Here is a 55,134-nt window from a genome sequence, read left to right on the forward strand (position 1 = left end):
ACCCCACCCCAGCTCCGTATGCCGAGCGCGGCTCGGCGTTGGCCGGGGCCCGTCGGTCCGGTTGGCGGCCGGGGCCCGCTACTCCGGTTGTGGGCAGTCGTTCCGCAGGGCGATGGGGTCCCCCTGAACAGGGGTCCGGGGCGGAGCCACCGGGGTGGGCGCGCCCGGGGCGCTGGGGCGGGTCAGGGCTGGGCCAGGTCCACCGCGGCGGCCACCCGCACCGCGACGCTCTCCGCGTACACCGCGTCCGGCCGCTCGAACCCCGGTCGCGTCCCCGCCCGCAGGAACGTCACCACTCCCAGCGTCCGCCCACGGCTGCGCAGCACCGCGCACAGGGCGTGCACCGCGTCGCGGGGCCACTGCCGCTCGGTGGCCCATCCCCGCGCCGAGGTGCCCGCGCTGGTGCGGACCGAGCCGGCGCGGTCGACCGCCTGCAGGGCGGGGTGCCCGTCCTCGTATCGCACAGGTATGCCCGCGTCGGCCACGCGGGCGACCGGGCCCGGCGCCCCGGTGGGCGAGGCGGCCGCGCGGACGAGACGGCCGTCCTGGAACAGGTCGAGCACGGCGTGGTCGGCGAACCCGGCGAGGGCGAAGTCCAGGTACACGACCGCCGCCTCCATCGGGTCCTCGCACTCCGCCGCGGCGTTGCCCGCGCGGTGGAGCTGGCTGGAGCGGAAGCGCAGCCGGTCGGACTCCTGTGCCGCGAGCTTGGCGTCGGTGATGTCCTGGAAGAGCCAGCCGACGCCGAGGGGGACCGGTTCTTCGGCGAGGGGGGAGGCGAGGCGCAGGAAGCCGCTGCGCCAGCAGCGGCGGCGTTCGCCCTCCGGGGTGCGCACGGTGACCCACAGTTCGGCGAGGGCCCGTGGCGGGCCCTCGGCGAGGACGTGGTGCAGGGCGCCTTCGAGTTCCTCCACGCCCTGGACGACGAGTTCGCCGAGGGGCCGGCCGAGGAGGGCGGTGCGGCCGGAGCCCAGGGCGCGGGCGGCGTGGGCGTTGACGACGGTGGGCCGCAGGTCCACGTCCACCAGGACGACGCCCCAGGTGGCGTCCTCCAGGAGTGCCTCGCTCAGGGCGATGGACCGCTCCAGGTCGATCTGTGCGTGCACCTCGCTGAACGCGCAGTACACCCCGGCCGGTTTGCCGTCCGCGCCGCGGACACCGGCCGACTGGGTGCGTACGAGGACCCGCCCGCCGTCCTTGCGGAGGAGGGCGAACTCGTGGACCTGACGGCCGGGGGCCTCCATCGCCGCCATGAGCCGCCGCTGGACGTCGCCCGCGTCGGCGCTGCGGGCGGCCCAGCCGGCGAAGCCCTGCCGTCCGACGGCCTCTTCCCGGGTCCAGCCGAGGATGCGCTCGGCCTCCCGGTTCCAGTGGGTGATCACGCCGTCGGCGTCGAAGGCGAGCAGTGCCGCGTCCATGCCGTCGAGCAGCGCCGCCAGCAGATCGGCGCCGGGCGCGGGCTCGCCCGGCCCGAGCGCACGCGCGGTCTCACTCCTGGACGCACTCATCCCGGCACCCCCTGCAGGACGGTCACGTGCAGCTGCACGCTCGTTCATTCAACTGGAACGTGACCCAGGACACACGCGGTTCCGGAAAATCGGTTGTGTGGGCCGAGGACCGCTTCTTAGTGTGTGGGCACACAGGAAAGGAGGTGATCCGGAAGTGGTTTCTTTTCGGATGCGTGAGGTGACTGCGGGCTGAGGCCTGCTGTCGCACTCTGTGCAACATGACGGCAGGCCTCCTGCCGCAATCCCAAGCAGTCACCGACCCGCGGGCTCGTCGGCACATCCGGCCGACCCCTCTTCTGAGGGACAAGAGCCCGCGGGTTTTTGCGTCAGGCGAGGGCCAGTTTCCCGGTGCGCTGGGCGCGGGCCTCACCGGCCCGGAGGATCAGGGCCGCCGCCCCGAGGAGCAGGGCGCTGAGTGCCGTGAGGCCCGTGAGGGTGGGGGCGAGCTCGGTGAGGGTGCGGGCCTCCAGGAGCGCGCCACGGACCGCGATCAGGCTGCCGGTCAGGGGGAAGACCGCGCCGATGATCTGGACGGCCGCGGGCAGCGCGAAGTGGGGCAGGCGGACCGCCGAGACGAACCAGAGGGGTTCGTCGAGGATCGTGTAGAGGAACGCCGAGTCGCGTGAGAAGACCAGCAGGCTGTTGAGGAACGCGCCCCAGGCGACGGCCGGGACCAGCAGGGCCAGGAAGACCACCGCGTACATCCACCAGGCGGAGACGGCGAGTGTGCCGAAGCCGGTGAGGGCCGCGACGGTGAAGCAGGTCAGGAGCCAGGCGTTCTGCAGGAGCGCGCCCGCGCCGTTGGCGATCATGAGGGTGAGGCGGCCGGCCGGGGAGAGGAAGAGCAGTTCCAGGGTGCCGGTGGAGCGCTCGAAGGACAGGTGCCAGGCCGACTGGACGAGGGAGAAGAAGAAGGCGTACGCGAGGGTGCCGGTCGCCAGGAAGGCGAGCAGGCGGTCGGGGTCGGCGGCCAGGGGCCAGTTCGCGGCGGCCGGGGAGGCGGTCGCGACCGGGCGCAGCGTGTAGTAGGTGGTGGCCAGTTGGAGGACCGGCCAGACGAGCATCGAGAAGACGACGAGCGGCTGCCCGAAGAGGCGGCGGTGCTGTTTGAGCGTTTCGGCGGCGAGGATGCGCAGGGCGTGGTTCATGCCGGGGCTCCCGCGGCGAGGGTGAGGATCGCGTCCTCCAGGCTGGCCTCGGCGATCTCCAGGCCGCCGATGGAGCCGCCCGCTTCGACGAGGGCGGCGGCGAGTGGTCCCGCGATGTCGTCGGGGTGCCGCAGGGTCACCAGCTGGGCCCCGTCCGGGAGGGGCTCGGTGGTGGCGCCGAAGGGGGCGAGCGCGGCGTCCGTGCGGGCGGTGGGGTTGGTGAGCGTGATGCGGACGGTGCGGTGGCTGCCGGTCGCGGCCTTGAGTTCGGCCGGGCTGCCGTCGGTGAGGTGGCGGCCGGCGGAGATGACGTGGACGTGCGCGCAGAGTTCTTCGACCTCGGCGAGGTAGTGCGAGGTGAGGAGGACCCCGGTGCCGTTCGCGGCCAGGTCCGCGACGACGCGGCGCAGGTCGCGGGCGATGGGGGCGTCGAGGCCGAGGGTCGGCTCGTCGAGGAGCAGGTAGGCGGGGCGGTTGATCAGTCCGCGGGCGATGGCGAGGCGCTGGGTCATGCCGCGGGAGTAGCGCTCGACCATGGTGTCGGCGGCGTCGGCGAGACCGACGAGGGCGAGGAGTTCGTCGGTGCGGGCGCGCAGTTCCGCCTTGGGCACGTCGTAGAGCTGGCCGAAGTACCAGAGGTTCTCGCGGCCGGTCATACGGGTGTAGACCATGCGTTCACCGCCGGCGATGAGGTTGATGCGGTGGCGTACGGCACGGGCGTCGGTGACCGTGTCGAGGCCGTCGACGGTGACGGATCCGGAGGTGGGCCGCAGCAGGGTGGCGATGGTCTTGATGGTGGTGGTCTTGCCCGCGCCGTTGAGGCCGAGGAGCCCGGTGACGCGGCCGGGCGGGATGTCGAGGTCGAGGCCGTCGACGGCGGTCTTGACGGTGCGCGGGCCGAAGATCTTCGCGCGTACGGGGAAGTCCTTGCGCAGTTCTCGGACGCGTATGCCCTGCATGGTCAGGAGGTCCTTTCGACGGCTCGGGCCTCGGCGCGGGGCAGCAGCTTCAGGCCGAGGAGGAGGTAGGCGGCGGTGAGGGCGAGGCAGACGGCGAGGCGCGGGGCGAGGGCGTCGAGGGTCTGGCCGCCGGTGAGGGAGCCGTGCAGGACGTCCATGGCGGCGGTGGTGGGGAACGCTTCGGCGAGCCACTGGGCGGGGGCCGGGAGGTAGGCGCGGGGGAAGGTGAAGCCGCAGAGCAGGCCGAGCACGGTGAAGACGGTGTTCTGCGAGATGTGTGCCTCGCCCGCGGCGATCATCAGGCCGCCGAGTCCCACGGAGATCGCGAAGACGGCGCAGACGAGGGCGGCGGCCCCGGCGAGCGCGCCGAGGGGTGAGGCGACGGGGACGGAGATGCCGAGCAGGGCGATGACGACGCCCAGGGTGAGGAATTCGGCGAGGCTGCTGAGGACGGCGAAGGCGGTGAAGCCGATCAGGTAGGGCAGGCGGCCGGCGGGGGCGATGAGCAGGGCCGCGAGGGTGCCCTGGCGCTGTTCGGTGATCAGCGCCTTGGCCGACCAGAGGATGAGGCGGACGGTGAACTGGAAGGCCGTCGCGCCGACCGCGATGTAGGCGAGGTAGGCGGCGGTGCCGCTGCCGGCGGTGAAGTCCTCGCCCACCCGGCCGCCGCCGATCGCGTGGAAGCCGAGGTACGCGAGGGCGATGGTGAGCGCGGCGGGCAGAACGGTGCCGACGGCGTAGGTCCAGGGATAGGCGCGTTTGGTCATCTGCCAGGTGCGCCAGGCGGTGGCCCGGGCTGTGTCCATGCGTACCGTGAGTTTCCTTTGGGAACTGATTGATGGATAGTGAGTTTCTATCGGGAACTCACGTCATGGCGCAAGATGGTTGCCCGCGAACGGGCACAGTGAAGGAGCCGACGACATGGGCAGAGCAGTGCCCGAGCGCGACGCCGCGTGCGCGGTCGCGCAGACCGCCGCCGTCATCGGGGACTGGTGGAGCCTGCTGCTGGTGCGGGAGACCGCGCGGGGCCGGCATCGCTTCGACGAGCTCCAGCACGAGCTGGGGATCTCCCGGAAGGTGCTCACCGAGCGGCTGAACCACCTCGTCGACAGCGACGTCCTGGAGAAGGTCCCCTACCAGCGGGGCCCCGTGCGCCACGAGTACCGGCTCACCGCCGCCGGACGCGCCCTGCTGCCGGTTCTCGTGGCCATGCAGGACTGGGCGGACCGCTGGGTCTTCGGCGACGGCTCACTGACCGCCTCCGCCGACGAGCACGGCGCGGAGGCGAGCCGCGTCCTCGGCCTGCCCGGCACCCGGCTGCCGCGCCTCACGCTGCCCGCCCACACCGGCGAAGAACTGGACCCGGTGGACGGCCGGGCGGGCGCCACCGTGCTGTTCTGCTACCCGGCGACCGGGCGGCCGAGCCCGCTGCCGGACGGCTGGTCGGACATCCCCGGCACGGTCGGCTGCACCCTGGAGAACCGGCTGTTCCGCGACGCGCACGGCGATTTCGCCGCGGCGGGCGTCGCGGTGCGCGGCGTCAGCACCCAGCGGCCGGACGAGCAGCGCGCCTTCGCCGCCGCCGAGGACATTCCCTTCCCGCTGCTGTCCGACATGGACAGCCGACTGGCTGCGGCGCTGCGGCTGCCGACGTTCCGGGCCGGTCAGGGGCTGCGGCTCAAGCGCGCGGTGCTGGTGCTGGACCGGGAGCGCACGGTCCGGCACGTGCAGTTCCCCGTGTCCGACATCCCCGCGGCCGTGGAGACGGCGCTGCGGGAAGGGCGGGCGGCCGCCTCCGGCTGACCGCGCGCCCTCAGGGGGCGAGGCGCTCGATGTGCCAGCCGCCGTCGGCCCGGGTGTACCGGAGCCGGTCGTGCAGCCGGTTCTCGTGCCCCTGCCAGAACTCCACGGACTCCGGCACCACCAGGAAGCCGCCCCAGTCCGGCGGCACCGGCACCTGCTCGCCCTCGGGGTGGCGGGCCGCCAGCTCCTCGTACCGGGCCAGCAGCTCCGCCCGCGAGGCGATCACGGTCGACTGCGCGCTGACCCAGGCCCCCAGCTGGGAGCCGTGCGGGCGGGTCCGGAAGTACGCGGCGGTCTCGTCGCGGCCGACGCGGCTCGCCGTGCCGGTGACGATGACCTGCCGGGCGATGGGGTGCCACGGGAACAGCAGCGAGATGTACGGATTGGTGTCGAGCTCGCCGCCCTTGCGGGAGCCGTAGTTCGTGAAGAAGACGAAGCCCCGCTCGTCGTAGTGCTTGAGCAGCACCGTGCGGGAGGACGGCCGGCCGTCGGGCGTGGACGTGGACACGACCATCGCGTTCGGCTCGTGGATCTCCGGGCTGCCGGCAGCGTCCTTGAACCAGCGCGCGAACTGGCCCATCGGATCGGCGGCGAGATCCGCCTCCGAGAGTTCGGCGGTGCGGTACTGCTCGCGCATGTCGGCGGGATCGAGTGCGGGCTCGAGAGCATCGGTCACAGGACTCATCCTGCCGTAGGGCCCAGTCTGCCCGGCACCGAGTGCCGGTAATCCTCACTGACCGAATCGGCGCAGTGTGCCGGATGTCACGCTTCCCCGCCACGGTGGAACCCGACAGACTCATGCGCTGGGTCACTGTTACCTCCCGACGTTTCTCCCGCGAGCACGCTGGATGACCACCATCCGCACGGGGCATCACGGGGTTGAGCCGTCACGGGACGAATCCCGAGCCGCCGACACATCTGAGGAGCCGCCTGATGTCCGACTTCGTACCCGGACTCGAAGGAGTCGTCGCGTTCGAAACGGAGATCGCCGAACCGGACAAGGAGGGCGGCGCGCTCCGGTACCGCGGCGTCGACATCGAGGACCTGGTCGGCCACGTCTCCTTCGGAAACGTGTGGGGTCTGCTGGTCGACGGGGCGTTCAACCCCGGCCTGCCGCCCGCCGAGCCGTTCCCGATCCCGGTGCACTCCGGTGACATCCGGGTGGACGTCCAGTCCGCGCTGGCCATGCTCGCCCCGGTGTGGGGCCTGAAACCGCTTCTCGACATCGACGAGGAGCAGGCCCGCGACGACCTCGCCCGGGCCGCCGTGATGGCGCTGTCGTACGTGGCGCAGTCCGCGCGCGGACAGGGCCTGCCCATGGTGCCGCAGAGCGAGATCGACAAGGCGCAGTCGGTCGTCGAGCGGTTCATGATCCGCTGGCGCGGTGAGCCCGACCCCAAGCACGTCAAGGCCGTCGACGCGTACTGGACGTCGGCCGCCGAGCACGGCATGAACGCCTCCACGTTCACCGCCCGCGTGATCGCGTCGACGGGCGCGGACGTCGCGGCGGCGCTGTCGGGCGCGGTCGGCGCCATGTCCGGCCCGCTGCACGGCGGTGCGCCGTCCCGCGTCCTCGGCATGATCGAGGAGATCGAGCGGACGGGCGACGCCGTCGCCTACGTGAAGCAGGCCCTCGACAAGGGTGAGCGGCTGATGGGCTTCGGTCACCGCGTCTACCGCGCCGAGGACCCGCGGGCGCGCGTCCTGCGCCGCACCGCCAAGGAACTCGCCGCGCCGCGCTTCGAGGTGGCGGAGGCGCTGGAGAAGGCCGCCCTGGAGGAGCTGCACGCTCGGCGCCCGGACCGCGTCCTGGCGACGAACGTGGAGTTCTGGGCGGCGATCGTGCTGGACTTCGCCGAGGTCCCGGCCCACATGTTCACGTCGATGTTCACCTGTGCCCGCACCGCCGGCTGGAGCGCGCACATCCTGGAGCAGAAGCGCACGGGCCGGCTGGTCCGCCCGTCGGCCCGCTATGTCGGCCCGGGCTCCCGCAACCCGCGCGAGATCACGGGCTACGAGGACATCGTCGGCTGAGTCGCCCCTTTCCGGGGCTCGGTTCTCCGCCTGGCTCCGCCGGGGGACCCCCATCGGGGCGCCCGAGTCGGTGCCGACGGTCGATCTCCCCCTCCGCCCCCGCGCGCGTGGGAGGTACCCCCGCTCGGTCCCTCGTTCCCCGGGACCTCCGCACGCGCGGCAGTAGCCGCGTACCGATCGCGGTCTCCCCTACGGCATCGCGGCTCCCCCTGGCCTTCGGCCGGGGGGACCCCCACTTCGGCTCACTCGCCGGGCCCCTCGCCGACCCCGCCCGCCCCCGGACGCACCCCGGAAAGCGGGCCCGGCCCACAGCCCCCGGTGACCGCGCCCCGGGTCCGACACGGCGAGAGGGGTGACCGGTCCGCTGCACCCGCCGAAACGCACCCCTCGGCCGACACCCCGACGGGCGTCCGACTCAGGGCCGGTGACCGCGCCCCGGGTCCGACACCCTGGAAAGGGCACCCACGGCCCTCGCCGACCCCGCCCCGGGCCGGTGCCGTGGGAAGCGACGCCCGGGCCGGGGCACCGCCGAAGCGGTGGCCGGGCCGGGGTTTCGTCGGGCGGGGGCTTCGTCAGCCGAGCGCCCGGTCGACGATCCGGCTCCACTCGGCCACCACACGTTCACGGCGTGTCCTGTCGTCCGTCAGGAGGTTCGCGAGGCCCAGGCCCCGCGCCATGTCCAGCAGGCCCTGGACGGTCTCGCGCACGCCGGGCGTCGTCTCGTCGGCGCCGAGGAGCTCCACCGCGATGCGGTGGGTCTCCCGGCCGACCCGGGCCTCCAGTTCCGTGACACGGCCGCCGAGCTGCGGCTCGTTGGACGCGGCCACCCACAGGTGCAGCGCGGCCCGGAACAGGGGTCCGGTGTAGAGGTCGACCAGGGCCGCCACGACCGCGGTGCGGTTCTGCACGGGCAGGGCGCGCAGGGCCTGCGAGCGTTCCTCGGCGACGTACTCGACGGCCGCGGTGAAGAGGTCCTCCCGGGTCGGGAAGTGGTGCTGGGCGGCGCCCCGTGACACGCCGGCGCGCTCGGCGACCACCGAGACCGTGGAGCCCGCCCAGCCGCGCTCGGCGAGGCAGGCCACGGCCGCTTCGAGCAGCCGCTGCCGGGTGGCCCGGCTGCGGTCCTGCTTGGGTGCCTTGGGGGCTGGGGTCACAACACCCATAGAGGGTCCCGTCGTTCGAGGAAGGCCGTCATGCCCTCGCGGGCCTCCGCCGAGGCGAAGAGCGAGGCCGAGCGCTGCACGAGGTCCTCCGCGTCGCGCTCGAAGGTTTCCAGCACCCTAGCCGTGACCAGGCGTTTGGCTTCGGCCAGCCCCTGCGGGGAGGCCCTGCGCAGTCCGTCGAGCACCGGGGCGACGGCCTCGTCGGCGGTGCCGGCGACGACCGACACCAGGCCGATGCGGGCGGCCTCGGCGGCGTCGAAGCGTTCACCGGTGAGGTAGTAGCGGGCGGCGGCGCGGGGTTCGAGCCGGGGCAGCAGGGACAGGGAGATCACGGACGGCGCCACCCCGATCCTGACTTCCGTCAGCGCGAAGTCGGACGCCGCCGCGGCGCCGACGATGTCGCACGCCCCGACCAGCCCCAGGCCCCCGGCCCGCACGTGTCCCGCCACCCGCGCGACCACCGGTTTGGGCAGCTCGACGATCTGCCGCAGCAGTGCCACGAACGTGTACGGACTGGGCGGTGCCTTCAGATCGGCTCCCGCGCTGAACGTCGTCCCCGTGTGGGTCAGCACCACGGCCCTGACGGCCGGATCCTTCCCGCACCCCTCCAGCGCCCCGGCCAGCTCGGAGACGAGCCGCGCCGACAGGGCGTTGCGGTTGTCGGGCGAGTCCAGGGTCAGGGTGGTGATGCCGCGCTCGTGCGCGGTGGTGACCAGCGTCATGCGCCCTCTCGCTCCCTCAGTTCGCGCCGGAGGATCTTCCCCGACGCCGCCCGCGGCACGCCCTCGACGAACGCGACGCGCCGGATCTTCTTGTACGGAGCGACCTGCCCGGCCACGAACGCGATGATGTCGTCGGCGGAGAGATCGTTCGCACCGGGCTGCCGCACCACGTACGCCTTGGGGACCTCGTTGCCGTCGTCGTCGTACACGCCGATGACGGCCGCGTCGGCGATGCCCTCGTGGGTGAGCAGCAGCGCCTCCAGCTCGGCCGGGGCGACCTGGAAGCCCTTGTACTTGATCAGTTCCTTGACCCGGTCGACGACGTACAGCCAGCCGGCCCGGTCGACCCGACCGACGTCACCCGTGTGCACCCAGCCGTCCCGGTCGATCATGTCGGCGGTGGCGTCGGGCCGGCCCAGGTAGCCCTTCATCGCCTGTGGGCCGCGGATCGCTATCTCGCCCTCCTCGCCGACGCCCAGGTCCTTGCCGGGCACGCCGGGTTCGTCGAGGGAGAGGATGCGCATCTCGGTGCCGGGCAGCAGCCGGCCGACCGTGCCGGGGGGCGGGTTCGGCACGGACAGCGGCACCACGTGCGTGGCGGGGGACAGTTCCGTCATGCCGTAGGCCTGCCGGACCGGCGGCAGGTTCAGCCGCGCCGAGCAGGCCGCCGCGAGCTGCGCGTCCAGCGGGGCGGCCGCGCTGACCAGGTACTCCAGCGACGACAGGTCGTACCGGGCCACGGCCGGGTGCTTGGCCAGCGCCAGGACGATCGGCGGCGCGACGTACAGGCCGTTGATCCGGTGCTTCTCGATGGCCGCGAGGAACTGGTCGAGGTCGAAGCGGGGCAGGACGACGACGGTGGCGCCCAGGCGCAGCGGGGCGTTCATCAGGGCGGTCAGGCCGTAGATGTGGAAGAGCGGCAGTACGGCGAGGATGCGGTCGCCCGGCCCCATCGGGATCAGCGGCTCCAGCTGCGCCAGGTTGGTGGCGATGGAGCGGTGGGTGAGCATGACGCCCTTGGGGACGCCGGTGGTGCCGGAGGAGTACGGCAGGGCGGCGATGTCCACGTCCGGGTCTATGGTGACGGCCGGTTCCGGGGCGGTGGAGCCGAGCATGTCGAGGACGGAGCGGTGTCCTTCCGCCTGGTCGCAGACGAAGATCTCCCGGATTCCGCCGACCAGTTCGGCGGCCCGCCGGGCCGTCTCCAGGAGCGGCGAGACGGTGACGATCCAGCGGGCGGAGGAGTCCCCGAGCTGTTTGGCGAACTCCTCGGCCGTGGCCAGCGGGTGCACGGTGGTGACGGCGGCGCCGGCCCGGGTCGCCGCGTAGAAGACGGCCGGGTAGACGACGGTGTTGGGGCTGTGCAGGGCGAGGACGTCGCCCTTGCGTACACCCGCCTCGGCGAGCCCGGCGGCGATCCGCCGGTGGTACGTGTCGAGCTGGGCGTAGGTGAGGGCCAGGTCGCCCGCGCCGTCGACGAGGGCGATCTCCTCGCCGTGCTCGGCGGCGGACCGGCCCAGCACCGCCTCGTGGATGGGCAGGGAGACGGCCGGAACATCCGCGTACTCACTGTGGAAAACCATGACGGCCCCTTCGACACGCTCCGTTGGTGTGGTGCTGCCTTCGGTCGCCAGAATCCCCTTTGTCAGTACGACTTGGGGAGACCCAAGGACTGGTGGCTCACGTAGTTGAGGATCATTTCGCGGCTGACGGGGGCGATCCGCGCGACCCGGGAGGCGGTGACCAGCCGGGCGAGGCCGTATTCGCGGGTGAGCCCGTTGCCGCCGAGGGTGTGCACAGCCTGGTCGACGGCCTTGACGCACGCCTCGCCCGCCGCGTACTTGGCCATGTTGGCTGCCTCGCCCGCGCCGAGGTCGTCGCCCGCGTCGTAGAGCGCCGCGGCCTTCTGCATCATCAGCCGGGCCAGTTCGAGCTCGATGTGCGCCTGGGCGAGCGGGTGGGCGATGGCCTGGTGGGCGCCGATGGGGTCCTTCCAGACCTGCCGCGTCTTGGCGTAGTCGACGGCCTTGGCGAGTGCGTGGCGGCCCATTCCGATGGCGAAGGCGGCGGTCATGATGCGTTCGGGGTTGAGCCCGGCGAACAGCTGGAGCAGCCCGGCGTCCTGGTCGCCGACCAGGGCCTCCGCCGGGAGCCGGACGTCGTCGAGGACCAGTTCGAACTGTCGCTCCTGGGCCCGCAGTTCCATGTCGATGGCGGTGCGCGCGAAGCCCTCGGCGTCGCGCGGGACGATGAACAGGCAGGGCTTGAGCCGGCCGGTGCGGGCGTCCTCGGTGCGGGCGACGATCAGGGTGGCGTCGGCGATGTCGACGCCGGAGACGAAGACCTTGCGGCCGGTCAGGATCCACTGGTCGCCGTCGCGGCGGGCGGTGGTGGTGATCCGGTGGGAGTTGGATCCGGCGTCCGGTTCGGTGATGCCGAAGGCCATGGTGAGGCTGCCGTCGGCGAGTCCGGGGAGCCAGGCGCGCTTCTGTTCGTCGGTGCCGAAGCGGGCGATCACGGTGGCGCAGATGGCGGGCGAGACGATCATCATCAGCAGGGGGCATCCGGCCGCGCCGGACTCCTCCAGGACGATGGAGAGTTCGCTGATGCCCCGGCCGCCGCCGCCGTACTCCTCGGGCAGGTTCACCCCGAGGTAACCGAGTTTGCCGGCCTCGGCCCACAGGGTGGCGCGGTCGTAGGCGGGGCCGTGGCGGCGTCCGAGGGCGGCGACGGCGGCGCGCAGGTCCCGGTGCTCCTGGCTCTCGATGGTGCTCATGATGCGGGTGCCTCCTGTGCTTCGTGGGGGTCGTGCACGACGGCGAGCAGGGTGCCGACCTCGACCTGGTGGCCGGGGGCGGCGTGGAGCGCGGTGAGCGTGCCGGAGGCGGGAGCGGTGATCCGGTGCTCCATCTTCATCGCCTCCAGCCAGACGAGCGGCTGCCCGGCCTCGACGCGGTCGCCGGCGGTGACGTCGGCGACCCGGACGACGGTGCCGGGCATGGGTGCGAGCAGTGAGCCGGGCGCGGTGCGTTCGGCGGGGTCGGTGAAGCGGGGCAGTGCGGTCAGGGCGGTGTCGCCGACGAAGACCCGGTCGCCGTGGGTGGCGACCGGGAACTTGCGGCGGACGCCGTCGATTTCGAGCACGACGAGCCGGGGGGTGGCCTCGACGACCACGACGCCGTCGGCGGCGAGGCCGTCGCGGGTGTGGCGGTAGTGGACCTCGTGCTCGGTGCCGTCGGCGTCGGTGCGGTAGCGCTTGGTCTGGGGCTGGGAGGGCAGGTTGCGCCAGCCGCCGAACCGGGAGCGTCCGTGGGCGTGGGCGAGGGCGGCGACGAGTGCGGCGTACGGCTCCGGGGCGGCGTCCATCAGCTCCGCCAGGTGGCGGTCGTAGAAGCCGGTGTCCATGCGGCCCTGTGCGAACTCGGGGTGGCGCAGGGAGCGTACGAGCAGTTCGCGGTTGGTGGCCGGGCCGTGGACGCGGGCCCGCTCCAGGGCTCCGGCCAGTTTGCGTACGGCCTCGGCGCGGGTGGGTGCCCAGGCCACCGCCTTGGCCAGCATGGGGTCGTAGTGGACGCCGATGGTGTCGCCGTCGGTGTAGCCGGTGTCGAGGCGGACGCCCGGTACGGACAGGTGGTGCAGCATGCCGGTCTGCGGCGCCCAGTCGCGGGCGGGATCCTCGGCGTAGAGGCGGGCCTCGACGGCGTGGCCGTGGGGGGCGGGCGGCTCGGGCGCCAGGGCGGTGCCCTCGGCGATCCGGATCTGCAGGGCGACGAGGTCGACGCCGTACACGGCCTCGGTGACGGGGTGTTCGACCTGGAGCCGGGTGTTCATCTCCAGGAAGTGGGCCCGGTCGTCGACGACGAGGAACTCCACGGTGCCCGCGCCCCGGTAGTCGGTGGCGCGGGCGGCCCGCACGGCGAGGGCGTGCAGGGTGTCGAGGACGCGGGGGCCGAGACAGGGGGCGGGCGCCTCTTCGATCACCTTCTGGTGGCGGCGCTGGAGGGAGCAGTCGCGGGTGCCGAGGGCCCATACGGTGCCGTGGGCGTCGGCGAGGATCTGTACCTCGACGTGGCGGCCGCCCTCGACGAACGGCTCGACGAACACCTCGCCGTCGCCGAAGGCGCTCAGGGCCTCGGCGCGGGCCGCCGCGAGCTCGCCGTCCAGGGCGGCGAGCTCGCGGACGACGCGCATGCCGCGGCCGCCGCCGCCCGCGGCGGCCTTGACCAGCACCGGCAGGTCGGCGGCGGTGACGTCGGTGAGCGGGGCGATGCCCATGAGGTCCTTGGCGCGGGTCTTCGACGCCATCGTCTCGATGGCCTCGGGCGGCGGGCCGATCCACAGCAGGCCCGCGTCGGTGACGGCTCGTGCGAAGGCGGCGTTCTCGGAGAGGAAGCCGTATCCGGGGTGGACGGCGTCCGCGCCCGCCGCGAGGGCGGCCTTCACGATCAGGTCGCCGCGCAGGTATGTCTCGGCGGGTGCCGCGCCCGGCAGGCGTACGGCTTCGTCCGCGTCCCGCACGTGCAGGGCGTCGCCGTCGGCGTCGGAGTGGACGGCGACGGTGCCGATGCCGAGGGCGCGGCAGGTGCGGAAGACACGGCAGGCGATCTCGCCCCGGTTGGCGACGAGGATTTTCCGGATCACGGAGGTCCTGGGCATCTGGGAGGTGTCGGGGTGGCCGCACGTCTCGGCCGGGGTGGGGGTCGCGTGGGTCATCTGGGCCTCACATCCGGAAGACGCCGAAGCCGCCGCGTGCGCCTTCGACCGGGGCGGTGTGGATCGCCGACAGGCACAGGCCCAGGACGGTGCGGGTGTCGCGCGGGTCGATGACCCCGTCGTCGTACAGCCGCCCGGACAGGAACATCGGCAGGGACTCGGACTCGATCTGCTGCTCGACCATGGCGCGCAGGGCCGCGTCGCCGTCCTCGTCGTAGGGCCGGCCCTTCGCGGCGGCGGAGGCACGGGCGACGATCGACAGGACGCCGGCGAGCTGCTGGGGGCCCATGACGGCGGACTTGGCGCTGGGCCAGGCGAAGAGGAAGCGGGGGTCGTAGGCGCGGCCGCACATGCCGTAGTGGCCGGCGCCGTAGGAGGAGCCCATGAGGACGGACAGATGCGGGACGGTGCTGTTCGAGACCGCGTTGATCATCATCGAGCCGTGTTTGATGATGCCGCCCTGCTCGTACTCCTTGCCGACCATGTAGCCGGTCGTGTTGTGCAGGAAGAGCAGGGGCGTGTCGCGCTGGTTGGCGAGCTGGATGAACTGGGCGGCTTTCTGGGACTCCTGGCTGAACAGCACGCCCTGTGCGTTGGCGAGGATGCCGACCGGGTAGCCGTGCAGGGACGCCCAGCCGGTGACGAGGCTCGTCCCGTAGAGCGGCTTGAACTCGTCGAAGTCGGAGCCGTCGACGATCCGGGCGATGACCTCGCGCGGGTCGAACGGGGTTTTCAGGTCTTCGGGGACGATGCCGAGGAGTTCGTCCTGGTCGTACCGGGGTGGCTGGGCGGGCCCCGGGTCGGGGTGGGCCTTGCGGTGGTTGAGGCGGGCCACGATGCGGCGGGCCAGGCGCAGGGCGTCGGCCTCGTCGACGGCGAAGTGGTCGGCGAGGCCGGAGGTGCGGGCGTGCATCTCGGCGCCGCCGAGGGACTCGTCGTCGCTCTCCTCCCCGGTGGCCATCTTCACCAGGGGCGGTCCGCCGAGGAAGACCTTCGACCGCTCCTTGATCATGACGGTGTGGTCGGACATTCCGGGGACGTAGGCGCCGCCGGCCGTGGAGTTGCCGAAGACGACGGCGACGGTGGGGATCCCGGCCGCGGACAGCCTCGTGAGGTCGCGGAAGAGCGCCCCGCCGGGGATGAAGATCTCCTTCTGGGAGGGCAGGTCGGCGCCGCCGGACTCGACGAGGGAGATCACCGGCAGCCGGTTGGCACGGGCGATCTCGTTGGCCCGCAGGGCCTTCTTCAGGGTCCAGGGGTTGGACGCGCCGCCGCGCACGGTGGGGTCGTTGGCGGTGATGACGCATTCGACGCCCTCGACGACGCCGATGCCGGTGACCATGGAGGCCCCGACGGGGTGGTCGCTGCCCCAGGCGGCGAGGGGCGACAGTTCCAGGAACGGCGTGTCGGGGTCGAGGAGCAGCTCGACGCGTTCGCGGGCGAGGAGCTTGTCCCGCTTGCGGTGCCGGGTGACGTACTTCTCGCCGCCGCCGGCGAGGGCCTTGGCGTGCTCGGCGTCGAGGGCGGCGAGTCTGGCGAGCATCGCCTCTCGGTGAGCGGCGTAGTCGGGGCCGGTGGTGTCGAGGGCCGAGGCGAGCACGGTCACAGCAGGACCTCCGGGATGTCGAGGTGGCGGGAGCGCAGCCATTCGCCGAGCGCCTTGGCCTGGGGGTCGAAGCGGGCTCGCGCGGCGACGCCTTCGCCGAGGAGGCCGGTGACGGTGAAGTTGAGGGCCCGGAGGTTCGGCAGCAGGTGGCGGGTGACGGTCAGCTCGCGGACCTCCGGCAGCAGCCGGCGGAAGCGGTCGACGGTCAGCTCGTGGGCCAGCCAGCTCCAGGCGTCGTCGGTGCGCGCCCACACCCCCACGTTGGCGTCGCCGCCTTTGTCTCCGCTGCGCGCTCCCGCCACGAGCCCGAGCGGTGCCCGGCGCACCGGCCCGGCGGGCAGCGGCGGCGGCAGGTCCGGTTCCGGGCTCACCGGTTCCGGCGTGCGGGTGTGTGCGGGCGGGGGGACGGCGATCTCCCCGTCCGGCAGTACGGCGGTGTGCCGGACGTCCCGGGCGTCGACGTACATCGCCTCGAAGACCCCGTAGGGGGCGCCCTTTCCGGGTGGGGCCGTGACGTGGAAGCCGGGATAGCTGCCCAGCGCCAGCTCGACGGCCGCGCCGCTGACGGCCCGGCCGACGGTGTCCGGGTCGGGGTCGCGCACGACCAGCCGGAGCAGCGCGCTGGCCGTCTCCTCGGTGTCCGCGTCCTCCCGGTCGGTGCGGGCCAGCTCCCACCTCACCTCGGCGGGCCGGGCCTTGCCGAACGCCCGCTCCAGCTGTCCGCGCACGAGCGCGGCCTTGGCCTCGACGTCGAGGCCCGTCAGCACGAACACGACCTCGTTGCGCCAGCCGCCCAGCCGGTTCAGGCCGGCTTTCAGCACCGGTGGCGGTGCCTCGCCCCTGACGCCGCTGATCCGCACCCGGTCGGGGCCGTCCTGGGCGAGCCGTACGGTGTCCAGCCGCGCCGTCACGTCCGGTCCGGCGTACCGGGCGCCCGCCGTCTCGTACAGCAGCTGTGCGGTGACGGTGCCGACGTCGACGACGCCGCCGGTGCCGTCGTGCTTGGTGATCACGGACGAGCCGTCGGCGTGCAGCTCGGCGAGGGGGAAGCCGGGCCGTTCGAGGAGGCGCGGGTCGTGCTCGTGGAAGAAGGCGTAGTTGCCGCCGGTGGCCTGGGTCCCGCACTCGAGGACGTGTCCGGCGACCACCGCGCCCGCGAGCCGGTCGTGATCGTCGGGCGCCCAGTCGAACCACCAGGCCGCGGGCCCGCTGACCAGGGCCGCGTCCGTGACCCGGCCGGTGACCACGATGTCGGCCCCGGCGCGCAGACAGGCCGTGATGCCGGCCCCACCGAGGTAGGCGTGGGCCGCGAGGACCCCGTCGCCCGCGGGGAGCCGCCCGGGGTCGAGCCGGTCGCCCTCCACGTGGGCGATGCGCACCGGTACGCCGACGCGGTCGGCGAGGGCGCGCAGCGCGTCGGCGAGCCCGGCCGGGTTGAGGCCGCCGGCGTTGGTCACGATCTTCACGCCGCGCTCGTGGGCCAGTGCGAGGCCTTCCTCCATCTGCCTCAGGAAGGTCTTGGCGTAGCCGAGCGAGGGGTCCTTCAGCCGGTCGCGGCCGAGGATGAGCATGGTCAGCTCGGCGAGGTAGTCGCCGGTCAGGACGTCGAGTTCGCCGCCGGTGAGCATCTCGCGCACGGCGTCGAAGCGGTCGCCGTAGAAGCCGGAGGCGTTGCCGATCCGCAGGGGCCCGCACATCACGCCCCCTGGGGGGCACGGCCGGGGCCCGCCGGGCCCGCGAAGGCCTGCGCGATGGCGAGCCACTGGCCGGCGTCGGTGCCCTCGGCGCGTACCGCCAGGTCGTCGCGGTGGGCCCGCTGGGTGACCAGCAGGCAGAAGTCGAGGGCGGGTCCGGTGACGCGCTGGTCGGCGTCCTCGGGGCCGTAGGTCCACAGGGAGCCGTCGGGGGCGGTGAGTTCGACGCGGAAGGGGGCGGCGGGCGGGGTGAGGCCGCGTACGGCGTAGGCGTAGTCCCGGGCGCGTACGCCGATCCGGGCGACGTGCCGGAGCCGTGCGGTGGGGCGGCGTACGGCGCCGAGCGCGTCGGCGACGTCCTGGCCGTGGGCCCAGGTCTCCATCAGCCGTGCGGTGGCCATGGAGGCGGCGCTCATGGGCGGCCCGTACCAGGGGAGGCGGGCGCCCGCGGGGGCGGCCCGCAGGGCGTGGTGGAGACGTGTGCGGCCGTCGCGCCAGCGGGCGAGGAGTTCCCCGGGCGGTGCGGCGGCGCCCGCCTCGGCACCGTCGTCGACGAAGGTGTCCGGGGACGCGAGTGCCTCGGCGGTGTGGGCCGCGAAGGCGGTGGCATCGGTGACCGCGAGCAGCGCGGTGGCGTCGGTCCAGGCCAGGTGGGCGATCTGGTGCGCGACGGTCCAGCGGGGCGCGGGGGTGGGTGTGGCCCAGCGTTCCGGTTTCAGCTCCGCGACGAGGCGGTCGAGATCGTCGCTCTCGTCACGCAGGTCATCCAGTACCGCTGAGACGTCGGACACGGTGCGCTCCCTCCGGGACACGGCAGTGCGTGCCCCGGAGCATGGCAGCGCCCCAGGAAACAATCAAGCGTGCTTGCTTTAGTTTTTGGCCGCCTGCGAGCGGACGGCCCCCATGCTGGCGGCGATGACCAGGGCGATCGCCAACGCGTCGGTGGCGGAAAGGGCTTGATGCAGGACGAGGAAGCCGGCCGTCGCCGCGATGGCGGGCTCCAGGCTCATGAGGATCGCGAAGGTCGGGGCGGGCAGCCGGCGCAGGGCGAGCAGTTCGAGGGTGTAGGGCAGGACGGACGACATCAGCGCCACGGCCAGACCCAGGCCGATCGTCGAGGGCACCAGGAGTTTCCCGCCCGCTTCGGCCAGCCCCAGCGGAAGGCTGATCACCGCGCCGACCGCCATCGCCAGGGCGAGCCCGTCGGCCTGCGGGAAGCGTCGCCCGGTGCGGGCGCTGAAGACGATGTACGCCGCCCACATCGCACCCGCGGACAGGGCGAACACGGCGCCCCACGGGTCCAGCCGGTCGAACCCGCCGCCGCTGAGCAGCCCCACGCCGACGAGGGCGAGCCCCGCCCACACCACGTTGACCAGGCGGCGCGAGGCGATCACGGAGAGGGCGAGCGGGCCGAGCACTTCGAAGGTGACGGCGGCGCCCAGCGGAATGCGGTCGACGGCCTGGTAGAAGAGGATGTTCATGCCCGCCATGGCGGCACCGAACGCGACGATCGTGCCCCAGTCGGACCGCGAGTACCCGCGCAGCCTCGGCCGGCAGACGGCGAGCAGCACGACGGCGGCGAGGATCAGCCGCAGGGTGACCACGCCGAGCGCCCCGGCGCGGGGCATCAGCAGCACGGCGACGGCCGATCCGAACTGGACCGAAAGACCGCCGGCCACCACCAGCGCGACCGGCCCGAGCGTGCGCCGCCCGGCCGGACCGGCACTCCCCGGGCCCGCGGCGGCGGCCTCGGGCAGCGCGACGGCCGAGACGGCGGCCCGCTCCGTGACTCCCGGCTCGCCCACCGGCCACTCCCTTCACCCGAATACAACCCAATGTACTTTCAGTTCAAAATACTGCACTGGACGATCGCCGTCCACTTGCACCCGCCCCAGGGCGCCCCCTCCACGCTACGAATCACCGCACCACGCTGTGAAATGCGCATTGGACTGCGGTTATGCTTCAGACGCATGAGCATCGAGATGCGCCATCTCCGCTGCTTCCTCGCCATCGCGGAGGAGCGGAACCTCACCCGGGCCGCGGCCGCGCTCCACCTCACCCAGCCGGCCGTCTCCCGCACCCTCGCGGCGCTCGAACGCCACCTCGGCGTGCGTCTCGTCGACCGCTCCACCCACCACCTGGAACTCACCCCCGAGGGCCGCGCCTTCCGCGACCGGGCGTCGGCGGTCCTCGCCGCCTTCGACGACGCCGTCGACCCCGCCAACCTCCGCCACCGACCCCTGCGCCTCGGCCACGCCTGGTCGGCCTTCGGCGCCTACACCACCCCGTTGTTGCGCCGCTGGCAGCGCGAACACCCCGACGTACGGCTGGAACTGCTCCGCATCGACGACCGGACGGCGGGCCTGGCCCGCGGCGAGGTCGACGCCGCCCTCCTGCGCGGCCCGGTCACCACGCCGGGCCTGGCCACCGAGGAACTGTTCCGCGAACCGCGCGTCGCGGCGGTCGCCTCCGACGGCCCCCTCGCCGGCCGCGCCTCACTCACCCTCGCGGACCTCACCGCCGAGAGGATCGTGATCAACACGGTCTCCGGCGCCACCACCCTCGACCTCTGGCCCGCACCCGTCCGGCCCACCCGCACCCTGAACGTCGGCAACACCGACGACTGGCTCACCGCCATCGCCGCGGGCCACGCCACCGGCGTCTCGTCCGCCGCCACCGCGGCCCTGCACACCCACCCGGGAGTCACCTACGTGCCGCTGAGCGACGCTCCACCGCTCCCGGTCGTCCTCGCCTGGCGCGCCGCGGCCCCGCACTCGGCCGTACCGGACCTGGTGGCGCTGGCCCGCGACCTCACCCGCGGCTAGAGCGTGCTCCGACAGTCCCGTCCGGCCGGTGAGCGGGTTCCGGTGCGTGCGGATGCCGGGCGGAGGCGGAAAACCCCTGCTCGCGAGCCCGGCACGAGCCGAAAGAAGCGCCCTGGCGCCGGGCGGGTGTGGAACTACTCCCCCGGCACCGGGTCGCGGAAGCCCCGGCGGCGGGCCGCCTCCGGACGGCAGCGCACGAGCCGCCCCAGCGTCAGCAGCCCTCCCCGCAGCGCCCCGTGCCGGTGGAGCGCCTTGACGGCGTAGGTGGAACAGCTCGGCGTGTACGGGCAGCAGGCGGGGCGGCGGGGGCTGACGGCGACGCGGTAGTGGCGCACCGCCCCGTACATCAGGCCGGCGGCCCGCCCCCTCGGGCGCGGTGCCGCCGGGTCCTCACCACGGCCGACGGCCGGGGCGCGGAAGAAGAACTGGAGCAGCGCCGTGAGCGCGGCGGCCGGGCAATGGACGGCGCAGTACGAGGTGCAGTCGTCGACGCAGCCCACGCAGCAGTTCTCGTCCTCGTCCCGCCCCTTGCGGTCTCGGTCCCTCTTGCGCACGAACACCCTTTCCCATTACGGCCGTCGCATCGTACGTCCCGCTCCCGACCGGCCCGTCACGGCCCCGTGCCTCACGGCACCGCCCGCCGCTTCTCGTCGGTCAGCGGCTCGGGCCGGCCGCGGGAAGCCCCGCGACCGACCGGATCCGCGCGGCGACCGCACCGGTACGGGCGCCTCGTGGTGGCAGGCCCATGGAGCGCCTCCCCGTCCGAGAGCGCCTGCCGGAGGTCGAGCAGCCCCTACCGGCCCGGGAGAAGCACCCGCCCCGGCGCGCGGCCCCCGGCGGGCGGCCACCCTCACTCCTTTTCCAGCGCTTCCGCCAATACCTCCGCCAGATGCCTGGCTCGCTTTCCGGCCAGCTGCCGCAATTGCGTACGGCAGGAATAGCCGTCGGCCAGCAGGACCGCGTCCTCCGGGGCCGCGCGGACCGACGGCAGGAGCTGGTCCTCCGCGCAGGCCACCGAGACGTCGTAGTGGCCGCGCTCGAAGCCGAAGTTGCCGGCGAGGCCGCAGCAGCCGCCGCTCAGGTCGCCGGTGAGGCCCGCGCGGGCGCGCAGGCGGCGTTCCGCCGCGTCGCCGAGGACCGCGTGCTGGTGACAGTGGGTCTGGCCGGCGACCGGGCGATCCAGGCGCGGCGGCTGCCAGTCGGGGGCGTGTTCCTCCAGGGCCTGGGCGAAGGTGCGTACGGAATCGGCGAGGAGACGGGCCCGGGGATCGTCGGGGAGCAACTCCGGCAGGTCGGTCTTCAGGGTGGCGCCACAGCTGGGTTCCAGCACCACGAGTGGACGGCCCAGGGCGGGCCCCAGGGCGTCAAGGGTGCGGCTCATCACCTCGCGGGCGCGGTCGAGTTGGCCGGTGGAGACGTAGGTGAGTCCGCAGCACACGCCACCGGGAGGGAGGCTTACGCCCAGGCCCACCGCCTCCAGGACGGTGACGGCCGCGCGGCCGACGGACGGGGAGAGGTGGTCGGTGAAGGTGTCCGGCCACAGCATCACGCCGGGGCCGCCGGGCGGGACCGCCGGGCGCCGCGCGAGCCAGGTGCGGAACGTCTTCGGTGCCAGCGGCGGGATGTCGCGTTCCGGTGCGATGCCGGCCGTCCGTTTGGCGAGGGCCGCGAGGGGCCGCACGCGGGCCGCGGCGTTGACGAGCCGCGCGAAGGGCCGGGCCAGGCGCAGCCATCGGGGCAGCCGGCCCATCGAGTAGTGGGCGGCGGGCCTGCGGCGGCCCGCGTAGTGGTGGTGCAGGAACTCCGCCTTGTAGGTGGCCATGTCGACGCCGACGGGGCAGTCGCTGCGGCAGCCCTTGCAGGACAGGCACAGGTCGAGGGCGTCCCGTACCTCCGCGGACCGCCAGCCGTCGGTGACGATCTCCCCGGCCAGCATCTCGTGCAGCAGCCGGGCGCGGCCGCGGGTGGAGTGCTGTTCCTCGCCGGTGGCCCGGTAGGAGGGGCACATCACTCCGGTGCCCGGGTTCGGCCCGCCGACCCGGCATTTGGCGACGCCGACGCAGCGGCGTACGGCCTGGCCGAAGTCGCCCGCGTCCTGCGGGTATCCGAAGGCGACGTCGACGCGCTCCCGCGGCAGGACCTCGAAGCGGAGGTTCTCGTCGAGGCGGGCGGGGCGGGCGAGCATGCCGGGGTTCATGCCGCCCGCCGGGTCCCACACGTCCTTGAACCGGCTGAAAAGTCCGACCAGTTCGGGTCCGTACATCTTCGGCAGCAGTTCGGCGCGGGCCTGGCCGTCGCCGTGTTCGCCGGACAGGGAGCCGCCGTGCGCGACCACGAGGTCGGCGACGTCCTCGGAGAACCGCCGGAAACGGCGTACCCCGTCCGGGTGGACCAGGTCGAAGTCGATGCGCACGTGGATGCAGCCGTCGCCGAAGTGCCCGTACGGCGTGCCGCGCAGGCCGTGCTCGGTGAGCAGGGTGCGGAAGTCGCGCAGATAGGCGCCGAGCCGGGCGGGAGGCACGGCGCAGTCCTCCCAGCCGGGCCAGGCCTCGGCTCCGTCGGTGGTGCGGGTGGCGGTGCCGGCGGCGTCCTCACGGACCCGCCACAGGGCGCGCTGGGCGGCAGCGTCGGTGACGACGGTGGCGTCCAGGGCGTCGGCGGCGCGCAGCAGTTCCCGGGCCGCGGCATGCGCCTCCCCGGGCGTGGTGCCGCCGGTCTCGGCGAAGAGCCAGGCGCCGCCCCGGGGCAGCGCGGCGCGGGCGGCCGGGTCGCGGACGAGGTCATCGGCCATGCCCTCGACGGTCAGGGGCCGGTGCGGCAGCAGGCCGGGCGCCGCTTCGGCGGCCGCGCTCTCGTCGGCGTACCCGAGGACGGCGAGGGCGCGGGCGGGTGGTGAGGCGACCAGGCGGACGGTCGCCTCGGTGAGGACGCCGAGGGTGCCTTCGCTGCCGCAGAAGGCGCGGGCGAGGTCGGTGCCGCGCTCGGGGAGGAGGGCGTCGAGGGCGTATCCGGAGATGCGCCTCGGGAGCCCGGCGGGGAACCCCGTGCGGATGGCGGCGAGACCACCGCCGATCAGGTCCGCCAGTCCGTCGGGGCCGCCCGCCCAGCCCTGGCCGAGGCGCAGCCGCGATCCGCCGTACGTGGTGACCGACAGGGTCCGGATGTTGTCGGCCGTCGTCCCCCAGGCCACCGAATGTGACCCACAGGCGTTGTTCCCGATCATCCCGCCGATCGTGCACCTGCTGTGGGTCGAGGGGTCGGGGCCGAAGGTCAGGCCGTACGGGCGGACCGCGTCCCGCAGCCGGTCCAGGACCAGTCCCGGCCGCACCACGGCCGTGCGGGCCTCGGGATCGACGGCCACGATGCCGTTCATGTGGCGGGTGAGGTCCAGCACCACGCCCGTGCCGGTGGCCTGCCCGGCGATCGACGTTCCGCCCCCGCGGGGCACCACCGGTACACCGTGCTCCCGGCACACCGCGAGTACGGCGCCCACGTCGTCCGGGTCGCGCGGGGCGACGGTTCCGAGCGGAACCCTCCGGTAGTTGGACGCGTCCATGGTGTGCAGGGCCCGCGCGGTCACCCCGAAGTCGACGTCTCCGCGTACGGCGCCACGGAGAGCCCGCGCGAGTTCGCGCACGTACGCCTGTTCCTGCTGATCACCCATACGGCCAGCATGCCCACGCCCACCCCTTGAACCCCACGCACCTCATGGGCCCCGGCGCGTCAACATGGCGCGTTCCCCACCCCGTAAGAAAGACCCCCAAGGCCTTCCCAAAGCGATCGCCAACTCTCCTATAGTGTCCGGAAATTGTCCGCGCATCGCCTCCCCCGACCCCGACTTCCTGGAGCAGGTGCCCGTTGGACTCCGCAATCTCTCACCGGGCACCGCTCGGCTCCACCGCCGGGAACGGTGCCAAGATCGTCGTCGTCGGCGGGTTCGGCGTCGGCAAGTCCACGCTGGTCAGAGCGGTGAGCGAGATCCGTCCGCTGGCCACCGAGGAGACGATGACGTGGGCCGGCGGAGCCGGCCGCGCGGACGCCGACGGCTTCGGGGCGGTGCTGCCCACCCGGGCGGGCGGCAAGACCTCCACCACGGTGGCGTTCGATTTCGGCCGGATCACACTGGACGAGCGCAATGTCCTGTACCTGTTCGGCGCCCCTGGTCAGGAGCGGTTCTGGTTCCTGTGGGACCGGCTGTTCGCCGGGACGCTCGGCGCGATCGTGCTCGCCGACACCCGCCGGCTGTGGGACTCGCGGTACGCGGTCGACCGGCTGTCCCGGCACGGCACACCGTTCATCGTGGCGTGCAACGACTTCGGCGGGCCCGTCCACACCGAGCGGCAGATCCGCGAGACGCTCGCCCTCGGCGACCACGTGCCGCTGCTGGAGTGCGACGCGCGCGACCGCTTCTCCAGCAAGTACGTGCTGCTGGCGCTCATCGACCACCTTCGGCGACCAGGATCTTGACAGCCGGCCGACACGTCTCATCCGCCGGACACGCTCTTCGGTCGCCGACGTGAACAGCTAGGCTCCGACCGTGGCTGAGATCCGGATTCCCGCTGACATCAAGCCCGCCGACGGCCGTTTCGGCGCGGGCCCCTCCAAGGTGCGTACGGAGGCGCTGGACGCCCTGGCCGCCACCGGCACCTCCCTCCTCGGTACGTCCCACCGCCAGGCCCCGGTCAAGAACCTGGTCGGCGAGGTCCGTGCGGGCGTCTCCGAGCTGTTCTCCCTTCCCGAGGGCTACGAGGTGATCCTGGGCAACGGTGGCTCCACCGCGTTCTGGGACATCGCGACGCACGGGCTCATCGAGTCGAAGTCGCAGCACCTGTCCTTCGGTGAGTTCTCCTCGAAGTTCGCGAAGGCGGCGAAGCTGGCCCCGTGGCTGGCCGAGCCGACCGTGATCTCCTCCGACCCGGGCACGCACCCCGAGCCGGCGGCCGAGGCGGGCGTCGACGTGTACGCCTTCACGCACAACGAGACGTCCACCGGCGTGGCCGCCCCGATCGAGCGAGTGACGGGCGCGGACGAGGGTTCGCTCGTTCTGGTGGATGCGACGTCCGGCGCGGGTGGCCTTCCGGTCGACATCGCGCAGACGGACGTCTACTACTTCGCGCCGCAGAAGTCGTTCGCGTCGGACGGCGGCCTGTGGATCGGCGTGTTCTCGCCCGCCGCCCTGGAGCGCGCGGCCCGCGTCCACGCGTCGGGCCGCCACGTCCCGGAGTTCTTCTCCCTGCCCACGGCGATCGACAACTCCCTGAAGAACCAGACGTACAACACACCGGCACTGGCGACGCTCTTCCTGCTGAACGAACAGCTGAAGTGGATCAACGGCCAGGGCGGTCTCGACTGGTCCGTGCGGCGCACCGCGACGTCCTCGCGGACGCTGTACGGCTGGGCCGAGGAGTCCAAGTACGCGACGCCGTTCGTCTCCGACCCGGCGAAGCGGTCGCAGGTCATCGGCACGATCGACTTCTCCGACGAGATCGACGCGGCCGCCGTCGCGAAGGTGCTGCGGGCCAATGGGATCGTCGACACCGAGCCCTACCGGAAGCTGGGTCGTAACCAGCTGCGGATCGCGATGTTCCCGGCGATCGAGCCGGCGGACGTGGAGGCACTGACGGCCTGCGTCGACTACGTCATCGAAAAGCTCTGACCGGAAGCCCCGGGCCCGCGCCAGCGCGGTCCGGGGCTCCGCCCCGGACCCCTTCGTGGGCGTGCCCACGCCTTACCCGCCCGCCCGAGCGAAACGCCCCGCCACAACCGGCCCGGCGGGCCCACCGGCCCCCACCACACCCCCGGGGCTCCGCCCCGGACCCCCTTTCGCCTGCGGCCCGGTGGTCCGGTTGTGCCACCCTCCCCCAAGCTCTCGGCTCCGCTCGGGCAGGGGGGATCCCCATCGCCCCAGCGGAACGTATGCCCACAACCACGTGAACCCGGCCTGCAACCGGAGTGGCGGGCCGCAACCAGGCACGAGCCGCGGGCGGCATCCGGCGCTGGGGTGGGGCCGTGCAGGGTCGTCCCCGCAGGGGTTGGCGGCCGGGAAACGGCTCCCTTACGAGCAAGCTCAGCCCGCCGGCCCCGTGGGGGTGCCCCCTCTGGGGGAGAGTCGAGCCCGGAGGGGCCACACCCCCCACCCACCGGCAGGCACCACACCCGCACCCCGAAACGGCCGGGCCCACCCGGAGGTGGCCGCACCCGCACCCGCACCCGCACCCGCACCCCGAAACGGCGGCCCACCCCTGGGGGAGGGGCGCGTTCCGGCCGTCGTGAGGGGTGGCGCGGCTGATAACCGCTCTGGTCAGGGTGCCGGGGCGTACCTAGCATCACTGGCAATTCGGCGCGTCGAGGCCCTGGCCGGAACCGCTTGAATGTTTGACATGTCCATGCCGTTCTCGGTTGGACCCCCCACTTCCACCGGCAACCGATGGGAGCACCATGTCCAGAACAGTCAGACCCTCCCGAGCCTTACTCGCCGGCGGCGCGGCCGCGGCGTGTATGGCCGCGACCATGCTCGCGCCGGGCGCGTCGGCCTCCGCGGCCTCCGCCCGCGGCATCGTCGCACCGCCCGACAAGATCGTCATCGAGATCGCGACCGTCAACGGCTCGGGCTGCCCGCAAGGCACCGCCGCCATCGCGGTCGCTCCGGACAACACGGCCTTCACCGTGACGTACAGCAACTACCTCGCCCAGGTGGGCCTGGGGGCGAAGCCGACCGACTTCCGGAAGAACTGCCAGCTCAACCTGATCGTGCACGTCCCGCACGGCTTCACGTACGCCGTCGCCAGCGCGGACTACCGCGGCTACGCGCACTTGGAGCCGGGCGCCACCGCCACCCAGAAGGCGTCGTACTACTTCCAGGGTTCGCCCGACAACGCCGTCCGGACGCACCCCTACAGCGGACCGTACGACAACAACTGGCAGGCGACCGACTCCACCGACTGGGGCCAGCTCGTCTGGGCGCCCTGCGGAGTGAAGCGGAACTTCAACATCAACACCGAGCTGCGCGTGAACGCCGGCACCTCGGACCCGAAGAAGACGAACAGCTTCATCGCCATGGACTCCACGGACGGTGACATCAAGACCGTGTACCGGCTCGCGTGGAAGGAGTGCCCGGCGTAGTCCACGCCGGCCGGGGACGGGCCCGTACCCCTCCGCGGGCCCGCCCCCGGGGCGCCTCACCGCCTCACAGGATCACCACCTCACAGGCTCACAAGCACCCCGCCGCACCACCGCACCGCCTCACAAGCACCCCGCCGCACCGCCGCACCGCCTCACCGCCTCACCGGCTCAGCCGCTGGAACCGCCGCACGGCGAGCGGCAGGAACACCGCCACGATCACCAGCGGCCACACCACAGCCATCGGGCCGGCGTTCTCCTGGATCCAGCTGCCGTCACTGCCGACCGGGTTGCCGAACAGCTCGCGCGTCGCCGCCGCCGTGGAGGAGATCGGGTTCCACGCGGCGATCGTGCCCAGCCAGCCCGGCATGGTCGAGGGCGCCACGAAGACGCTGGAGACCATGGTGAGCGGGAAGGCCACCACGAACAGCCCGCCGGCCGCCTCGGGGTTCGGCACCAGCAGTCCCAGCCAGACGCCCACCCAGATGAGGCCGTAGCGCAGGAGGAGCAGCAGTCCGAAGGCTCCCAGCGCCCCGGCCGCGCCGCCGTCCGGGCGCCAGCCCATCACCAGGGCCGTCGCGGCGAGAATGGCCAGTTCGGCACAGGCCAGGATCAGATCGGTCAGGCCACGCGCGGTGACGACCGCGGAGGGGGCCATCGGCATGGACCGGAACCGGTCGATGACGCCTTTGTTGGCGTCGGTGACCACGGCCGTCGCGGTGTTGATGAACCCGAAGGCCATCGTCATCACGAACATCCCCGGCATGAGGAAGTCCCGGTAGTCGGCGGCTCCGCCGCCGCCCGGCGGCTTCATCGCCCCGCCGAAGACGTACCCGTACAGCAGCACCGACAGGATCGGGAACCCCAGCTGCCAGGCGATGTAGACCGGCTTGCGCCGGTAGTGGGTGAGGCTGCGGCGTACGACGTTCAAGCAGTCGGCCGCCGCCCAGTAGGCCCGCCCCCGCCCCGTGATCGGCTCCACGGCGCTCATGCCGCCACCGCCTCCTTCCCGGTCAGGCGCAGGAACACGTCGTCGAGGCTCGGCCTGCGCAGTCCGATGTCCTCGACCTGGACGCCCTCGTCCCGCAGGGCCCTGGCCACCTCGGTGAGCGCGGCGACCCGGTCGGCGACGGGGGCGTGGACGCGCCGCTCGGTCCCGTCGACGTGCGGCTCGCCGTCGCAGACGCGGGCGATGGTCTTGGCCACCCGGGTCAGATCGCCCTCGTCCGCGGCGACCACCTCGATCAGGTCGCCACCCACCCGGTTCTTCAGCGCCTCCGGGGTGTCGTCGGCGATGGCCCGGCCGCGGTCGATGACGGTGATGCGGGAGGCGAGCTTGTCGGCCTCCTCCAGGTACTGGGTCGTCAGCAGGACGGTGGTGCCGCCCGCCACCAGCGCCCGGACGGCGTCCCAGACCTCGCCGCGCCCGCGCGGGTCGAGCCCGGTGGTCGGCTCGTCCAGGAAGAGCACCCGGGGCGCCAGGATCATCGAGGCGGCGAGGTCGAGCCGCCGCCGCATGCCGCCGCTGTACTCCTCCACGCCCTTGTCGGCGGCCTCCACCAGGTCGAACTGCTCCAGCAGTTCGACGGCGCGCAGCCGGGCCCTGCGCCCGCCGAGGTGGAAGAGCCGGCCGAACATCTCCAGGTTCTGGCGGCCGGTGAGGATCTCGTCCACCGCGGCGTACTGCCCGGTGAGCCCGATCAGGCCGCGTACGCGCCGTGGGTCACGGGCCACGTCGACGCCGGCGACCTCGGCCCTCCCGCCGTCGAAGCGGCGCAGTGTGGCGAGCACCCGCACGGCGGTCGTCTTCCCGGCGCCGTTGGGGCCGAGCAGCCCGTGCACGGTGCCGGGGCGCACGGCCAGATCGAAGCCGTTCAGCGCCTGTTTCTCCCCGTACCTCTTCATCAGGCCCTCGGCCCGTACCGCGTGACTGTCCGACATGCGCCCTCCCAGAAACTGAGTACACCGTACCCAAGAAGCGTACACCGTACCCAGTTCTTGTCCACGGGTTTACGCTGACCGTCATGACGAGGGAAAAGGCGACGACGAGCGGCAGCGGCGACATCGTGCGCAGCCTCGAACTCCTCTGGGGCACCGGCGAGCACGCCGCCGCCGGCAGCCGCGGGCCCAAGCGGGGCCTGTCACTGGACCGGATCGTCACCGCCGCCGTGGAGATCGCCGATGCCGAGGGCCTGGACGCGGTGTCGATGCGCCGGCTGTCGACCGAGCTCGGCACCGGCACGATGTCGCTGTACCGCTACGTGCCCGGGAAGGCCGAGCTGCTCGACCTGATGCTCGACCGCGTCCAGGGCGTCCCCCTCACCGCGGGCAAGCCGCTGCCGGAGCAGTGGCGCGACGCCGTCGACGCACTGGCCCGCGCCCATCTCGACCTCTACCGCCGCCACCCCTGGCTGCTGAAGGTCAATCAGGCCCGGACGGTCCTGGGCCCCGCCGCCCTGCGCGGTCTGGAACTGGCCCTGGCGGGGCTACGGGGCATGGGGCTGAGCGACCCCGAGACGATCTCCGTCCTGATCTCCGTGCAGAGCTTCGTGGCGGGCATCGCGCGCATGGAGGCGGACACGGTGGAGGCGGCGAAGGAGACCGGTGTCAGCGACGCGGAGTTCTGGGGCAGGCAGGAGCCGTTCCTCGTGCGGGCCATGGAGAGCGGCGACTTCCCCCTGACGGCCGGGCTGGCCGAGGACACGTTCTCGGCCGAGTTCGACCACTTCGAGTTCGGGCTGCGGGTGCTGCTGGACGGCTTCGAGGCGAAGGTGGCGGCGAAACGGCGCCAGGACGAGGCGTGAGGAGGGCCCACCCGGCCCCCGAAACCCCCGGCCGCCCGCCCAGGCCCCCAGGCCGCCCCCACCGCCCCGACGTGGTCACCCGGCCACCCGGCCCGGGGCCGCGCTCAGCCCCGCCGGCGCAGCCGCTTGAGCCCCAGTGCGACGACGGCCGCGCTCGCGAGCAGGACGACCCCGAGCGTGACGCCCTTGTTCCCCTGGGGCGCGGCCCCCTCCCCCGCGCCGCCGCCGTCCGGGGCCGGCTGCCGGCCGGTCGGGGAGTCCGCTCCGCCGGAGCCGCCCGGCGCGGCGCCCTCCACCGGGACGCGCACCACTCCGCTTCCCCGGCCCTCGGAGCCGAACATCATGGCCGAGCCGTCCGGTGTGTACGTCACCGACTCGGACTGCCCCTGCAGCGGGGCGCTCACCCGCTTGTCCGCGCCCGGTCTGCCGTTCCGCCAGGCGTACGCCCGCGCGCTGAAGTAGCTGCGCAGCACCAGTTCCTTCCCGTCGGGGGAGAACGCCCCGTCGGTGACCCACGGCACTTCGGCGATGCGCCGGAAGACGTTGGTGCCGGACGAGGAGAGCCGGGCGGGCCCTTCGTACAGGCCGCCGCCGTCCTCGTTCTTGGAGGCGATGTAGACCCGGCCGGTCGTGGGGTGGACCATCAGCGCCTCGGCGTTGCGGGCCCCGTCGGCGTACCTGACCGTGTACTGCGTCGCGTCGACCGTCTGGTCCTTCAGCTGCCGCGGCTCGCGGAAGCGGTAGATCCAGACCTGGTCCCAGGAGCCGTCGAGGTTGTCGCCGATGTCGCCGACGTACACGTGGCCGTCCTTGCCGACGGAGATGGCCTCCATGTCGCGGGGCTTGCCGACGCCGCGCAGGGTGACGGTCGCCACCGTCTTGCCGGTCCGGGAGTCGACGGCGAACACGCGCGGCTCGTCCTGGTCGTTGTGGGTCCAGTAGACGCCCGGGTGGCTGCGGCTGGCGGCGAGCCCGCTGGACTCGGTGATCCGCGGGTCCTCGATCGTGAACCCGTCGTCGTCGGCCGCGGTCGCCGGGGCGGCGGCGAGCAGCACCAGGGCCAGAGCGGCCGTACCCGAAGTCGTACGCAACGAAGGCATGCCCCCAGTGTCCATGGTCACATCCCCCGGCCCGGTCCCGGCCGGGCGAGGTCGGCCATGATGGCACCCATGCGTTTCATGTTCGTCGGCGACTCCATGACCATCGGAAGCGCCGGTGACTTCACCTGGCGCTACCGCATGTGGCAGCACCTCAACGCGTCCTTCGGCGGCCCCTACCGCATCGTCGGCCCGCGCACCGAGCTGTACGACACGGCCGCCGCGGCACCCGTCTCGCACGCCTACGCCGATCCCTCCTTCCCGGACAAGGCCCGGAAGCACCTGGCCGGCTGGGGCGAGGGCTGGCTGCACATGGCCCCGCTGATCCGTGAGGCGGTCGCGACGACCAAGGCCGATGTGCTGCTCGTCTCGCTCGGGCTGATCGACCTGGGCTTCTACACGAACAGCTCGCAGACCGCGGAGAACGTCCACGCGTTCATGGCGGAGGCCCGGGCCGCCAACCCGCACATACGGGCGGTGCTCCTGCCCGTCATACCGAACGTGCGGGCCGAGAACGACGCCCCCTTCGCCGCCGAGTGCGCCCGCTTCAACGAGCTGCTGGCCAAGGCGGTCGCGGATCTCGACGAGCCCGCCTCCCCCGTGCTGCTGGCCTCGCCCCCCGAGTCGTACGACATCCACCGGGACACCTACGACGGAACCCACCCCGCCCCGTCGGGCGAACACAAGCTGGCCGAGGCCTTCGCGACCGCCATGCACCAGGCGTGGGACATCGGCGCCCCGTACCGCCACTGATCCCCGGCCGGCGCCGCCGGTGATCCGCGTCGGCCGCCAGTGATCCGTGTCGGCGCCCCTGTTCGGCCCCCTCCTCCGCGATGCCGTTGATCACATTCACTTGATTCACAGAAACCCCACATCTACCGTGCATTCGTCCATCTCATTGACGAATGTGTGTTCGCACGGCTTCGACTCCTGAGCCCATGAGGCACCCCCAGGGGTGGCGTAAGCGCGCGCCGCCCGGCATCTGGAGGTTGTGCCGTCATGTCCCGAATATCCCGTCGGGCTGCTCTTGGCGTGCTCGGACTCGGCGCCGCCGGGGTCACGGGAGTCGCCGGCACCGGATGCGCCGGCCGCGGCGACAAGGCCCCGCCCGTCCGCAAGCGGACCAGCAGCGGCAACAACCCCGTCACCGCCGAGAACTCCCGCCCCGGCTCGGCCGATTGGCACGTCGCCCCGGAGAGCAAGCGCACCAACAAGGACCGGCTCGGCCAGGTCACGGGCTACGCCTCCGCCACATCCGTGAGCCCCGGCGAGTCCCTCGACTTCCGCGTCTCCGTCCGCACGCCGCAGCGCTTCACCGTGACCGTCCACCGGATCGGGCACTACGCCGGTGAGGGCGGCCGCACCGTCGCCACCAGCCCCGAGCTCGACGCCGCGCCCCGGCCCACACCCAAGCCCGACCCCCGGACCGGCGCCATCGTCTGCGACTGGCCGGTCTCCTGGACCCTGCGCGTCCCGGACGACTTGGCCTCCGGGTACTTCGTCGCCGTCTTCACCACCGAGGACGGCCACCGCAGTTGCACGCCCTTCGTGGTGCGGGACACCACCCGCTCCTCCGACCTGCTGGTCGTCGCGCCGTTCGCCACGTACCAGGCGTACAACCAGTGGCCGCTGGACGGCCGCACCGGCAAGAACCTCTACAAGGGGTACGCCAGGCCCGGCGTCGTCGGCAACAACAAGCACCGCGCCCACCGCGTCTCCTTCGACCGGCCGTACTCCGACCACGGCCTGCCGCGCTGGGCGGAGCTGGACATCGCCTTCGTCCGCTGGGCCGAGCGGCAGGGGTACGACATCACGTACGCCACCAGCACCGACCTGCACGAGGGACGGATCGACCCGACCCAGTACACGGCCATGGTCTTCCCCGGCCACGACGAGTACTGGTCCCGCCCCATGCGGGACGTGGTCGAGAAGGCCGTGGACGCGGGCACGCACGTCGCCTTCCTCGCCGCCAACAACATCTACTTCCACGTCCGGCTGGCCGAGGACGCCGACGGCACGCCCGCCCGCGCGGTGGTCTGCTACAAGCAGGACGAGGACCCGGAGCCCGACGAGTACGGCCCCACCAAGCGGTGGCGCGACCTCGGCGACGACCGCGACGAGAAGCACGGACGGGCCGAGCAGGGCCTGCTGGGCGTGCAGTACAACGGCATCCTCTCCGAGCCCGCACCGCTCGTCGTGAGGGAGCCCGGCCACTGGTTCTGGGCGGGCACGGGGCTGCGCGACGGTGAGGAGATCGCGGGGCTCGTGGGCGTGGAGGCCGACGGCTACGACCGCAAGATGCCGGCCCCCGAGGACGCCGAGCGCACCCTGCTGTCGGAGTCCCCGTACGGCGACACCTGGGGCAAGAAGGGCGGCCGGGGCAGGCGCATCCAGAACACCAGCCTCAGCGAGCACGCGGACGGAACCCTGGTGTTCTGCGCGGGCACCTTCTTCTGGAGCCTCGCCCTGACCGACCCGGCCCACGCGGAACCGCGCGTCCAGCGCGCCACGCAGAACCTGATCCAGCGGATGCTCAAGCCGCGGGCCTAGGCCCCGTCCGCCGCCCCGCCCGGCGACCCGGGCCGCCTCCACCCTCCCGGGGCGGGGCGGTGCCGGGGCTTCACGCCTGAGTACTGCCGACCCAGAGCACCTTGATGGCCATCCGGGACCCGTCGACGTCGTAGGGGGCCCGGTACGGCCCCACGCGTAACCGCCGTAGGCCTTACGAACCGAGTTTGCTGCTGGCGAGGGGCTCCGGTTCGATCGCCAGCGCGCTGAGGGCCTGCACCAACGGCTTGACGCGATCACCATCACGCTTTGAGGCGTCGCAACCCCCCGGCCGCGGCAGGCTCCCAGATGATCGTGCACCTCATGAGGTGACGTCCCTCAGCATCGCCTCGACCTCTTCCTGCGTAAGTCCCGCACCGCCCGCCTCCCTGACCCGCAAGGCGAACGCGAGATCGGCGAATTCGAGCCCGCGCTCCCTGTCCTGGGGATCCGCGGCACTGTCGGCGAGCGCCTGCGTCCACCAGTGGTCGAGGAACACCTCGAAGGCGGACCCCTCGGTCAGTGCGGCCAGTTCGGCATCGAGATCGGCGAGGCGATCAGCGCGCAGGGCCTCACGGATGCCCTGAAGATTGCGCGCGACCACGTGCCCGGTGAAGCCGACGTCCTGGCCCGCTTCCTCCACGATCTCCCGCAAGTCGCCATGCCTCTGCTCCTCTCTCGGACCACGACAGCAGCGTATGGCTCAGGCACCGGCGGCCACCTCCTCCACGCGCGCACGCCACGGGACGAGCCGCGTCGTACGAGGTGACCGCGCGGCCGCCAGGTCGCTCCGGCAGCGGCCGCAGTGGGTCTCGTCGCCGACCGGCCGGAAGAGGTGCTCGTCCCCCGGGCCCTCACAGGCGACCAGGGCGGCGGGCCGTGCGGGCGCGTCCGCCGCCGGAGCCTCGGCAGCGGGCAGCTTCTCGACCAGGCGGTGGCGCAGGAAGCCGACGGCCGAGCGGACCCCGCCCGGCGGGAGCCCGGAGGTGAGCGCACGCCGCAGATCACCCGCCGTGATCCCCCGGCGGAGCCACTCCGCGGCAGCCTCCACCAGCCCCCGCGCCTCGCGGACGCCGAGCAGCAGCTCCGGGTGCGTGTGGCGCAGCGACAGCAGCACACGCTCGGCCTCGGCCGCTTCCGGTCCTTCGGGTGGGGGGTGGGGAAGGTTCTTCTCCTGGTTTTCCTCCTCCGGAGGAGAGCCGTCGACGGCCCGGGACATCGATCCACCGACCGCCGGTTCCGGCACACTCGGCGACTCGGGCCCCACCGGCAGAGGCGAAGGCGGAGGCAGAGGCGAAGGCAGAGGCGAAGGCGGAGGCGGAGACGGAGGATCGGACGGCGCGTCGCTCCGGACCGCGTTCGCCTCCTCACGCGTGAGGGTGACGTTGGAGATGAGCTGGTCCGTGCTCCAACGCCCCCTGACCGACTGCCACTTCCACTCGTGGAAGAACCCGCAGGCGATCAGCTCGGCCTTTGCCTTCTGAAAGGCCCTCGGCTTCATGCCGAGGTCGTCGGCGTGCTCACTGAGCGGCTTGGACAGCTCGCTCTCGTGGAGCCCCTGAAGGAGGATGATCAGGATCTTCGCGTCGCTGCTGAGGTGCCGATGGCGTACGACGTCGTGCGAGACCTTGGTGTAGCGCCGAACCGGCGCGATAGCATGCCGAAGCATTTCTGGTGGACCTCTAGCTCCACTGGTGGTGAAGGTCCTCGGCCGGTGTTGGCGCACCGCCGGGGACCGCTCCGTTTCTCCACACGGAGCGTGATGACGCGGTTACCGTACCGCACGCATGAGCATTTCGCGCAACAAGTCCGGTTCGACGAAGGGGACTTCCGCCGTCGGGCGTGACCTCCAGTCCAGCGGCCAGGTCAGCCCCTCCAGCGCGGGCACCCCTACGTACACCGAGCCCCGGCCGTCCCGGGTCAGCGCCCGCGCGCCCGCCGGCCAGCAGTACGCCGCCACCGTCCGCGGCGGCAGCAGGAAGTACATGTTCTGCTCCCCCGCGATCTGCCGCACGATCGGCCCGGCCCGGAAGTCCGTGCACTGCATGAGTTCGTAGGCCACTTCCTCGCCCAGCAGCCCGCCCACACAGAGGGCGTCGAAGTGCACGCCCGCATGCCGCAGGGCATGACCGCTCGCCGGAACCCAGGACGGAACCTTGTCAAGTGAAATGCGCGGATTCATGCGACCAGCTTTGCGGCCGAGCTCTACTGTGACCAGCGCCACAAGCTGTTTGTGCGGGGCTGTGCACCTGGGGAGGACGGTTGTGAACGTCGGAAACAACGGCACACCTGGAGCCGCGAAGGCCTTCGGCAGGCTGCTGCGCTTCCACCGCCTGCGGGCCAAGGTGTCCCAGGAGGCTCTGGGCGACCACACCGGATACTCCAAGTCCCAAGTGGCGATGATCGAGCGGGGTGAGCGGCGCCCGAGGGGGAACTTCGTGGAGCTGGCGGACGAGATGCTGAGTGCACAAGGTGCACTTCTGGAGGTGGCGGAGGAGGTGAAGGTAAGTGGTGTGGCGGCGTGGTTCGAGGACTACGTCGAAGAAGAAGCCAAGGCGGCCGGTATTCACTGGTACGAGAACCATCTGATCCCTGGACTGCTTCAGAGTGAGCCGTACGCTCGGGCAGTCTTCAGCTGCGCCGTCCCTTCACTCGACGACGAGGAGATCGAGGCCGCCGTTGCAGCACGGCTGGCCCGCCAGAGCCTGTTCCACCGCAGGCCGACGCCTCTGGTCAGCTTCGTACTTGAGCAGAGCGCTCTGGCTCGGCCGATCGGTGGCCCGACGGTGCTCAGAGCGAACCTGTTGCACATCCTCGACATCGGGCGGCGGCGGAACGTCGAAATCCAGGTGATGCCGGAGAACCGTCAAACCCATGCCGGGCTCAACGGACCTTTCATCTTGCTGGAGACAGCTGAGCGCCGCAGTCAACTCGTCTACGTCGAAGGGCAGGGCGGGCGGTACTTTCTCAGCGAACAGCCGGACGTAGGTGATGTGTTCGCCCGCTATGGGACTCTGCGAGCACAGGCCCTCAACCTGGAAGACTCGGCCAAACTCATCGAACAGGTGGCACAAGCGCTATGAGCACAGACCTCAACTGGTTCAAGAGCAGCTACAGCGGCGACCAGGGTGGCGCCTGCGTCGAGATCGCGTTCGCCTGGGCCAAGTCCACTTACAGCGGCAGCCAGCAGGGGGAGTGCGTCGAGATCGCCGCCTGCCCCCACACCGTCCACGTCCGGGACTCCAAGGACACCACCCGCCCCGCCCTGACCCTCTCCCCCGCCGCCTGGGCGGCGTTCCTGGACGGGCAGCGCCGCCTATGACGTCTTCGGGGACAGCGTTCCGTCAGGGGAGGTCCCGGTCCGACGGCACCGTGGTGTCACAGTGCCCGGCGCATGCAGACCCGCGGCCACCGGTCCAGGCCGTGTGCCGCTTCGCGCTCGCGGATCTTCCGTAGACCGGGGGTGAGGCTGCTGTCGTCCATGGGCCGGAAACCGCAGCGCGCGTAGTAGGGGGCGTTCCACGGCACCTCGGTGAACGTGGTGAGGGTCAGGGCGCGTGCACCGTCGCTCGCGGCACAGGCCGCCAGATGGTCCAGCAGCAACCGGCCGACACCACGACGAGCGCTGTCCGGGTGCACCGAAACCTGCTCGACGTGGAGGTTGCCGTCGACCCGGTCGGCGATCAGGTAGGCGACGGGGGTGTCGGTGTCGTTGGCCACGACCCAGGCCAGCCCGGCGTGGTGGTAGCGGGCGAGCTCACCGAGCGGGAGCGGCTCGTCATCGGCGATCTCCGGCATGCCGATGTCTCGGAAGCACTGCCCGGCAGCCCTCTCGATGTCCTGGAGAACGGGCAGTTCGTCCAGGCACACGGCTCGGATGCGCATGGACGCATTCTCCTCGGCACGCCGGACGGCGCCACCGATTAAGCGTCCTGTGCCGGATGTTCACCGGCGGTGGCCGCGTGGGCAGGCCCCGATCGACATGGGTCGGCAACTGCGGTCCTCTTCAGGGCCGGGGCAGTGGTCTCGGCGCGCGCGGTGAGGAGGCCACCCGTCGACGTCCCCCCTGAGGACGTCGCCCGTCGCGGCTTCCTCAGGGTGCGTCCCCGTAGCGTGTGGCCATCGCGGCCGCGCGGTCGCGCAGCGAGGCGCGCAACGCCGCCGGGGCCAGGGCTTCCGCGTCCGTGCCGAGCTGCCACAGCGCCCACTCGGCGTGGCGGAGATCCTGGAACGTCGCCTCCAGCCGCAGCCTGCCGTCCGCGTCGGTTTCCGCGGCGCGGACGGCCACCGCGGTGTTCAGCAGGTCTTCCCGCCGCTCCGGTTTCACCCGCATCAGCACGGCGATATGGCCGCTGGACAGGAACTGCGCGCAGCGTTCCCGCCAGACCCGGTCCAGATCGACCCGGTCGGGTCGCTGGGCGGGGTCCGGGAGTTCTTCGGCGGCCCGTACTCGTGACAACCGGTACGTGCGGTCGGCGCCGGAGCGCGTGGCCAACAGATAGCCGCGGTCGCGCACGGTGACCAGGCCGATCGGGTCTACCGTGCGCCATTGCGGTGCCTGGTCCGCGGCCGCGTAGTGGATGCGCAGTTTGTGTCCGGCGAGCACCGCGCGCCGGACTTCGATCATGGTCGTGTCGGGCAGCTCCTCGCTGACCGGCCGGCGTGAAAGCAGGTCGGTCTCCGGCTCGACGAGGATTCTCCGGGCCGCGTCGCTCACGGTGGCCCGATGGGTCTCGGGCAGCGCGTCGACGACCTTGCGCATGGCCGAGGCGAGCGCCGAGCCGAGGCCGAACGCCTGCTCGCCGCGGCCCGATCCGGCGGTCAGCAGGGCGAGTGCCTCGTCGTGGTTCAGTCCGGTGAGTTCGGTCCGGAAACCGGGCAGCAACGTGAACCCGCCGTTGCGGCCGCGTTCGGCGTAGACCGGGACGCCGGCCGCGGACAGCGCCTCGATGTCGCGCAGCACGGTACGGGTGGACACCTCCAGCTCGCGGGCGAGGGTGTTCGCGGTCATCCGACCGCGCTGACGCAGCAGCAGCACCAGCGAGACCAGCCGATCGGCGCGCATGCTCGAAAACCTATCGAATACATGACCAAGGATGTCGTGCTTTGTTGGAAGGCTCGTGAGCACCGACGTCGGCGGTGGCGGTAACGGCACCGAGGGACGTACGGACTCCCGACGAATCGAATGGAGCTGATGTGGCAGTGGAGCGAACGGCGGTCAACCCGGTCACGTGGTCGGTGGAAATGGGCTTCAACCAGGGTGAGGTCGTGTCCGGGCACACCCGGACCCTGTACTGCTCCGGTCAGACCGCGACGAGTGGCGAGGGCAAGCCCCTGCATGACGGGGACATGGCCGCACAGTTGGCGCTGAGCCTCGACAACCTGGAGGCCGTGCTCGGCGAGGCCGGCATGTCCCTCGCGAACCTCGTCCGGCTCAACGTCTACACCACCGACGTCGATCTGCTGTTCCCCTACTACGGCGTCCTGGCGTCGCGGTTGGGCGCCGCCGGGGTGGCACCGGCCACCACGATGCTCGGTGTGACACGGCTGGCGGTCCCCGGCCTGATGGTCGAGCTCGAGGGGACCGCCGTCGCCTGACACGAGGTCGCCGACACGAGGTCGCCGACACGACGTGCTGCCGCACCCACGTGGAGCGGCGGCACGTCACTCCGCCGGTCATGGGCTCGACCACGTGCGGAGCTACGCCGTCGAAGCCGCGTCAACCGCCTCGAACGCCTCCCCGCGGTGGCCCGGCGCGCCGGGCCGCCGGTGGCGGGCCTTGGGGGAGCCCGCGCGGCACCGGACGCCCCGGCACCCGCACCCCTGTGGGCCGTGCCGCCCACACCCCCGCCAAGGGCCGTCACGGCGGCTTCCCGGGCCGCGGCCGACAAGGTTTTCCGGCCAAACCGCTGTCTCCATAAAGCCGTTGCCCCCGTACAAGATCGGATTTAAAGTCGGTCAGGTGACTGCCGGGTCGGCCATGGGCCACACACGAGAGAGCTCCCCGGCCTCGGCGTGAGCGCGAGGCGGGCAAGAGCCCCGCCCTTTCCGCGTCTTCCCCCACCGGCGCCCCGAGCGCCGCGCGTTTTCCCAGCGGATTCGAAGACCGGAGACACACCACACATGACTGATGCAGTCCAGCTGAACCACACCGTCGTCTACGCCAAGGACCGCCGCCTGTCGGCCGAGTTCCTCGCCACCATCCTGGGGCTGAAGGTCGACGCGCCGTTCGGGCCGTTCCTGCCCGTCGACCTCGGCAACGGCGTGACGCTCGACTACTACGAGCTGACCGACGAACCCATCCAGTCGCAGCATTACGCGTTCCTGGTGCCCGAGGCTCAGTTCGACGACATGATCGCCCGACTGGAGGCCGTCGGCGTCACCTACTACGCCGACCCTCAGCACACCGAGCCGGGCCGGACGAACAACCTCTTCGGCGGCCGGGGCGCTTATTTCGACGACCCCGACGGCCACAACATGGAGATCATCACCCGGCCCTACGCCCGCCCCTAGGGCGTGATTCCAGGGACGCCGCTGGGCGAGACCGCGCCCCCGTCCCCGCACCCCGTCCGCACCCCGCCCCTCGGAGCGCCCCTCGCCGGGGCCCTTCAAGGGGTGGGTTCGGACCCGGGCCGTGGGTTCGGACGCGGCCCGTGGGTTCGGACGCGGGCCCCGGTCACCGCAGGGTGAGCAGGGTCTCGGATTCGACGCGGGTCAGCTTCTCGGGGTTGCGGACGTAGTAGAGGCCGGTGATGCGCGCGTCCTCGAAACGGACCGCCATGATGCCGTCGATCTCTCCGTCCAGGCGCAGGACGAGAGCGGGGTTGCCGTTCACCACGGTGAGTTCGGTGGTCAGCGTGGCGCCTACCTTGCCGGTGCCGCCGACGATGAAGCGGGAGACCTTGTCCGCGCCGACGACCGGGCGCACCGCGGCCTTCTTGAGGCCACCGCCGTCGCTGACCAGGACGACCTCCGGGGCGAGCACATCGAGGAAGCCCTGCAGGTCCCCGGTGGAGAGCGCGCGCTGGAACGACTCCAGCGCCGCCCGCTTCCTGCTCGGGGACACCACTTCGCGGGGGCGGCGGGCGTCGACGTGCTTGCGGGCCCGGTGCGCGATCTGGCGGACGGCCGCCGGGCTCTTGTCGACGGCCGCCGCGATCTCGTCGTAGCCGATGTCGAAGACCTCGCGCAGCACGAAAACGGCGCGCTCCGTCGGCGACAGTGTCTCCAGGACGAGCATCATCGCCATCGACACGCTCTCGGAGAGCTCGACGTCCTCGGCGACGTCCGGCGCCGTGAGCAGCGGCTCGGGCAGCCACTGGCCGACGTACGCCTCCCTGCGGCGCGACATCGTCCGCAGCCGGTTGAGCGCCTGGCGGGTCGTGATCCGGACGAGGTAGGCGCGCCGGTCCCGCACCTGTTCCAGATCGGCCCCGACCCATCGCAACCAGGTCTCCTGGAGCACGTCCTCGGCGTCTGCGGCCGATCCGAGCATCTCGTAGGCGACGGTGAAGAGCAGGTTGCGGTGGGCGACGAACGTCTCGGTCGCCGGGTCGGTGATGCGGTCACTCATGTCGGTCTCGCCTCATGTCTCGAATCCTCGCGCCTCAGGCGGCGGCACGCTTCGCCTGCAGCAGCTCCCGTCGCTTGGTGCCTCCGGAGACGCGGTGCAGGCTGTACGCGCCGGGCTTGCGCGCCTCGTCGGCCAGGTGCTTGACGATGCCCGAGCAGACCATCTCCTTGAGCTTCGCGCCGGGGCGACCGCCGATGTGGAACCCCACCGCGACGTCGTACCGGTGGGCGAACTGGAAGATGCCGGCGCCCCGGCCCAGGCTGATGCACTGGCCGGCGAACACCTGGTTGAGGGGCCGGGGCCGGTCACCCGCGATCCGGCTGAGCACCGTGTCGGCGGCCCGCGCGCCCAGGGGTATCGCGGCCTGGCAGCTCATCCGCAGCGGCAGGCCCGATGGCGCCGCCGAGTCCCCGGCCGCGACGATGCGCCCGTCGTCCACGCTCGTCAGGGTCTCGTCCGTGAGCAGGCGGCCCAGGTCGTCGGTGGTCAGGCCGCTGCGCGCGGCCAGGTCCGGCACGCCGAAACCGGCGGTCCAGATCGTCACGGCGCTGGGGAGCTCTCGGCCGTCGGCGAGCCGAACGGCGTCCCGGCTCACCGCCGTCACCTTCGCACCGGTGCCCTCGATCACGGTCACACCGAGTTCGGCCAGCCGCCCGGCCACCGAGCGGCGGCCCCGCGGGTGCAGGTACGGGCCGAGGACGCCGCCGCAGACCAGGGTCACCGTGCGGCCCTCCTCCGCCAGCTCGGCGGCGGTCTCGATGCCGGTCGGGCCGCCTCCCACCACGGTGACCACACCCGTGGCGGGCGCGTCGTCGAGGACCGGCCGCAGCCGCTGCGCCTCCTCCAGGCCGGCGATCGGACAGGCGAACTCGGCCGCTCCGGGCACGCGCGGGTCGGCACTGCCGCTGCCCACCGCGTACACCAGGTAGTCGTAGCCGACCGTCCCGCCCGCCACGCCGCCGACCGTCCCGCCCGCCACGCCGTCGGCCGCGAGCGTCACGCGGCGCCCGGCCGCGTCGATCCGTGTCACGGTGTCGACGACCAGCCGGACGCCGTCGGCCAGGACGTCCCGGTAGTCGACGACCGCGTCGTCGGACCCGCCCACCAGCTGGTGCAGGCGGACCCGGTGGACGAACTTCGGGCGCGGGTTGATCAGCGTCACCGTCACGTCGTCGCGCTGCGTCAGGCGATTGGCCGCCATGACTCCGGCGTACCCGCCGCCGATCACGACCACGTGCGTCTTCCCGGTCATGGTGTCTCCTCCGCTTCGAACGCTTCTCCGGCGCCCCCATGGCGCTTCTCGGGGTGCGCCCTCAAGACACCGCGCGGCCGGATCCTGTGACACGCCGTGACGCGGATCACTCCACAGCCGAGGAGTGCCTAGGCCTCCATGCGGTCGACCGCGTCCTTCGCCTCCTTGAGGTCGGCGCCCGTGATCTCGCGGTAGAGCTTGATCGCCTTGATCTTCTGCCCCTGCCGCAGCAGGTCGCCGACCTCGGCCAGCGCGGGATCGGTGTGCTCGACGCCCAGGTGGTCGAGGAGGAGGTCGACCTTGCGCTCCAGGCGGGTGATTCTGCGGTTGGTGCTCTTGATCTTCTGCTCGACGGACGAGCTCATGAGTATGACGACGAAGATCGCGAGAATGATCATGCCAATGTCCATGATCCACGATCGTAGTGAGGCCGCCCGCATGCGAGGGTCGCGGCCCCGTGCGAGCCTGGAATGAGCCCGTCGGCCGAAATCCGCTCCAGGAGGCGATCGTGGGCAAGAAGCAGACCCGGGTGAACAAGGGTGCCCGGACCGGCGGCCATGAGCACCGCACGCCCCCGGCCGAGACCAAGACACAGCCGGCGAAACCGGCGGCGCCCGACCGGGCACGCCCGATCGGGGAACCGCCGACCCCCCACAGGAAGCAGCCGAAGTTCGGCCACAACTGATCCCCGGCGGTCGGTGAACCACGCCCGGACAGCGCCCGAGCGTGGCTCTCGCGCGCCCTGCCGGAGGCAGCCGTGCCCCTCCCAAGTGCCTTGACCTCAAGCGCGGTCGAGGTCATAGCGTCCCGGCATGACACAGACACAGACCGCTGCCGCCACCCCTGCCGCTCCCCTCCCCGCCGCTTCCCTCGCGCCCGCCGACCCCGCCGTCGACGACAAGGACCTGGCCTCCCAGCCCATCGGCTACTGGAGCGGCATGGCCCACAGAGCCGTCATCACCCACATACGCGACGCCATGGCCCGCATGGACGTCACCCAGCCCCAATGGTGGGCCCTGAACCGCGCCGACGCCGCGGGCGAGACACGCCCCACCCGCGCGGACGTGGTCGCCCAGCTCGCCGACGTCACCGACACCCCGCACGACGCCTCACGCGCCGTCGACCACCTGCTCCACCGCGGCTGGCTCGGCCTCGACCCCGACAGCCGCCTCCACGTGACGGAGGCGGGCCGCGCCGCCAAGGCCCGCATCAAGAGCCTCGTCGTCGATCTCCGCGCGGAGATCCACACCGGTATATCCGACGAGGACTACGTCACGACGCTCAAGGTCCTGCGCCGCATGGCCGCGAACATCGAGGCGGCGCGGGCCGCGTGAGGGGAATCGCATTCGTGAACACCGGCGTCTGCGTCAACCGGCGGTCTACGATGACCACTTCTGGTTGATCAGCGCCGGACGGGGGAAACGATGGCGTTCGATAACGAGTGGGCAGAGGCGGTGTCGGCGACCAAGGACCGGCAGTCGGCCGGAACGAGCAGTCCCCATCCCGGTGGAGACGCCGAACATCAGGGACTACAGCTTCCGGCAGGAGAACAACCAGAACTGGTTCTACGCCGTCGGCTCCACGCGAGCCAACGTCACCGGCGTCGTCACCGTCGTACCGGATGCCCACGGCCGGCCGAAGGTCGGCCTCGACTATCAGGGCCAACGCCTGGGACCGGTACAACTGGGACGAGAACAAGGGTGTCGACATCTACGGGATGAGCATCCCGGACGGCCAGATGGCACGCTTGCACACCACAGGTCTCGCCCAGGAGTTCGACATGTCGGGCAGCAGCTCGGTCAAGCATTACGACCTGGGCTCCTCCACATCGAACCCTGATCCCCTGCCCAAGCCCGACGAGCCCGGTCGCGAGGGCTCACGCACGGACAACGGGCGGGAGACGCGCGAGGGCCGGGGAGGCACCAGCAGGTGAGTGGTACCGACAACGGGGCAACCGGAAAGCCGTCCGCGCGCCGAAAGCTGCTGGTCCTCGCGACGGTGGTGGTCGGCACCGTCGCCGTCGCCGTCCTGGCCTTCGACTTCCTCACGGACAAGTGGCTGGACGACTCCGCCAGGAAGGAGCGGGAGTGCTGCTGGGAGAGCGGCGCCACCCCGGCGTGGACGGCCGAGCAGCTCGACGTCCGGATCCCCGGGGGCGCCGGTGACCGGCGGGCCGGGTACAAGGTCGGGGAGCGGTGGGACACGGGGCTGCTGAGCTTCACCCTGCCCACCCGGGAGGCGACGGCGTACGTGGCTCCGCATACGCCGAAGGGGACCCGACTGATCCGTAACTTCGAGCCCGAGGGCAAGGACTACGAGCGGGCCGACGGGTTCGCGCACCTCGGACTCACGGAGCCCGAGACCCTCGTCGAGGGGCTGCTGCACGGGTACTTCTGTCCCGTGCCGCCGGGGGCCACGGCCGAGGCCGACAGCGAGGGATGCTCCGAACTCTGGACGCACGAGTACAAGCCCGGCACCACCCGCATCCATCTGAGGTCGACCTTCGAGCCGGGGCTCACGCCGCCCTCGTGAGGCGGTTGGCGAACGTGGACATGGTGGAGGTGCCGATGCCCATGACCACCTCCAGGGCGTTCCGCTCGGTGTAGCCGTGGGCCAGGAAGGCGCGGAGGTCGGCCTCGGGAACCTCGCCCGTCGTCGCGTAGACCGCCTCGACGAACTGCCGTACCGCATCGAGGCGTTCGTCGGGGAGCGGAGCACCCTCCCGCAGGGCGGTGACGAGTTCGGCGGGGGCTTGGAGGGCGCGCAGCTTGCGCGTGTGCAGGTCGACGCAGACGTGGCAGCCGTTGCGGGTCGCGACCGTCATCACGACGACCTCGCGGGCGACCGGGTCCAGGGTCGTGCGATCGAAGAGGGCCGTGAGCCGCAGGAAGCCGTCGAGCAGCTCCGGGGACGCCGCCATGCGGGCGACGGCCTGCGGGACCTGCCCGCCCATGCGGGCGGCCACGGTTTCCATGGCCGGGCGGGCGGCGGGCGGGGCGGTGTCCAGGGTGTGGTCGACGAACAAGGCGTACCCCTCACTAATATCGACAACATGGTTGACGACAAGAAGGTAAACCAGGTTGTCGAATCCGGCAAGGGGTACGAGCTGCCCCTGCTCCTCTTCGCCGGGTTCCGCACCCTCATCGACCGCCTCCACGCCCAACTCGCCCAGGAGGGCCACCCCGACGTACGGCCCGCCCACGGGTTCGCCATGCAGGCCATCGGCCCGACCGGCGCCACCGCCAGCGAGATCGGCCGCCGGCTCGGCGTGTCCAAGCAGGCGGCCGGCAAGACCGTCGACCGGCTCGTCACCCTCGGATACGCCGAGCGGGCCGACGACCCGGCCGACGCCCGCCGCAAGCTCGTCCTGCTCACCCCGCACGGCTTGGACGCCCTTGCCCGCTCGGCCGCGATCTTCGACGCCCTGCGCGCGGAGTGGGCCCACGCCCTCGGCCCCGACCGCGTCGACGACCTGGAAGCGGCCCTGCGCACCGTCGTCCCCGCGGAAGCCGCCTTCCGCCTCGACGCGGCGGGCTGGATGGGCGGCGCCTAGCCCCGGCGTGGCGAGTTCTCGCCACGGGCGTGTCGGCATCCACGTCCGTATCGTTTATGTGCGCGGCTGCATGCGATCACGCGGCAGCGGGGAGGAGCGCCACGATGACCGTCGTAGAGAACGACAGGATCCACATGGCCGAGAGCAACGACGAGCGCACTCTGGACGACATGTTCGAGGCGCTTGAGCGGATGGGCGTCCCCGAGGGATACAAGGCGGAAATCGTCGGGGGGAACATCTTCATGTCGCCACAACGGGACACCCATTGGGACGTCATTCTGGACATCATTGAGCAACTTCGTGCCACGTACCCACGAAAGCGTGTGAAGTCCGACGTCCGCATCGACTACCCCGGCCACCTCAACGGTTTCGCGTCCGACGTGACCCTCCTCTCGGAGGGCGCCGAGCCGAGCGACAAGAGGCTGTGGCAGTCCCAGGACGTACTTTTCGTCGCCGAGGTCATCTCCCGCAGCACCGGCATGAACGACTACGGGCCCAAGAAGGACGCGTACGCGGCGGCCGGCGTGCCGGTCTACCTGATCGTCGACCCGTACACCGGAAAGTGCGTGCTGCACACGGTGCCGAAGGACGGTAAGTACCCCGACCCCGACCACTTCGCCTTCGGGCAGACCATCGACCTCACCGACACACCCGTCGGCATCGCCCTCGACACCGCCGGCTTCCCCCGCGACTGACCGTGCCCCTGTGCCCCCGCGGGGCGCCCTTGCCTGGAGCGCGCTCCAAGGCGTTGTCTTTAATCCATGAAGTACACGCAGCTCGGACGCACCGGACTCAAGGTCAGCCGACTCGTTCTCGGCACAATGAACTTCGGGCCCCAGACCGACGAGGCCGGCAGCCACGCCATCATGAATGCCGCGATCGACGCGGGCATCAACTTCTTCGACACCGCCAACGTCTACGGCTGGGGCGAGAACAAGGGCCGTACGGAGGAGATCATCGGCTCCTGGTTCGCCCGGGGGACGAGCAGGCGCGACAAAGTCGTCCTCGCCACCAAGGTGTACGGGTCGATGGAGGCCGACAAGCAGGTGTGGCCCAACCACGACCGGCTCTCCGCCGTGAACATCCGGCGGGCCGTCGAGGGCAGCCTCAAGCGCCTCAACACCGACTACATCGACCTCTACCAGTTCCACCACATCGACCGCCGGACCCCCTTCGAGGAGATCTGGCAGGCCATCGACGTACTCGTCCAGCAGGGCAAGATCCTCTACGCCGGGTCGAGCAACTTCCCCGGCTACAAGATCGCCCAGGCCAACGAGATCGCCGCCCGCCGCGGCAGTCTGGGCCTGGTCAGCGAGCAGTGCCTCTACAACCTCGCCGAGCGCCGCGCCGAGATGGAGGTCATCCCGGCCGCCCAGGACTACGGCCTCGGCGTCATCCCCTGGTCCCCGCTGCACGGTGGTCTGCTCGGCGGCGTGATCAAGAAGGAGACCGAAGGGGCACGCCGCGTCCAGGGGCGCTCCGCCGACGCCCTCGCCAACACCTCCGTACGCGCCCAGATCCAGGCCTACGAGGACCTGCTGGAGAAGCACGGACTCCCGCCCGGCGAGGCGGCCCTCGCCTGGCTGCTCACCCGGCCCGGCGTGACGGGACCGATCGTCGGACCGCGCACCGCCGACCAGCTCGACTCCGCGCTGCGGGCCGTCGACCTGGAACTGTCGAGCGCCGTACTGACGGAGTTGGATGCGATCTTCCCGGGCCCGGGACCGTCCCCGGAGGCCTTCGCCTGGTGATACCCCTCGCGACACCGGGCAGCCGCGTTCGGGTGCGCGTCAGCCGAACGCGGCCGCCACGGCGATGATCGCGAACATCAGCACAAGCACACCGGCCATGATCCGGTTTCGGGTCTTCGGGTCCACCCTCCGAGATTAGCTCGCCCGTCCGAGCGGCCAGGACCCGACCGTCTCATAGCGGGGCCCCTCCCCCGGGCTGCCGCCGCCCGGCAGTCTGCTGCGTACGAGCGCGAGCTCGCCCACCTCCCAGCGCGTGCCCTCGAAACGGTGCAGATCCTCGACGAACGGGCGCAGGTCCACCTCCGTGCGGGCACGGGCGATCGTGAGGTGAGCCTGATAGCGGCGGTGCTCCTCCATCGAGATACCGCTGCGGCGGGCCGCGGCGTCCGCACGCTCGGCAAGCAGCCGCATGTCGTCCAGATCACCCGCGGCGCCCGCCCACAGCACACGGCCGCCGAACCGGCCACCCCCATGAAGACGCAGCGGGAACGGCGGCGTGCGGTGGGCCGCCCGGGCCAGCCGGCCCCGCAGCTCCGGCACCAGCCGCTCGTCCACCTCACCCATGAACGCCAGCGTGAAGTGCCAGCCCTCCCGCCCGGTCCAGCGCAGCCCGTCCGCACCCGGGAGTTTCCTCAACCGGCCCACTTCCACGGCAAGTTCGTCGACCGCCACACGCGGTGGCAGCACGGCAGCGAAAAGCCTCATGCCGCGAGTCTGGCATGATCCGCCCGATCCGCTCCCCGCCTTATTCGCGCCCTGCTCGACGGCGCCGTCGCCCGGCTCGCCCACGCCTACCGCCCGCGACCGGGTCCCGCCGCCACGGCCGGGGCGTCGGCAGCGCGCTGCCGGTTCCGCGGGGGGCTCGTCGGCTACTGCGTCCGCAGCGGATTCACTCCGACGGAGGGTTCGTGGTCGACCGGCCCTGCGGGCCCGAGCCCCTCGGGGCTCCGCCCCGGACCCGGCCCCGCCTGCGGCGGGCGTTTCCCCCACCCCGCCCCTTCCCGAACCCGGGGCTCCGCCCCGGACCCCTGTTCGTCTGCGGACGGGCCCGTTGTGCCCACCCTCCCCCGAGCTCTCGGCTCCCGCTCGAGCAGGGGGGACCCCCACCGCCCGCTGCCCACAACAGGTGCACCCGGGCCGACAACCGGATCAGCGGGCCACAACAGGTGCAGTCGGCCGCCAACCGGAGCGACGGGCCACAACCAGACACGAGCAGCGGGCGGCATACGGCCTAGGGGTGGGGCCGTGCAGGGTCGTCCCCGCAGGGGATGGCGGCCGGGAAACGGCTCCCTCACAAAGCGCGTCAGGCCGCCGACCCCGTGGGGGTGCCCCCTCTGGGGGAGAGTCGAGCCCGGAGGGGCCACACCCCCCACCCACCGGCAGGCACGCAGGCCGCACCCGGGAAACGGCCGGCCCCACCCACCGGGCAGGCAACACACCCGCACCCGGAAAGGGGCAGGCCCACCCGGAGGTGGCCGCGCCCGCGGGGGCGCCGCACCCGCGAGGCCGTCAGGCCGCCGTGGCGAGGGCCTCGCGGTCGCGGGGGACGAACCGCACCTGGGGGTGGCCGTGGTGCCAGCCGAGGGAGAGGCGCAGGCCACCCACCCGGGCGAGGACCACGCCGATCAGCGCGGCCGCCGCAAGAGAGATCACGCCGCCCGTTGCGAAGCCCACGCGGGCGCCGTATGTGTCGGTGATCCAGCCCAGCAGGGGCGCGCCCAGGGGCGTACCGCCGACGAAGACCATCATGTAGAGGCTCATCACACGTCCCCGCATCACCGGGTCCGTCGCCATCTGGACGGACGAGTTGGCCGTGACGTTGACGGTGAGTCCCACCATTCCGATCGGCACGAGCAGCAGCGCGAACAGCCAGAACGACGGCGACAGCGCCGCGGCGACCTCCAGGACGCCGAACGCCACCGCGGCGCCGACCAGCATGCGCAGCCGCGATGTGCCGCGCCGGGCCGCGAGGAGGGCGCCGGCCAGGGAGCCGACGGCCATCAGGGTGTTGAGGAAGCCGTACGTGCCCGCGCCGACGTGGAACACCTCGTCGGAGAAAGCGGTCAGCCAGATCGGGAAGTTGAAGCCGAACGTGCCGATGAACCCGACCAGCGCGATGGGCCAGATCAGCTCCGGCCGGCGGGCGACGTAGCGCAGGCCCTCGCGGAGTTGTCCCTTGCCTCGGGGGGCGCGTTCGACCTTGTGCAGCTCGGCCGGGCGCATCAGCATCAGCGCGGTCAGCGGGGCGAGGAACGAGAGGCCGTTGACGAGGAACGCCCAGCCGCTGCCGATGGAGGCGATGAGCAGGCCGGCGACGGCGGGGCCGACGAGCCGGGCCGACTGGAAGTTGGCGGAGTTCAGACTGACGGCGTTCGGCAGCTGTTCGCGGCCGACGAGCTCGGACACGAAGGACTGCCGCGCCGGGTTGTCGACGACGGTGACCATGCCGAGCAGAAACGCCACCAGGTAGACGTGCCAGACCTGGATGTGACCGGACAGGGTGAGGGCGGCGAGCGCGAGCCCGCACAGTCCGAGGGCGCCCTGGCTGACCATCAGCAGACGGCGCTTGGGGTAGCGGTCGGCGATCACACCGCCGTACAGGCCGAAGAGCAGCATCGGCAGGAACTGGAGGGCCGTGGTGATGCCGACGGCCGCGGCCGAGCCGGTGAGGCTGAGGACCAGCCAGTCCTGGGTGATCCTCGCCATCCAGGTGCCGGTGTTGGAGACGATGGCGCCGGCGAAGTGCAGCCGGTAGTTGCGGACCTTCAGCGAGGCGAAGGTGCCCCGCTTGCTCGCGGCCGGCCCATGAGCACGCGCGTCGCGGGGCGTGCCGCGGCGGTCGTCGCGGGGCCCGTCGGGGCGGTCGTCGCGGGGCGTGTCGCGACGGTCGTCGGGGCGGTCGTCGCGGTGGGTGTCGTAGTGGGAGTTGTGTGCGGGTGCGGAGTCTGCTCCGGGTCCCGTACTCAAAAGGGTTCGCCTCCTCGGCGCGTGGTTCTTACAGGTGTGCGAGCTTCTCCAGTACGGGGGCGGCGGCGCGCAGCTTGGCCCACTCGTCCTCGTCCAGGGCCTCGGCGAGGGTCGCCAGCCAGGCGTTCCGCTTGCGGCGGGACTCTTCGAGCATGGCTTCGGCCTGCTCGGTGGGGCTGACCACCTTCTGCCGGCGGTCGTCGGGGTGCGGCTCCAGCCGGACCAGTCCCTTGGCTTCGAGCAGCGCCACGATCCGGGTCATCGACGGGGGCTGGACGTGCTCCTTGCGGGCCAGCTCCCCGGGGGTGGCCGAGCCGCAGCGGGCGAGGGTGCCCAGTACCGACATTTCGGTGGGGCTCAGCGATTCGTCGACGCGCTGGTGCTTCAGGCGTCGGCCCAGCCGCATGACGGCCGAGCGAAGGGCGTTCACGGCGGCCGCATCGTCACCGTGGGAAAGGTCAGGCATGTTCCTTAGCGTAACTCATTACCCATGCTAAATACCACCGGCCGAGGGTGCGCTTCGACACGTCACCCAATGGGGTGAGAGGTAGCCGAAAAGTGACGCACGAGGGTCGTTCGGGCGGCAAACCTGGCTGGCATGAAATCGACGGTGCTCAGCCTGCGGATAGACGGGGACCTGCTCGAACGGGTCAAGCAGCATGCCGCCAGAAGCGGAATGAGCGTCCAGGACTATGTGGTCCGGACGCTCATTCGCGACGACTTCGACGAACGCTTCGAGAAGGCGGTCGACGAGACGGAAAGGTTCTACGGCCTCACGTGAGGGCCCATGCCGGCACTCTCGCCCGCACTCACGCCAGAGCTTGTGCCAGGGCTTGCGCCACGGCTCGCGCCAGGGGTGGTGCCAGGACTCACGTCAGGCCCAGCGCCGGCATCGCGTAGTAGAAGACGAAGACCGCCGACACCACGTACATGGCGATCGGGACCTCCCGGCCACGGCCGGCCGCCAGGCGCAGCACGCTGAAGGCGATGAAGCCGATCCCGATGCCGTTCGTGATCGAGTACGTGAACGGCATCATCACCATCGCCAGGAAGGCGGGAACGGCGATGGTGAAGTCGCTCCAGTCGATGTCCTTGATCGAACCGGCCAGGATCAGGAAGCCGACCGCCACCAGCGCGGGGGTGGCCGCCTGGGACGGGACCATCGTGGCCAGCGGGGTGAGGAACAGGGCGACGGAGAAGAGCGCGCCGGTGACCACCGAGGCGAAACCGGTGCGCGCGCCCTCGCCGACACCGGCGGTGGACTCCACGAAGCAGGTGGTGGCGGAGGAGGAGGTGGCGCCGCCGGAGGCGACGGCGATGCCGTCGACGAAGAGGACCTTGTTGATGCCGGGGAAGTTACCCTTCTTGTCGATCAGCTTGGCCTCGTCGCCGACGCCGAGGATTGTGCCCATCGCGTCGAAGAAGCAGGACAGCAGGACGGTGAAGACGAAGAGGCAGCCGGTGAGGACGCCGACCTTCTCGAAGCCGCCGAAGAGGCTGACCTCGCCGACGAGACCGAAGTCGGGGGTGGCGACGGGGTTGCCGGGCCACTTGGGGGTGGTGAGGCCCCAGGAGGGGATGGTGGCGACGGCGTTGATCACCATCGCGGCGATCGTCATGACGACGATCGAGATGAGGATGGCACCGGGCACCTTGCGGATGATCAGCGCGAGGGTGAGCAGGGTGCCGAGGATGAACACGAGGACCGGCCAGCCGTCGAGGTGACCGGTGGTGCCCAGCTGGAGCGGGACGGTGGTGTGGGCGGCGTCGGGGATACGGGAGACGAAGCCGGAGTCCACCAGGCCGATGAGCATGATGAACAGGCCGATGCCGATGGCGATGCCCTTGCGGAGGCCGACGGGCACGGCGTTCATGACACGCTCGCGCAGACCGGTCGCGACGAGCAGCATCACGACGAAGCCGGCGAGGACGACCATGCCCATGGCGTCGGGCCAGGACATGCGGGGAGCGAGCTGGAGCGCGACGACCGTGTTGACGCCGAGGCCGGCGGCGAGGGCGATCGGGACGTTGCCGATGACACCCATGAGGAGGGTGGAGAAGGCCGCGGTGAGCACGGTGGCGGTGACGAGCTGGCCGCTGTCGAGCTGGTGACCGTACATGTCCTTGGCGCTGCCGAGGATGATCGGGTTCAGCACGATGATGTAGGCCATCGCGAAGAAGGTCGCGAATCCGCCGCGCACCTCACGGGCGATCGTGGAGCCGCGCTCCGAGATCTTGAAGAAGCGGTCCAGGCCGCTGGTCGGCCGGCTGGCCGGCGGCGGGGTGGCGCCGGCGTCCACCGGGGCGGTGGCCGAGGAGGGCATGCGAAACCTCAGTGGTGCGGAGCGGTACGGGGGATTCACGCCGTGAGGAGACCGCTTCTTGTTCCTTCATACGAAGAGAAACGTTCAGGCGTAAGCCGTTTCAGTATGAATACATCAAGGGAAGATCGCTATCTCCGCGCGTAGACCGGGCTGCTCACGGCCCTGCCGGGCCCGCCCGGCGCGCGCCTACACTGTCGGCATGGCCAAGTGGACCCCCAAGTACGAGGCGCCCGAGCCCCTGGAGGGGCCCATCGTCGCCACCATCACCGGCGGCACGATCATCTGGTTCGTCCTCTTCCTGGTGCAGGTCCCGTTCTACGGCTGGTTCGCCGACCGCGACCTCACCTGGTGGGTGTGGACCTGCCTGGCGGGCGCGGGGCTGGGACTGCTGGGCATCTGGTACGTCCGCAAGCGCGACGCGGCGATCAAGCGCGCGGCGGAGGAGTCACGCCGAGTCGGGGGCTGACGCCCCCACGCCCCCACGCCCCCGCACCCGCGACGGCTTCGCGCCTCGCCCGGCGGCCGGCTGGGTTCGGCCCCTGCCCCCGCGGTACAACCCCGGCGCCCGGCAGGACGGCGACCAGCCGGCGACTCCGCGCGCCGGGGCTCGGCACAGGCCCCGCCCCGCAGGGACAACGCCCCTCGCGCACCGCAACCGGCCCAGGCGCGGCGCGTGTCCACGCCACGGCGCCTTCGATGCCGGCGAGAGCACAGCGGCTGCGCCGACGACCGACAACGCCGCGAGCGTGCGTGCCGGACGCCCCCGGCCGGACGGGACTTCCGAAACACGCCCTAGTACGAAGGGACGCGATCACCTAGTGCCGGGGGACCATTTGTGTCCTACTGAGGTCTGATCTCGGGTGCGCTCAGGGGGTGGTGCGGGCCTCTCGGTCGTACGGTCGAGACATGACGCAGCGGGCGAAGATCGACACCGATGGGCCCCGGACCGGTGGACGGACCATCGACGCGGGGTCACCGCCCGTCACCCACCGGCCACGAGGGCTCACGGCCGCCGAGGTGGCCGAGCGGGTGGCGCGGGGAGAGGTCAACGACGTACCCGTACGCAGCTCCCGGTCCACCACCGACATCATCCGGGGCAACGTCTTCACCCGCTTCAACGCGATCATCGGCGTCCTGTGGGTGATCATGCTGATCGTCGCGCCGATCCAGGACAGCCTCTTCGGGTTCGTCATCCTCGCCAACACCGGCATCGGCATCATCCAGGAACTGCGCGCCAAGAGGACCCTCGACGGACTCGCCGTCATCGGGGAGGCCAAGCCCGTCGTACGGCGTGACGGGGTGGCCGCCGAGGTGTCGACCTCCGAGATCGTGCTCGGGGACTGCATCGAACTCGGGCCCGGCGACAAGGTGGTCGTCGACGGCGAGGTCGCCGAGGCCGACAACCTGGAGATCGACGAGTCGCTGCTGACCGGCGAGGCCGACCCTGTGCTGAAGAAGCCCGGCGACCCCGTCATGTCGGGCAGCTTCGTGGTCGCCGGTGGCGGCGCCTTCACCGCCACCAAGGTCGGGCGCGAGGCCTACGCCGCCCAGCTCGCCGAGGAGGCCTCCCGCTTCACCCTCGTGCAGTCGGAGCTCAGGTCCGGGATCTCGACGATCCTGAAGTACGTCACCTGGATGATGGTCCCCACCGCGATCGGGCTCATCATCAGCCAGCTCGTCGTCAAGGACACCAACCTCACCGACTCCATCGCCCGTACGGTCGGCGGCATCGTGCCGATGATCCCCGAGGGCCTGGTGCTGCTCACCTCGGTCGCCTTCGCGATCGGCGTGATCCGGCTGGGGCGGAAGCAGTGCCTCGTGCAGGAGCTGCCCGCCATCGAGGGCCTCGCGCGCGTCGACGTCGTCTGCCTCGACAAGACCGGCACGCTCACCGAGGGCGGCATGGACGTCACCGAGCTGAGGCCGCTGAACGGCTCCGACGAGGCCTACATACGCACCGTGCTCGGCGCCA

The 55,134-nt window shown here is 71.9% G+C and carries 55 protein-coding genes (1 of these 55 only partly in view); 23 read left to right on the forward strand and 32 right to left on the reverse strand.

What is annotated here, in order from left to right; all coding sequences use genetic code 11:
- Positions 1–182: 182 nt before the first annotated feature.
- From ACY34K_RS27420 to ACY34K_RS27435, 4 genes are all read right to left on the reverse strand, one after another.
- The gene (locus tag ACY34K_RS27420; protein WP_462751750.1) at positions 183–1,508 is read right to left on the reverse strand and encodes a PAS domain-containing protein; all 1,326 of its coding nucleotides are present in this window, start codon (positions 1,506–1,508) and stop codon (positions 183–185) included.
- 326 nt (positions 1,509–1,834) lie between these two features.
- Positions 1,835–2,656, reverse strand: a complete 822-nt coding sequence (locus ACY34K_RS27425) for an ABC transporter permease (protein ID WP_462751752.1) — start codon at positions 2,654–2,656, stop codon at positions 1,835–1,837.
- Entirely contained in the window at positions 2,653–3,615 is a 963-nt protein-coding gene (locus ACY34K_RS27430; protein WP_462751754.1) for an ABC transporter ATP-binding protein, read from the reverse strand. The genes ACY34K_RS27425 and ACY34K_RS27430 overlap by 4 nt, the downstream gene beginning before the upstream one ends.
- A 2-nt stretch (positions 3,616–3,617) precedes the next feature.
- Positions 3,618–4,421, reverse strand: a complete 804-nt coding sequence (locus ACY34K_RS27435) for an ABC transporter permease (protein ID WP_462751756.1) — start codon at positions 4,419–4,421, stop codon at positions 3,618–3,620.
- Positions 4,422–4,536: 115 nt separating this feature from the next.
- Here ACY34K_RS27435 and ACY34K_RS27440 point away from each other — a divergent pair, with 115 nt between their 5' ends.
- Positions 4,537–5,418 carry a winged helix-turn-helix transcriptional regulator gene (locus ACY34K_RS27440; RefSeq protein ID WP_462751758.1) on the forward strand — a complete coding sequence of 294 codons (882 nt, stop codon included), beginning with the start codon at positions 4,537–4,539 and terminating at the stop codon, positions 5,416–5,418.
- Positions 5,419–5,428: 10 nt separating this feature from the next.
- Here ACY34K_RS27440 and pdxH read toward each other — a convergent pair whose 3' ends face one another.
- Entirely contained in the window at positions 5,429–6,103 is a 675-nt protein-coding gene (gene pdxH / locus ACY34K_RS27445; protein WP_462751760.1) for a pyridoxamine 5'-phosphate oxidase, read from the reverse strand.
- Between the two features lie 248 nt (positions 6,104–6,351).
- Between pdxH and ACY34K_RS27450 the strand changes: the two genes are divergently transcribed.
- The gene (locus ACY34K_RS27450) at positions 6,352–7,452 is read left to right on the forward strand and encodes a citrate synthase 2 (RefSeq protein ID WP_462751762.1); all 1,101 of its coding nucleotides are present in this window, start codon (positions 6,352–6,354) and stop codon (positions 7,450–7,452) included.
- Positions 7,453–8,024: 572 nt separating this feature from the next.
- Here ACY34K_RS27450 and ACY34K_RS27455 read toward each other — a convergent pair.
- The 9 genes from ACY34K_RS27455 to ACY34K_RS27495 form a co-directional block, all read right to left on the reverse strand.
- A complete protein-coding gene (locus ACY34K_RS27455) occupies positions 8,025–8,615 on the reverse strand; it encodes a TetR/AcrR family transcriptional regulator (RefSeq protein ID WP_462751764.1) in 591 nt (196 codons plus the stop codon).
- Positions 8,603–9,337 (reverse strand): enoyl-CoA hydratase family protein, encoded by a 735-nt coding sequence (locus tag ACY34K_RS27460; protein ID WP_462751766.1) that lies wholly within the window; start codon positions 9,335–9,337, stop codon positions 8,603–8,605. The genes ACY34K_RS27455 and ACY34K_RS27460 overlap by 13 nt, the downstream gene beginning before the upstream one ends.
- Positions 9,334–10,920, reverse strand: coding sequence for a 4-coumarate--CoA ligase family protein (locus tag ACY34K_RS27465; RefSeq protein WP_462751768.1), 1,587 nt, complete (start codon positions 10,918–10,920; stop codon positions 9,334–9,336). Before ACY34K_RS27465 ends, ACY34K_RS27460 begins: the two co-directional genes overlap by 4 nt.
- A gap of 62 nt (positions 10,921–10,982) precedes the next feature.
- Positions 10,983–12,113, reverse strand: coding sequence for an acyl-CoA dehydrogenase family protein (locus tag ACY34K_RS27470; RefSeq protein WP_462751770.1), 1,131 nt, complete (start codon positions 12,111–12,113; stop codon positions 10,983–10,985).
- Complete coding sequence (locus ACY34K_RS27475; protein WP_462751882.1) at positions 12,110–13,978, reverse strand: acetyl/propionyl/methylcrotonyl-CoA carboxylase subunit alpha; 1,869 nt, start codon at positions 13,976–13,978, stop codon at positions 12,110–12,112. Before ACY34K_RS27475 ends, ACY34K_RS27470 begins: the two co-directional genes overlap by 4 nt.
- Before the next feature lie 79 nt (positions 13,979–14,057).
- A complete protein-coding gene (locus ACY34K_RS27480) occupies positions 14,058–15,656 on the reverse strand; it encodes an acyl-CoA carboxylase subunit beta (RefSeq protein ID WP_462751772.1) in 1,599 nt (532 codons plus the stop codon).
- Positions 15,653–17,353 carry an acyclic terpene utilization AtuA family protein gene (locus ACY34K_RS27485; RefSeq protein WP_462751774.1) on the reverse strand — a complete coding sequence of 567 codons (1,701 nt, stop codon included), beginning with the start codon at positions 17,351–17,353 and terminating at the stop codon, positions 15,653–15,655. Before ACY34K_RS27485 ends, ACY34K_RS27480 begins: the two co-directional genes overlap by 4 nt.
- Complete coding sequence (locus ACY34K_RS27490; RefSeq protein WP_462751776.1) at positions 17,353–18,141, reverse strand: TIGR03084 family metal-binding protein; 789 nt, start codon at positions 18,139–18,141, stop codon at positions 17,353–17,355. The genes ACY34K_RS27485 and ACY34K_RS27490 overlap by 1 nt, the downstream gene beginning before the upstream one ends.
- Positions 18,142–18,219: 78 nt before the next feature.
- Positions 18,220–19,155, reverse strand: coding sequence for an EamA family transporter (locus ACY34K_RS27495; protein ID WP_462751778.1), 936 nt, complete (start codon positions 19,153–19,155; stop codon positions 18,220–18,222).
- Positions 19,156–19,320: 165 nt separating this feature from the next.
- Here ACY34K_RS27495 and ACY34K_RS27500 point away from each other — a divergent pair, with 165 nt between their 5' ends.
- The gene (locus ACY34K_RS27500; protein WP_462751780.1) at positions 19,321–20,175 is read left to right on the forward strand and encodes a LysR family transcriptional regulator; all 855 of its coding nucleotides are present in this window, start codon (positions 19,321–19,323) and stop codon (positions 20,173–20,175) included.
- Positions 20,176–20,309: 134 nt separating this feature from the next.
- On the opposite strand, the gene yidD is transcribed toward ACY34K_RS27500, so the two are convergent.
- The gene (gene yidD, locus ACY34K_RS27505) at positions 20,310–20,729 is read right to left on the reverse strand and encodes a membrane protein insertion efficiency factor YidD (RefSeq protein ID WP_462751782.1); all 420 of its coding nucleotides are present in this window, start codon (positions 20,727–20,729) and stop codon (positions 20,310–20,312) included.
- Positions 20,730–21,025: 296 nt separating this feature from the next.
- Complete coding sequence (locus ACY34K_RS27510; RefSeq protein WP_462751784.1) at positions 21,026–23,839, reverse strand: FAD-binding and (Fe-S)-binding domain-containing protein; 2,814 nt, start codon at positions 23,837–23,839, stop codon at positions 21,026–21,028.
- 194 nt (positions 23,840–24,033) lie between these two features.
- On the opposite strand from ACY34K_RS27510, the gene ACY34K_RS27515 reads away from it, so the two are divergent.
- The 3 genes from ACY34K_RS27515 (at position 24,034) to ACY34K_RS27525 (ending at position 27,297) form a co-directional block, all read left to right on the forward strand.
- On the forward strand, positions 24,034–24,642 hold the full coding sequence (locus tag ACY34K_RS27515) for a GTP-binding protein (protein ID WP_462751786.1): 609 nt from the start codon (positions 24,034–24,036) through the stop codon (positions 24,640–24,642).
- 70 nt (positions 24,643–24,712) lie between these two features.
- Positions 24,713–25,831, forward strand: coding sequence for a phosphoserine transaminase (gene serC, locus ACY34K_RS27520; RefSeq protein ID WP_462751788.1), 1,119 nt, complete (start codon positions 24,713–24,715; stop codon positions 25,829–25,831).
- A gap of 854 nt (positions 25,832–26,685) precedes the next feature.
- Complete coding sequence (locus tag ACY34K_RS27525; RefSeq protein WP_462751790.1) at positions 26,686–27,297, forward strand: DUF4360 domain-containing protein; 612 nt, start codon at positions 26,686–26,688, stop codon at positions 27,295–27,297.
- Between the two features lie 160 nt (positions 27,298–27,457).
- Here ACY34K_RS27525 and ACY34K_RS27530 read toward each other — a convergent pair whose 3' ends face one another.
- Both ACY34K_RS27530 and ACY34K_RS27535 read right to left on the reverse strand, forming a co-directional pair.
- Complete coding sequence (locus ACY34K_RS27530; RefSeq protein ID WP_462751792.1) at positions 27,458–28,285, reverse strand: ABC transporter permease; 828 nt, start codon at positions 28,283–28,285, stop codon at positions 27,458–27,460.
- Positions 28,282–29,235, reverse strand: coding sequence for an ATP-binding cassette domain-containing protein (locus ACY34K_RS27535; protein ID WP_462751794.1), 954 nt, complete (start codon positions 29,233–29,235; stop codon positions 28,282–28,284). The genes ACY34K_RS27530 and ACY34K_RS27535 overlap by 4 nt, the downstream gene beginning before the upstream one ends.
- A gap of 83 nt (positions 29,236–29,318) precedes the next feature.
- Between ACY34K_RS27535 and ACY34K_RS27540 the strand changes: the two genes are divergently transcribed.
- Complete coding sequence (locus ACY34K_RS27540) at positions 29,319–30,098, forward strand: TetR/AcrR family transcriptional regulator (RefSeq protein WP_462751796.1); 780 nt, start codon at positions 29,319–29,321, stop codon at positions 30,096–30,098.
- A 104-nt stretch (positions 30,099–30,202) separates the two neighbouring features.
- On the opposite strand, the gene ACY34K_RS27545 is transcribed toward ACY34K_RS27540, so the two are convergent.
- A complete protein-coding gene (locus ACY34K_RS27545; RefSeq protein ID WP_462751798.1) occupies positions 30,203–31,198 on the reverse strand; it encodes a WD40 repeat domain-containing protein in 996 nt (331 codons plus the stop codon).
- A 69-nt stretch (positions 31,199–31,267) separates the two neighbouring features.
- Here ACY34K_RS27545 and ACY34K_RS27550 point away from each other — a divergent pair, with 69 nt between their 5' ends.
- Together ACY34K_RS27550 and ACY34K_RS27555 are read left to right on the forward strand one after the other, a co-directional pair.
- A complete protein-coding gene (locus ACY34K_RS27550) occupies positions 31,268–31,948 on the forward strand; it encodes a GDSL-type esterase/lipase family protein (protein ID WP_462751800.1) in 681 nt (226 codons plus the stop codon).
- A gap of 246 nt (positions 31,949–32,194) precedes the next feature.
- Positions 32,195–33,745, forward strand: coding sequence for a N,N-dimethylformamidase beta subunit family domain-containing protein (locus ACY34K_RS27555; RefSeq protein WP_462751802.1), 1,551 nt, complete (start codon positions 32,195–32,197; stop codon positions 33,743–33,745).
- Positions 33,746–34,064: 319 nt separating this feature from the next.
- Here ACY34K_RS27555 and ACY34K_RS27560 read toward each other — a convergent pair whose 3' ends face one another.
- The 3 genes from ACY34K_RS27560 to ACY34K_RS27570 all read right to left on the reverse strand — a co-directional run bounded on the left by ACY34K_RS27560 (position 34,065) and on the right by ACY34K_RS27570 (position 35,924).
- Positions 34,065–34,397 (reverse strand): hypothetical protein, encoded by a 333-nt coding sequence (locus ACY34K_RS27560; protein WP_462751804.1) that lies wholly within the window; start codon positions 34,395–34,397, stop codon positions 34,065–34,067.
- Between the two features lie 48 nt (positions 34,398–34,445).
- The gene (locus ACY34K_RS27565) at positions 34,446–35,411 is read right to left on the reverse strand and encodes a hypothetical protein (RefSeq protein ID WP_462751806.1); all 966 of its coding nucleotides are present in this window, start codon (positions 35,409–35,411) and stop codon (positions 34,446–34,448) included.
- Positions 35,412–35,513: 102 nt separating this feature from the next.
- Complete coding sequence (locus ACY34K_RS27570) at positions 35,514–35,924, reverse strand: hypothetical protein (protein WP_462751808.1); 411 nt, start codon at positions 35,922–35,924, stop codon at positions 35,514–35,516.
- 82 nt (positions 35,925–36,006) lie between these two features.
- On the opposite strand from ACY34K_RS27570, the gene ACY34K_RS27575 reads away from it, so the two are divergent.
- Positions 36,007–36,825: a helix-turn-helix domain-containing protein gene (locus tag ACY34K_RS27575; RefSeq protein ID WP_462751810.1), complete on the forward strand. Its 819-nt coding sequence runs from the start codon at positions 36,007–36,009 to the stop codon at positions 36,823–36,825.
- Positions 36,822–37,064, forward strand: a complete 243-nt coding sequence (locus ACY34K_RS27580) for a DUF397 domain-containing protein (protein ID WP_462751812.1) — start codon at positions 36,822–36,824, stop codon at positions 37,062–37,064. The genes ACY34K_RS27575 and ACY34K_RS27580 overlap by 4 nt, the downstream gene beginning before the upstream one ends.
- A 56-nt stretch (positions 37,065–37,120) precedes the next feature.
- Here the strand turns inward: ACY34K_RS27580 and ACY34K_RS27585 are convergent, their stop codons facing one another.
- Together ACY34K_RS27585 and ACY34K_RS27590 are read right to left on the reverse strand one after the other, a co-directional pair.
- The gene (locus tag ACY34K_RS27585; protein ID WP_462751814.1) at positions 37,121–37,627 is read right to left on the reverse strand and encodes a GNAT family N-acetyltransferase; all 507 of its coding nucleotides are present in this window, start codon (positions 37,625–37,627) and stop codon (positions 37,121–37,123) included.
- 208 nt (positions 37,628–37,835) lie between these two features.
- The gene (locus ACY34K_RS27590; protein ID WP_462751816.1) at positions 37,836–38,807 is read right to left on the reverse strand and encodes a helix-turn-helix transcriptional regulator; all 972 of its coding nucleotides are present in this window, start codon (positions 38,805–38,807) and stop codon (positions 37,836–37,838) included.
- Between the two features lie 137 nt (positions 38,808–38,944).
- Between ACY34K_RS27590 and ACY34K_RS27595 the strand changes: the two genes are divergently transcribed.
- On the forward strand, positions 38,945–39,340 hold the full coding sequence (locus tag ACY34K_RS27595; RefSeq protein WP_462751884.1) for a RidA family protein: 396 nt from the start codon (positions 38,945–38,947) through the stop codon (positions 39,338–39,340).
- Between the two features lie 525 nt (positions 39,341–39,865).
- Positions 39,866–40,255: a VOC family protein gene (locus tag ACY34K_RS27600; RefSeq protein WP_462751818.1), complete on the forward strand. Its 390-nt coding sequence runs from the start codon at positions 39,866–39,868 to the stop codon at positions 40,253–40,255.
- 163 nt (positions 40,256–40,418) lie between these two features.
- On the opposite strand, the gene ACY34K_RS27605 is transcribed toward ACY34K_RS27600, so the two are convergent.
- The 3 genes from ACY34K_RS27605 to ACY34K_RS27615 all read right to left on the reverse strand — a co-directional run bounded on the left by ACY34K_RS27605 (position 40,419) and on the right by ACY34K_RS27615 (position 42,977).
- Complete coding sequence (locus ACY34K_RS27605; protein ID WP_462751820.1) at positions 40,419–41,315, reverse strand: RNA polymerase sigma-70 factor; 897 nt, start codon at positions 41,313–41,315, stop codon at positions 40,419–40,421.
- A 34-nt stretch (positions 41,316–41,349) separates the two neighbouring features.
- Positions 41,350–42,567, reverse strand: a complete 1,218-nt coding sequence (locus ACY34K_RS27610; protein WP_462751822.1) for an NAD(P)/FAD-dependent oxidoreductase — start codon at positions 42,565–42,567, stop codon at positions 41,350–41,352.
- A gap of 128 nt (positions 42,568–42,695) precedes the next feature.
- On the reverse strand, positions 42,696–42,977 hold the full coding sequence (locus ACY34K_RS27615) for a ribosomal protein L7/L12 (protein ID WP_462751824.1): 282 nt from the start codon (positions 42,975–42,977) through the stop codon (positions 42,696–42,698).
- 98 nt (positions 42,978–43,075) lie between these two features.
- Here ACY34K_RS27615 and ACY34K_RS27620 point away from each other — a divergent pair, with 98 nt between their 5' ends.
- From ACY34K_RS27620 to ACY34K_RS27635, 4 genes are all read left to right on the forward strand, one after another.
- On the forward strand, positions 43,076–43,252 hold the full coding sequence (locus ACY34K_RS27620) for a hypothetical protein (RefSeq protein ID WP_462751826.1): 177 nt from the start codon (positions 43,076–43,078) through the stop codon (positions 43,250–43,252).
- A 127-nt stretch (positions 43,253–43,379) separates the two neighbouring features.
- Positions 43,380–43,901, forward strand: coding sequence for a MarR family winged helix-turn-helix transcriptional regulator (locus ACY34K_RS27625; protein WP_462751828.1), 522 nt, complete (start codon positions 43,380–43,382; stop codon positions 43,899–43,901).
- A gap of 287 nt (positions 43,902–44,188) precedes the next feature.
- On the forward strand, positions 44,189–44,500 hold the full coding sequence (locus ACY34K_RS27630; protein WP_462751830.1) for a hypothetical protein: 312 nt from the start codon (positions 44,189–44,191) through the stop codon (positions 44,498–44,500).
- Positions 44,497–45,099: a hypothetical protein gene (locus ACY34K_RS27635; protein WP_462751832.1), complete on the forward strand. Its 603-nt coding sequence runs from the start codon at positions 44,497–44,499 to the stop codon at positions 45,097–45,099. The genes ACY34K_RS27630 and ACY34K_RS27635 overlap by 4 nt, the downstream gene beginning before the upstream one ends.
- On the opposite strand, the gene ACY34K_RS27640 is transcribed toward ACY34K_RS27635, so the two are convergent.
- Positions 45,083–45,541 (reverse strand): carboxymuconolactone decarboxylase family protein, encoded by a 459-nt coding sequence (locus ACY34K_RS27640; RefSeq protein ID WP_462751886.1) that lies wholly within the window; start codon positions 45,539–45,541, stop codon positions 45,083–45,085. The two genes, ACY34K_RS27635 and ACY34K_RS27640, sit on opposite strands and share 17 nt — an antisense overlap.
- Before the next feature lie 78 nt (positions 45,542–45,619).
- Here ACY34K_RS27640 and ACY34K_RS27645 point away from each other — a divergent pair, with 78 nt between their 5' ends.
- The 3 genes from ACY34K_RS27645 (at position 45,620) to ACY34K_RS27655 (ending at position 47,871) form a co-directional block, all read left to right on the forward strand.
- Complete coding sequence (locus tag ACY34K_RS27645) at positions 45,620–46,120, forward strand: MarR family winged helix-turn-helix transcriptional regulator (RefSeq protein WP_462751834.1); 501 nt, start codon at positions 45,620–45,622, stop codon at positions 46,118–46,120.
- Between the two features lie 104 nt (positions 46,121–46,224).
- Entirely contained in the window at positions 46,225–46,815 is a 591-nt protein-coding gene (locus tag ACY34K_RS27650; RefSeq protein WP_462751836.1) for a Uma2 family endonuclease, read from the forward strand.
- A 66-nt stretch (positions 46,816–46,881) separates the two neighbouring features.
- Positions 46,882–47,871, forward strand: a complete 990-nt coding sequence (locus ACY34K_RS27655) for an aldo/keto reductase (protein ID WP_462751838.1) — start codon at positions 46,882–46,884, stop codon at positions 47,869–47,871.
- Positions 47,872–48,006: 135 nt separating this feature from the next.
- Here ACY34K_RS27655 and thpR read toward each other — a convergent pair whose 3' ends face one another.
- The 3 genes from thpR to ACY34K_RS27670 all read right to left on the reverse strand — a co-directional run bounded on the left by thpR (position 48,007) and on the right by ACY34K_RS27670 (position 51,304).
- Entirely contained in the window at positions 48,007–48,576 is a 570-nt protein-coding gene (gene thpR / locus ACY34K_RS27660; RefSeq protein ID WP_462751840.1) for an RNA 2',3'-cyclic phosphodiesterase, read from the reverse strand.
- An 804-nt stretch (positions 48,577–49,380) separates the two neighbouring features.
- Positions 49,381–50,838 (reverse strand): MFS transporter, encoded by a 1,458-nt coding sequence (locus ACY34K_RS27665; RefSeq protein ID WP_462751842.1) that lies wholly within the window; start codon positions 50,836–50,838, stop codon positions 49,381–49,383.
- A 28-nt stretch (positions 50,839–50,866) separates the two neighbouring features.
- A complete protein-coding gene (locus ACY34K_RS27670; protein ID WP_462751844.1) occupies positions 50,867–51,304 on the reverse strand; it encodes a MarR family winged helix-turn-helix transcriptional regulator in 438 nt (145 codons plus the stop codon).
- A 132-nt stretch (positions 51,305–51,436) separates the two neighbouring features.
- On the opposite strand from ACY34K_RS27670, the gene ACY34K_RS27675 reads away from it, so the two are divergent.
- Positions 51,437–51,619 (forward strand): ribbon-helix-helix protein, CopG family, encoded by a 183-nt coding sequence (locus tag ACY34K_RS27675; RefSeq protein ID WP_462751846.1) that lies wholly within the window; start codon positions 51,437–51,439, stop codon positions 51,617–51,619.
- A gap of 88 nt (positions 51,620–51,707) precedes the next feature.
- On the opposite strand, the gene ACY34K_RS27680 is transcribed toward ACY34K_RS27675, so the two are convergent.
- Positions 51,708–53,162 (reverse strand): NCS2 family permease, encoded by a 1,455-nt coding sequence (locus ACY34K_RS27680; protein WP_462751848.1) that lies wholly within the window; start codon positions 53,160–53,162, stop codon positions 51,708–51,710.
- 199 nt (positions 53,163–53,361) lie between these two features.
- Between ACY34K_RS27680 and ACY34K_RS27685 the strand changes: the two genes are divergently transcribed.
- On the forward strand, positions 53,362–53,628 hold the full coding sequence (locus tag ACY34K_RS27685; RefSeq protein ID WP_462751850.1) for a DUF2530 domain-containing protein: 267 nt from the start codon (positions 53,362–53,364) through the stop codon (positions 53,626–53,628).
- A 440-nt stretch (positions 53,629–54,068) separates the two neighbouring features.
- On the forward strand, positions 54,069–55,134 hold the beginning of the coding sequence (locus ACY34K_RS27690) for an HAD-IC family P-type ATPase (RefSeq protein ID WP_462751852.1). Its footprint extends 1,358 nt past the window's final position; 1,066 of the gene's 2,424 nt are visible here — the first part of the coding sequence; its start codon is at positions 54,069–54,071; the stop codon falls past the right edge of the window.

Source organism: Streptomyces sp. STAM6 (assembly GCF_054963715.1).

Coding starts and splice junctions, on each gene's coding strand:
- ACY34K_RS27420 (WP_462751750.1), bottom strand. CDS start 1,508: ATGAGTGCGTCCAGGAGTGAGACCGCGCGTGCGCTCGGGCCGGGCGAG.
- ACY34K_RS27425 (WP_462751752.1), bottom strand. CDS start 2,656: ATGAACCACGCCCTGCGCATCCTCGCCGCCGAAACGCTCAAACAGCAC.
- ACY34K_RS27430 (WP_462751754.1), bottom strand. CDS start 3,615: ATGCAGGGCATACGCGTCCGAGAACTGCGCAAGGACTTCCCCGTACGC.
- ACY34K_RS27435 (WP_462751756.1), bottom strand. CDS start 4,421: ATGGACACAGCCCGGGCCACCGCCTGGCGCACCTGGCAGATGACCAAA.
- ACY34K_RS27440 (WP_462751758.1), top strand. CDS start 4,537: ATGGGCAGAGCAGTGCCCGAGCGCGACGCCGCGTGCGCGGTCGCGCAG.
- pdxH (WP_462751760.1), bottom strand. CDS start 6,103: ATGAGTCCTGTGACCGATGCTCTCGAGCCCGCACTCGATCCCGCCGAC.
- ACY34K_RS27450 (WP_462751762.1), top strand. CDS start 6,352: ATGTCCGACTTCGTACCCGGACTCGAAGGAGTCGTCGCGTTCGAAACG.
- ACY34K_RS27455 (WP_462751764.1), bottom strand. CDS start 8,615: ATGGGTGTTGTGACCCCAGCCCCCAAGGCACCCAAGCAGGACCGCAGC.
- ACY34K_RS27460 (WP_462751766.1), bottom strand. CDS start 9,337: ATGACGCTGGTCACCACCGCGCACGAGCGCGGCATCACCACCCTGACC.
- ACY34K_RS27465 (WP_462751768.1), bottom strand. CDS start 10,920: ATGGTTTTCCACAGTGAGTACGCGGATGTTCCGGCCGTCTCCCTGCCC.
- ACY34K_RS27470 (WP_462751770.1), bottom strand. CDS start 12,113: ATGAGCACCATCGAGAGCCAGGAGCACCGGGACCTGCGCGCCGCCGTC.
- ACY34K_RS27485 (WP_462751774.1), bottom strand. CDS start 17,353: ATGTGCGGGCCCCTGCGGATCGGCAACGCCTCCGGCTTCTACGGCGAC.
- ACY34K_RS27500 (WP_462751780.1), top strand. CDS start 19,321: ATGAGCATCGAGATGCGCCATCTCCGCTGCTTCCTCGCCATCGCGGAG.
- ACY34K_RS27510 (WP_462751784.1), bottom strand. CDS start 23,839: ATGGGTGATCAGCAGGAACAGGCGTACGTGCGCGAACTCGCGCGGGCT.
- ACY34K_RS27525 (WP_462751790.1), top strand. CDS start 26,686: ATGCTCGCGCCGGGCGCGTCGGCCTCCGCGGCCTCCGCCCGCGGCATC.
- ACY34K_RS27530 (WP_462751792.1), bottom strand. CDS start 28,285: ATGAGCGCCGTGGAGCCGATCACGGGGCGGGGGCGGGCCTACTGGGCG.
- ACY34K_RS27535 (WP_462751794.1), bottom strand. CDS start 29,235: ATGTCGGACAGTCACGCGGTACGGGCCGAGGGCCTGATGAAGAGGTAC.
- ACY34K_RS27540 (WP_462751796.1), top strand. CDS start 29,319: ATGACGAGGGAAAAGGCGACGACGAGCGGCAGCGGCGACATCGTGCGC.
- ACY34K_RS27545 (WP_462751798.1), bottom strand. CDS start 31,198: ATGCCTTCGTTGCGTACGACTTCGGGTACGGCCGCTCTGGCCCTGGTG.
- ACY34K_RS27550 (WP_462751800.1), top strand. CDS start 31,268: ATGCGTTTCATGTTCGTCGGCGACTCCATGACCATCGGAAGCGCCGGT.
- ACY34K_RS27555 (WP_462751802.1), top strand. CDS start 32,195: ATGTCCCGAATATCCCGTCGGGCTGCTCTTGGCGTGCTCGGACTCGGC.
- ACY34K_RS27565 (WP_462751806.1), bottom strand. CDS start 35,411: ATGCTTCGGCATGCTATCGCGCCGGTTCGGCGCTACACCAAGGTCTCG.
- ACY34K_RS27570 (WP_462751808.1), bottom strand. CDS start 35,924: ATGAATCCGCGCATTTCACTTGACAAGGTTCCGTCCTGGGTTCCGGCG.
- ACY34K_RS27580 (WP_462751812.1), top strand. CDS start 36,822: ATGAGCACAGACCTCAACTGGTTCAAGAGCAGCTACAGCGGCGACCAG.
- ACY34K_RS27585 (WP_462751814.1), bottom strand. CDS start 37,627: ATGCGCATCCGAGCCGTGTGCCTGGACGAACTGCCCGTTCTCCAGGAC.
- ACY34K_RS27590 (WP_462751816.1), bottom strand. CDS start 38,807: ATGCGCGCCGATCGGCTGGTCTCGCTGGTGCTGCTGCTGCGTCAGCGC.
- ACY34K_RS27600 (WP_462751818.1), top strand. CDS start 39,866: ATGACTGATGCAGTCCAGCTGAACCACACCGTCGTCTACGCCAAGGAC.
- ACY34K_RS27605 (WP_462751820.1), bottom strand. CDS start 41,315: ATGAGTGACCGCATCACCGACCCGGCGACCGAGACGTTCGTCGCCCAC.
- ACY34K_RS27610 (WP_462751822.1), bottom strand. CDS start 42,567: ATGACCGGGAAGACGCACGTGGTCGTGATCGGCGGCGGGTACGCCGGA.
- ACY34K_RS27615 (WP_462751824.1), bottom strand. CDS start 42,977: ATGGACATTGGCATGATCATTCTCGCGATCTTCGTCGTCATACTCATG.
- ACY34K_RS27625 (WP_462751828.1), top strand. CDS start 43,380: ATGACACAGACACAGACCGCTGCCGCCACCCCTGCCGCTCCCCTCCCC.
- ACY34K_RS27630 (WP_462751830.1), top strand. CDS start 44,189: ATGCCCACGGCCGGCCGAAGGTCGGCCTCGACTATCAGGGCCAACGCC.
- ACY34K_RS27640 (WP_462751886.1), bottom strand. CDS start 45,541: ATGGAAACCGTGGCCGCCCGCATGGGCGGGCAGGTCCCGCAGGCCGTC.
- ACY34K_RS27645 (WP_462751834.1), top strand. CDS start 45,620: ATGGTTGACGACAAGAAGGTAAACCAGGTTGTCGAATCCGGCAAGGGG.
- ACY34K_RS27650 (WP_462751836.1), top strand. CDS start 46,225: ATGACCGTCGTAGAGAACGACAGGATCCACATGGCCGAGAGCAACGAC.
- ACY34K_RS27655 (WP_462751838.1), top strand. CDS start 46,882: ATGAAGTACACGCAGCTCGGACGCACCGGACTCAAGGTCAGCCGACTC.
- thpR (WP_462751840.1), bottom strand. CDS start 48,576: ATGAGGCTTTTCGCTGCCGTGCTGCCACCGCGTGTGGCGGTCGACGAA.
- ACY34K_RS27670 (WP_462751844.1), bottom strand. CDS start 51,304: ATGCCTGACCTTTCCCACGGTGACGATGCGGCCGCCGTGAACGCCCTT.
- ACY34K_RS27675 (WP_462751846.1), top strand. CDS start 51,437: ATGAAATCGACGGTGCTCAGCCTGCGGATAGACGGGGACCTGCTCGAA.
- ACY34K_RS27680 (WP_462751848.1), bottom strand. CDS start 53,162: ATGCCCTCCTCGGCCACCGCCCCGGTGGACGCCGGCGCCACCCCGCCG.
- ACY34K_RS27685 (WP_462751850.1), top strand. CDS start 53,362: ATGGCCAAGTGGACCCCCAAGTACGAGGCGCCCGAGCCCCTGGAGGGG.